This is a genomic window from Kitasatospora sp. NPDC053308, from assembly GCF_055585785.1.
Map to the genome: position 1 here is coordinate 1,000,971 of NZ_JBVJJY010000001.1, position 57,671 is coordinate 1,058,641.

The window sequence follows — 57,671 nt, forward strand, 5'->3', positions numbered from 1 at the left end:
GGGGTCGGGGCCTTCGTCGAGGGCGAGGCGCTGTGGACGGTGGAGGAGCGGCCGGCCGGGCTGACGGCGGCCGAGCTGCTGGCCGAAGGGCCGGTGCCGCCGTACCGGGCCGCCGAGATGGCGGCCGACCTGGCCGGTGCGCTGCGGGCGCTGCACGGGGCCGGGCTCAGCCACGGCAACCTGACCGCCGGGTCGGTGCTGGTCTGCGAGGACGGCGCGGCGATGCTCGGCGGGCTGCTCGCCGGGGTCGCGGAGGAGGCGCTGGCCGAGGAGCTCGGCGGGCCGGGCGGCCGGCGCCGGTACGACGTACGGGCCACCCTGGTCGGCCCGGTGACGGAGCGCTGGCCGCTGGACGGCGGCCCGGCGGGGGACTGCTGGGCGCTCGGGGTGCTGGTGCACCGGCTGGTGACCGGACGGTCGCCGTACCCGGAGGGCGGTGTGCCGGAGCTGGTGACGGCGGTGCGGGACGGGCGGCGCGAGCACTCGGCGGTCTGCGGGCCGCTCGGGCCGCTGGTCGAGCGGCTGCTGCAGCCGGACCCGGCGCTGCGGCCGACCGCCGAGGCGGTGGGCCGGGAGCTGGCGCAGCTGCTGACGGGCGCGCCGGAGCCGGTGGACGAGGAGCGGGTGGCGCGGGCGCTGACGCTGAAGCCGGAGGCGCCGCTGGTGCCGGTGCGGCCGCGTCGGCGCGGGGGAAAGGGCGGGGACACCGGGAACGCCGGGGTGAAACCGCCTCGGATACCCCCCTTCCTCCTGGGCCCGCTGCTGGTGGCGGGGGTCTTCGTCCTGCTCGCGCTGGGAATGGCCGCCGTGGTGCTGTTCGCAGGCTGACGGCCCGGGCGGACCGGTCGGGGGGTGGGCGTGATTACCGGGGGCGTCGAGGTACGCCTAATGTGTGCGTGGGATTTGTTCGAACAGTGGTCTGCACCAGGCCCTCCGTCGCGGTGACGGCAGGCGGGATGTGTGGGGGAGCGGTCGCAGATGGGTGTGCAGGACCGGCCGGAGGCGGCCGACGCGGAGCGGCTGTTGGCCGGGCGGTACGAGCTCGGCGAGCGGCTCGGCCGGGGCGGCATGGGCACCGTCTGGCGGGCCTGGGACCGGATGCTCGACCGTGAGGTCGCGGTCAAGGAGCTGACCGTCAACCACCTGCCCGAGGAGGACCTGCAGATCCTGCACACCCGGATGAAGCGCGAGGCCAGCGCGGCCGCGCGGATCAAGCACCCCGGTGTGATCACCGTGCACGACGTGCTGGAGCAGGACGGCCGGCCGTGGATCGTGATGGAGTTGGTCGACGGCCGCTCGCTGGCCGACGTGATCAGCCAGGACGGCACCCTGCCGCCGCGCGCCGCCGCCGAGGTCGGCAGCCAGGTGCTCGCCGCCTTGCACCGCGGCCACCAGCTGGGCGTGCTGCACCGGGACGTGAAGCCGGCCAACGTGCTGCTGGAGCGCGGTACCGGGCGGGTGGTGCTGCTGGACTTCGGCATCGCGAAGTACGAGGGCTCGACCGAGCTGACCCGGCCGGGCGACCTGGTCGGATCGCCGGACTACCTGGCGCCGGAACGCGCCCAGGGCGAGCGGCCGGGGCCGGCCTCCGACCTGTGGGGCCTGGGGGCGACGCTGTACGCGGCGGTCGAGGGCCAGTCGCCGTTCCGCCGGGACTCGCCGATCACCACGCTCGCCGCGGTGGTCGACGAGCCGCTGCCGGAGTCCCGCCGGGCCGGGCCGCTGGGGCCGGTGCTGGCCGCGCTGATGGCCAAGGACCCGGCCGACCGGCCGACCGCGGACGAGGCGGCGCGGATGCTGGCCGAGGTGCAGGCCGGGCACACCATGGGCTTCAAGCCGGTCGCTCCGGTGCGCTCGCCCACCCAGTCGGTGCCGGTGGTGGACCGCAGAGCCGGCGCCGGGGCGGCCGCGGAGGAGGGCACCGCGGGAGCGGAGGGGTCCGTGGGCTCCGAGGGGCCGACGGAACCGCGCGCGGCGGCCGCCGCCGTGCCCGCCGTTCCCCTCGTCCAGGAGACGGCCGGGGGTGGGACGGTGCCGGCGCCGGCGCACACCACGCCGGTCGCGCCGGTGGCGCACTCCGTCACGCCCGCGCGCGGACCGGCCAAGCGCCGCAGCACCGCGAAGATCGTCGCCATCGCGGTGGCCGTCGGCCTGCTCGCGGCCGCGGGGACCTTCCTCGCCACCCGGCACGTGGTGGACGGCGACTCCGACGACCCGACCCCGACCGCGCCGGTCGACTCGACCGGGCCGGGCCCCAGCAGCGACACCAGCCCCTCGGCGGCGGCGCCCACCGGCTACCACTGGGTCGACGACCCGGCCGGCTTCCGCTTCCCGCTGCCCTCCGGAAACCCGGCCTGGCAGCGCTCGACCACGCCCGACAACCAGATCTACTACAGCCCTGACAACAAGACGCACTACCTGCAGTTCGCGGTCACCGTCGGGCAGTCGGTCAAGCCGCTGGAGCACATGCGGCAGATGGAGGGTTCCGTCTCCAAGTCGCTCAAGGACTACAAGCAGCACAAGATGACGAGCGTCGCGGTGAACGGCCACGAGGCGGCGGTCTGGGAGTTCAGCTACGCCGCCCAGGGCGGCGGGCGGCGGCGGGCGGTCGAGGCCGAGTTCATCGACGACGACGGCACCAGCTACGCGATCTACTCCTCCAGCCCGGAGAAGGGCAACGAGTGGAACGAGGCCGAACAGCGCTTCAACGCGGTGCTCCGCGACTTCACGCCGACCCGCTGAGCGGGGGCGCCCGGTTTCGCCCGACTGCGGCAGATTCTTGTTACCGACGGGTACCGGAGCGGGCGCCGAAGGCCTAGGCTGCGCCGTATGTCGGACCTCACAGCAGATGCAGTGGCCACCGAACACCCCGGCGCCGGCAACCCGGCGGCTCCCGGCGGCGGCCGGACCGTCGCGGCCGCCGTGCCCCAGGCCCTGGTCGCCCGGCTGGCCGCCGGCGTCACCGCGACCGGCGAGCCCGACCTGGTGGAGACCGTCGCCCCGCTGACCGGCGAGCGGCTGGCCGGCCTGCCGCGGTCCACCCCGGCCGACGTCGAGGTCGCCTACCAGCTCGCCCGCCGCGCCCAGTCGGCCTGGGCCGCGCTGCCGGTGCGCCGCCGCGCCGCCGTCCTGCTGCGCTTCCACGACCTGCTGCTCAAGCGGCAGGACGAGGTGCTCGACCTGATCCAGGCGGAGACCGGCAAGGCCCGGCTGCACGCCTTCGAGGAGGTGCTGGCCGTCGCCATGGCCGCCCGGCACTACGGGCGGACCGCGCACAGCCACCTCAAGGACAAGCGGCGCGGCGGGGCGCTGCCGGTGCTCACCCACGCGGTCGAGGCCCGCCGCCCCAAGGGCGTGATCGGCCACATCTCACCCTGGAACTACCCGCTGGAGCTGTCCGTCGGTGACGCCCTGCCCGCCTTCGTGGCCGGCAACGCGGTGGTCAACAAGCCGGACACGCAGACCGCGCTCACCGCGCTGTGGGCCCGTGAGCTGCTGGTCGAGGCCGGGCTGCCGGCCGACCTGTGGCAGGTCGTGATCGGCGACGGACCGGTGATCGGCCCCGCCGTGGTGGAGCACGCCGACTACGTCTCGTTCACCGGCTCCACCCGCACCGGCCGCGACGTCGCCCAGCGCGCCGCCGCCCGGCTGGTCGGCGCCTCGCTCGAACTCGGCGGCAAGAACGCCATGCTGGTGCTCTCCGACGCCGACCTCGACGCCGCCGCCGCGGGCGCCGTCCGGGCCTGCTTCTCCTCCGCCGGGCAGCTGTGCATCTCGATCGAGCGGCTGCTGGTGCACCGCTCGGTGGCCGACGAGTTCCTGGAGCGCTTCGCCGCCCGCACCCGGGCGCTGCGCCTCGGCGGCGGTCTCGCGTACGGCGCGGACATGGGCTCGCTGGTCTCCGCCCGCCAGCTGGAGACCACCACCCGGCACGTGGAGGAGGCGGTCAAGGCGGGCGCCACCGTGCTGGCCGGCGGCCGCGCCCGGCCGGACCTCGGGCCGTTCTTCTTCGAGCCGACCATCCTCGACGGCGTCACCCCCGACATGGCGGTCTGCGCCGAGGAGACCTTCGGCCCGGTCGTCTCCGTCTACCGCTTCGACACCGAGGAGGAGGCGGTGGCCGCCGCCAACTCCACGCCGTACGGCCTGAACTCCAGCGTCTGGACCAAGGACCTGCGGCGCGGCCGGGCGGTCGCGGCCCGGCTGCGCACCGGCACGGTCAACGTCAACGAGGCCTACGCGGCCGCGTACGGCTCGGTCGCCTCCCCGATGGGCGGCATGGGCGACTCCGGGCTGGGCCGCCGGCACGGCGCCGAGGGCCTGCTGCGCTTCACCGAGGCGCAGACCATCGCGACCCAGCGGCTGATGCCGATCGCGCCCTCGTTCGGCCTGGACGACGAGAAGTTCGCCGCCGTGATGACCGGCGGGCTGCGCGCGCTCAAGGCGCTGCGCTTCCGCTAGGCCCGGGGCGCGTCCCCAGGCGCGGCGTCACCCGGGGCCCCGAGCGTCTCGGGCCCCGACTCGCGGTTCCCAGAGGCATGTTCAACCCGGCGAAGGAGCGGTGGCAGATGGTGGAGTCCGACGGTGCGGAGTTCGACTACGACGTGGTCGTGGTCGGGTCCGGCTTCGGCGGTTCGGTCGCGGCGCTGCGGCTGACCGAGAAGGGCTACCGGGTCGCCGTCCTGGAGGCCGGGCGGCGCTTCGAGCGGGACGAACTGCCCAGGAACTCCTGGGACCTGCCGAACTACCTGTGGGCGCCGCAGCTCGGGCTGTACGGCATCCAGCGGATCCACCTGCTGGCCAACGTGCTGATCCTGGCCGGTGCCGGGGTCGGCGGCGGCTCGCTGAACTACGCCAACACCCTCTACGTGCCACCGAAGGCGTTCTTCGAGGACCGCCAGTGGCGCCACATCACCGACTGGCAGGAGGAGTTGGCGCCGTTCTACGACCAGGCGCAGCGAATGCTCGGGGTCCGGCTCAACCCGACCGTCACCCCCTCCGACGTCCACCTCAAGGCCGCCGCCGAGCGGATGGGCGTCGCCGACACCTTCCACATGGCGCCGGTCGGGGTGTTCTTCGGCGACGGCAAGGACGCCGAGGGCACGGCCAAGGCGGCGCCGGGCGACGAGGTCGCCGACCCGTACTTCGGGGGCGCCGGACCGGCCCGCAAGGCCTGCGTGGAGTGCGGCGAGTGCATGACCGGCTGCCGGCACGGCGCCAAGAACATGCTCACCGAGAACTACCTGTACCTGGCCGAGCGGGGCGGCGCGGAGATCCACCCGCTCACCACGGTGGCCCGGATCCGGGAATCGGGCGGCGGCTACGCGGTGGACGTGCGCCGCACCGACTCGCGGTCGAGGACGGACCGGGTGAAGGCGGGCGCGCGGACCATCACCGCCGCCCGGGTGGTGGTCGCGGCCGGCACCTACGGCACCCAGTCGCTGCTGCACCGGATGCGCGCCGACGGGCACCTGCCCCGGATCTCGGCGCGGCTCGGCGAGCTGACCCGCACCAACTCCGAGGCGCTGGTGGGCGCGCAGACCACCGACCGGCGCTACGGCGCCAAGGCGGACTTCACCAAGGGCGTCGCGATCACCTCCTCGATCCACCCGGACGCCAACACCCACATCGAGCCGGTCCGCTACGGCAAGGGCTCCAACGCGATGGGCGCGCTGTCGATCGCCCAGGTCAAGGGCGGTGGAGCCGTCCCGCGCTGGCTGCGCTACCTGGGCAACTCGGTCCGCCACCCGGTGACCTTCGCCCGCTCGATGGACCAGCGCGGGTGGTCCGAGAAGACGATCATCGGCCTGGTGATGCAGTCGCTGGACAACTCGATCACCGTCTCGCTGAAGAAGGGCCCGCTCGGCAAGGCCCGGCTCACCTCCTCGCAGGGCCACGGCGAGCCCAACCCGACCTGGATCCCGGCCGCCGAGCGCGGCGCCCAGGCGCTGGCCGACGAGATCAACGGCTTCGCGGGCAGCACCGTCGGCGAGATCTTCGACATCCCGATGACCGCCCACTTCCTCGGCGGCTGCCCGATCGGCGACGCCCCCGGGACCGGCGTGGTCGACCCGTACCACCGGCTGTACGGGCACCCGGGGATCAGCGTGGTGGACGGCTCGGCGGTCTCCGCCAACCTCGGCGTCAACCCCTCGCTCACCATCACCGCCCAGGCCGAGCGGGCGCTGTCGATGTGGCCCAACAAGGGCGAGGCGGACCCGCGCCCGGCGCAGGGCGAGGCGTACCGGCGGGTCGGCCCGGTGGCACCGGTGCGGCCGGCCGTGCCGGAGGGCGCGTTCGGCGCGCTGCGGCTGCCGGTGCTGCCCGTCCCGGAGGTCCCGAAGAAGCGCGGCTGAGCGCGGTCCGGTCGGTCAACCCGCCTGCTGCGGTTCCCGGTTGACATCCGTTCGAGTCCGGTGGGATAAACGGGCTCCCTGGGGCGACCCAGGGAATCGTCGAGCGGGGGGACACCGGTCCATGGCCAACTGCGCATCGTGCGGCGCGACTTCGGTGGAGGGGGCGAGGGCCTGCGGTTCGTGCGGCCGGCCGCTCGCGCCACCGCCCGTACCCCCGGCGCCGCCCGCCGCGCCGCCCGCGGCCGGCCTGTCGGCGGCTCCGCCGCCCGGACCGCCCGGGTACCCGCCGGGGGCGGTGCCGTCCCCGCCGCCGTTGCCGCCGTTGCCGTCGGGCCAGGGCCCCGGCGGGCCGGCGCCCGCCCCGCCCGCGCTGGGCAGCTGGGGCGCCGGACGGCCGTACACGCAGCCGTCGCCCGTCCACCGGCTGCTGACCGGGGCCGACTGGCGCCCGGCGCTCAGGGCGGCCGTCGCGCCGACCCTGGTGCTGCTGCTGGCGGCGCTGATCGCGGCCGTCCCCGGCGACTACCAGGTCGAGTACCGGTTCCGCTCGCCCGAGTTCGGCGACCGCTTCGGCGCGACCCTGTCGATGGCGCTGAACGCACTCGGCGCGCCGTTCGAGCTCGGCTACCAGAGCCCGCTGAGCCGCGGCCACGCCGAGCGGATGGACCTCGTCATCCGGATCGCGCCGATGACCGTCACCGTGCTGTGGGGCCTGGCGCTCTGGGCCGGTCTGCGGGCCGGACTGCGCCGGCGCAAGGCGGTGGCGGGTCAGCTGACCCGGGGCCAGGCCGCCGGGGAGGCGCTGCGCACCGCCGCGGTCCTCGGGGCCGTCACCACGGTGCTGTGGGCGGTCGGCGGGACGACCTGGCAGCCGCGGGCCGGCTACGACTTCCCGGACTACACGGGCGCTACCGGCCCGGACCTGTCCCGCCCGGTGGCCACCGCGGGCGCCGGATGGCTGGAGGCGGTCGGCTGGACGGTACTGGCGGCCGGTCTCCTGGCCTTCGCCGTGTACGGCACCGACGCACTGCGCTGGGCCGCCTGGCGCAGCCGGTCGGTGCGCGGCTGGGCGGTGGCCGCGCTGACCGCCGGCCGGGCGCTGGCGGTGTCGGTGGCGCTGTCCGCCGTCGTGGCCTTCGTCCTGGTCGCGGCGAACAGCACCAGCGGCGGGCAGATCGGGCTGGCGCTGGCCTTCCTGCCGAACCTCGGCCTCACCCTGCTCGGCTTCGGTTCGGGTGCGACCTTCCAGGCCCACAGCGGCACGTCCGGCGGGACGTCCTGGCGCGACCGCAGCGACGACCTGAACCTCTCCCTCTTCGACCTGCACGACCAGGTGAGCGCCGACTGGCGCTGGGCCGCTCTGCTGGGACTCGCGGCGGCCGGCACGCTCGGCTGGACGGCGTACCGGCGGCAGCTGGACGCGGCCGACCGGCTGCGGCTGGCGGTCGTGCACACCGGGCTGCTCACCCCGCTGATGGCGGTGGCCGGCGCGATGGTGACCCGGACCTCCTCCCTCACGGGCTCCACGACGGGTTGGGGCGGTGGCGGCTCCGGCCTGGTGGCGTCCCAGGAGACCTCGGTCGGGCTGACCTTCCTCACCGCGCTGGCCGCCAACGCGGTCTGGGCGGTGGTCGGCGCGCTGCTGGTGCCGCCGCTGCTGGCGGCGGTCCGCGGCGGGGGCGCGGGCGCCGGGTACGGCGGGACCGGGTACGGGACCGGGTACGCGGGCGCCGGGTACGGCGGCGGGGTCCCGACCGGCGGTGTCCCGTCCGGGCCGACGCCGCCGCAGGGCGTTCCGGCGCAGGGCGGCGCCCCGCACGCCGCAACCCCGGCCGGCGCAGCCCCGCAGGCCGGTGCCGCGCAGGACGGACCGTCCGTCCCCGGGGCCGGGGTGAGCGAGGTGCTGGGCTCGGACGAGGAGCCGGCCGCCCCGGCCGCCCCGGCCGCCGGGACGCCGGGCTCCGCCGAGGTGCCGCCGTCCCGGGCCGAGGAGCCGGTCGACCCGAGCGTCTGGCGCGAGCACCCCTGAGCGAGGGCGGAGGGCGGGGGTTCGGAGGAGGGAGCGCAGGAGCCCGGACAGGGCAAAGGGCCCCGCGGGGGAACGGGGCCCTTTGTCGCTCAGCACTCGGCGTCAGGGCCGCGCCGGTGCTGGGGTGACGGCGCCGGGGGAGGAGCGCCGTCGTGTCGGTTGGTCCGGGTCGTGGTTCCGCAGCTCCGCGGCTCCGGCGGGGGTGGCCGGTGGTGCGGGGCGCGCGCGTCCGTGGCGAGGCGGGCGGCAGCGAGGTTTGCGCCGGTCCCATCGCTCACGGAGCGTGAAGTGAACGCCGCTGTCGCCCGTTGGGCGGCGACTGCGGACATCTCGTCGGCGAACCTCCTCGGTGAGCCGTCAGGCGCCGGAAGAACCGCCTACACCGAGCATCGTGCTGGACGGAGGCCCCGCTCTGCAACCGGTTCGGCACAGTTCGCTCCGGTCCGTGTGTCGTTGGGACGGCCTTCGATGATCACGGTGCGTAGCGGTCTGGCCGGTTGCGGCGCACGGGGACGCGCGTAGCGGCGCGGAAGGGACGGGGGAAGTGCGCCGGGCGTGCCCCGGATCGGGACGGGGGTGCGACGGCCGGTCCCGGGCGTCCCCGGACTCCGGCCGTCCCACCTCTCGGCCCAGTCGCGGCCGGGTTCGCTGTCCCCTGCTGGCCGGCCGCGGCACCCGCGCACGGTCCCACGGAGCCGCGCTCCCGGCGAGCCGGGCGGCGGCGCCACATGCGCCGGTGGACTGGGGTGGAGCTCCACGCGTGGTCCTGCTGCCGTACGGCGTGCCCCCGCGGGGGTCGGTCGGCGCGTCTGGCGGACGCGGCGCGGCCGTGCGGTCGTCTGAAGCAACGAACTTCGGCCCCGCGCGGTCACGGTCCTTTGGACGGGCAGACGAGTGAAACCGGGCAGCCCGGTAGAATCGGTGTCCAGACACCCCACACCCGTCCGCCGCCGCCGCCCCAGCCGGGGAGGCGGTTCAGCGCGACACCTCGATACCGCTGCCGGAAGGCCGTCTGTGTCCTCTGCAATTCCCGTCCAGTCCGTGCCGGACAACGACACCGTCCTGGTGGTCGACTTCGGTGCCCAGTACGCCCAGCTCATCGCCCGTCGGGTGCGTGAGGCGCGGGTCTACAGCGAGATCGTGCCGAGCAGCATGCCGGTCGCGGAGATGCTCGCCAAGAACCCGAAGGCGATCATCCTCTCCGGCGGTCCGTCGTCGGTCTACGAAGAGGGCGCGCCCCAGCTCGACCGCGCGATCTTCGAGGCCGGTGTCCCGGTCTTCGGCATGTGCTACGGCTTCCAGCTGATGGCCAAGACGCTGGGCGGCACCGTCGACAACAACGGCGCCCGCGAGTACGGCCGCACCCCGCTGACCGTCTCCCGCAGCGGCTCCACCCTGTTCGAGGGCGTCCCCGCGAAGCACTCGGTGTGGATGTCGCACGGTGACGCCTGCTCCGCCGCTCCGGAGGGCTTCACCGTCACCGCCTCCACCGACCTGGTCCCGGTCGCGGCCTTCGAGAACGACGAGGCCCGGCTGTACGGCGTCCAGTACCACCCCGAGGTGCTGCACTCCGACCACGGCCAGCAGATCCTGGAGCACTTCCTCTACCGCGGCGCCGGCATCGCCCCGACCTGGACCACCGGCAGCGTGGTCGAGGAGCAGATCGCCCTGATCCGCGAGCAGGTCGGCGACAAGCGCGCGATCTGCGGCCTGTCCGGCGGCGTGGACTCCGCGGTCGCGGCCGCCCTGGTCAACAAGGCCATCGGCGACCGGCTGACCTGCGTGTACGTGGACCACGGCCTGATGCGCAAGGGCGAGACCGAGCAGGTCGAGAAGGACTTCGTGGCCGCCACCGGTGTGCAGCTGAAGGTCGTCGACGCCGCCGAGCGCTTCCTGAACGCGCTGAAGGGGGTCACCGACCCCGAGGAGAAGCGCAAGATCATCGGCCGCGAGTTCATCCGGGTCTTCGAGCAGGCCCAGGCCGAGATCATCGCCGAGGCCGGCGAGCACGGCGAGTCGGTCGACTTCCTGGTCCAGGGCACCCTGTACCCGGACGTGGTGGAGTCCGGCGGCGGCACCGGCACCGCCAACATCAAGTCCCACCACAACGTCGGCGGCCTGCCCGAGGACCTGCAGTTCCAGCTGGTCGAGCCGCTGCGCAAGCTGTTCAAGGACGAGGTCCGGATGGTCGGCCAGGAGCTGGGCCTGCCGGAGGAGATCGTCCAGCGCCAGCCGTTCCCGGGCCCGGGCCTGGGCATCCGGATCGTCGGCGAGGTCACCAAGGAGCGTCTGGACCTGCTCCGCGACGCGGACGCGATCGCCCGCGAGGAGCTGACCGCGGCCGGCCTGGACCGCGAGATCTGGCAGTGCCCGGTCGTGCTGCTCGCCGACGTGCGCAGTGTGGGCGTGCAGGGCGACGGCCGCACCTACGGCCACCCGATCGTGCTGCGTCCGGTCTCCTCCGAGGACGCCATGACCGCCGACTGGTCCCGCCTGCCGTACGACGTGCTGGCCCGGATCTCCACCCGGATCACCAACGAGGTCCGCGACGTGAACCGCGTCGTCGTCGACGTCACCAGCAAGCCGCCGGGCACCATCGAGTGGGAGTAGTCCTCCCGCCGGCCGTCGGTCCGACGGCCGGAGCCTGAACGGTCGCGCCGTCGTTCCCGTACTGGAGGGAGCGGCGGCGCGGCCGTTCGCGGTGCGGGTGCCGCCCTCCAGGTGGGAGGTCCCACCGAAAGCGAGCAGGAGCGGGCAGAATGCGGACCGGATCTGTCAGGGAGTGGCAGGCGAGAGGGAAGGTGTACGCGATGTCGGAGGCCAGCAACCCGGTGCCGGCCGGCGGGGGAGCGGTCGGTCGGGCCGAACGGGCGGCGCAGCGGCGGGCCCTCGCGTCCAGGTACGCCCTGCTGCCGCTGCGGCTCTTCCTCGGAGTCACCTTCGTCTACGCCGCCCTCGACAAGCTCTCGGACGCGCACTTCCTGGCCGGAGCGGGCGACCCGGCCTCGTTCGTCTCGCAGACCCAGGCGGCCAAGGCCGGCGGCAGCCCGATCTCCTTCCTGCTCGGCCCCGCGCTCGACCACCCGACGCTGTTCGCGCTCGCCATCGCCTTTGGCGAGCTGGCGGTCGGCCTCGGCACCCTGCTCGGCCTCTGGGGCCGGGTCGCCGCCCTCGGCGGCGCGCTGCTCAACCTCAGCCTCTGGCTGACCGTCAGCTGGAGCGTCTCGCCGTACTACCTCGGCAACGACCTCGCCTACCTGATGGCCTGGACCCCGCTGGTACTGGCCGGCACCCCGTACCTGTCGGTGGACGGCTGGCTCGCCCGCCGGGCCCGCCGGGACCGCGCGCGCGGGCTGGCCGAGGACCAGGTCAAGCGCCGGGCGCTGGTGGACGGCGGGATCGCGGCCGTCGCGATCGGCGGCGCCGGGCTGCTCTCCGGTTCGCTGACCCGCACCTTCGGCCGGGACGAGCAGGCCGCGCCCAAGCAGTCGGCGGCCCCGGTCTCCGCCGCTCCGGCGTCGGCCCCCACGGTGCCCGCCGCGAGCGTGCCGGTCGGCGGCTCGGCCCAGGTCAAGGACCCGGCCACCGGCGACGCCGTCTACATCGTGCAGCCCAAGGCGGGCCAGTACTGCGGCCTGTCGTCGGTGTGCACCCACTCCGGCTGCGCCGTGGACGCCCCGAAGGACGGCCGACTGCGTTGCCCCTGCCACGGCTCCGTGTTCGACGCGGCCACCGGCGCGGTGGTGACCGGCCCCGCGAACAAGCCGCTCCCGAAGTACGGCGTCACCAAGGACGGGGACAAGCTCGTCCTGGGCCCGCAGCAGAGCTGAGGCCCGGAGGGCCGGAGATCGGGGGCCGCGGGTTCGGGGGCCGCGGGTTCGGCGGCCCGGTGCTCGCGGAGCGGCCCTACTCCTCGCGGTCGGGGCGGCCGCGCCGGGCCACGGCGGCGACCGCGCCGGCCAGGCCTCCCACACCGAGCACGATGAAGGTGACCGGGATGACGATCCGGCCGTTCACCGACCGGTCGTTCACCGCCGCGACCAGGTAGAGCACGGCGAGCACGGTGAACAGCGCGCCCGCGATCAGCGAGAACAGGTCGAGCCGGTGCTTCCTCACTGCTGGACCACCTTGATGTCGCCGAGCCCGATGCCGAGTTCGAGGTTGAGCGTGCCCTTGGAGGCCTGGCCGTCGGCCGGGCCGATCAGATAGCTGTGCCGTCCGGTGCCGTCGCTGCGGTCGCCGGGGACGGCGACGTTGCCGAGTCCGACCCGGGCGGTGACGTTCACGGTTACGTCGTCCGGCACGGTGACGGTCATCTCGCCGGCGCCGAGGTCGACCTTGGTGGAGAGGGCCGCCCCGGCCGGGGCCAGCCCGGAGAGGTCCAGCCGGATCGTGCCGGCACCGAGGTTGTAGCGGTCGTGCAGTTCGGACGACGTGGCGACCGTCCAGTCGCGCTCGCCGACGGCGTCGTGCACCGAGTTCGGCGAGTGGCCGACGAAGGCCAGGGCCAGGGTGAGCAGCAGGCCGGGCACGGCGAGCTTGCGGGCCCGGCCGAACTTCGCGCCGACCAGCAGGGTCAGGCCGACCACCAGCAGCGCGGTGGCCAGCACGGTCGTGCTCCGCACGGTCGGGCTGTGGTGACCCGCGGAGGCGGCCCAGACCGCGGCGCCCGCGCCGATCGCCAGCAGGAGGCCGAAGAAGCCGAGCGCCGAACCCTCCCGGGGCCGGCGCACCACGGCCGGCTCGGGGCGGCGCTTCGGGCTCTCCTTGCGCAGCGGGTCGCCCTCGGGCAGGTCGGTGCGCTGCCACCAGGGCTGGGCCGGGCCGCCGACCGGTGGCACCGGGGTGCCGAACGGCGGGGTCGGGGTCGCGGAGCCGGCGCCGTACGGATTGCGCTCGGGGTGGCGCGGGTCCCACAGGTAGCCGCCGGTGCCCGGCGGCGGGCTGTCCGCGGGAACGGTTCCGGCGGCCCGGTCGGCGGCGTGCCCGGCGCGGGCCGCCTCGTCCTGCTCCGGCCGGGGCCAGACGTAGCCCCCGGCCCCGGCGCCGGACTCCGGGAAGTGGCGGTCGTAGGGGCCGCCGTGCCGGCGCCCGCGCCCGCGTCCCCGGCGGCGGTCCGGGTCGTAGCGCACCGCCAGGAAGACCAGGCCGGCCAGCAGGAGCAGCGGGAACATCTGGTCGCCGTCGCCCATCGAGGAGAAGAACACCCCGGTGCCGATCACGGTCAGCAGCACCGCGCCGACCGACTGGCCGTCCACCCGGCCGGTGAGCACCCGCTGGAGCTCGGTGCGCCCGCCGCGGCCCTTGGACTCGTCGTCGGTCGGGACGATCAGCCAGGCCAGGCCGTACAGGAACAGTCCGAGGCCACCGGAGAGGCAGAGCACCACGATGACCACCCGGAAGACCACCGGGTCGATGTCCAGGTGCCGGCCGAGGCCGCCGCAGACGCCGGCCACCACGCGGTGGTGCTCGGCCCGGGTCAGTGGCGGGCGTTCCGGTTCCGGCGGGGCGGCAGGCCCGGCCTCCTCGATGCGGGGGTCCTCGGTCATGGGCACCATCCTTGCGGCAGGTGCCGGTCCGGCCCAACCGGGAGCAGCCCTGCCCGGACCCTGACTTGTCCCTGATTCGGCCTAGGGACCCACCCTGATGCGCCCGCGGGGGCCCGCGTGGAACCATCGGTGGCGTGGCAGCCCCCGGTACCGATCCCCGACCCCTCGCCCCCGACGCCGCGCCGTCGGCCGGCGCCGACCCCACCGCGGCCGACGGCGCGAAGCCGCCGTACCGCCGGCTCTACCGCAGCCCGCAGGGCCGGATGCTCGGCGGCGTCGCGCACGGCCTGGCGGTGCACCTGGGGCTGCCGGTGCGCTGGGTGCGGCTCGCCTTCGTCCTGCTGTTCTTCGCGCAGGGGATCGGCGCCCTGCTGTACGCCGCGTTCTGGTTCGTGGTGCCGATCGGCATCGGCGAGCCCGCGGCGCGCGGCGGCGCCCAGTGGGTCTACCTCAACGGGGTGTTCGTGCCGGCCGCGCCCGGGCTGCAGGGCGGGCTGCTGAGCAAGGGCAACACCGGCGGCTGGCTGGGCCGGCTGCGCCGGCTCCTGCAGCACACGCTGCAGGGCGAGCCGGTCGCGGCGCCCGCGGAGGGCGGGGCCGCGGCGCCGTCCGCCAAGACCGGGCAGGGCGGCCTCGGCCAGCTCGCCGCCCTGGTCATGGTCGTGATCGGCGTGATCGCCCTGCTCAACGTGCTCGGCTGGCAGACCGCCAAGCCGTACACCTGGCCGCTGCTGGCGATCGGCGTCGGCGTCGCACTGGTCTGGCGGCAGGCCGACGACTCGCGCTGGCAGCGCTGGTTCGGCATCGAGGAGGGCGAGAAGCGGCGCGGTGCCTACACCCGGGTCGGCGCCGGCGTGCTGCTCGCGGTGGCCGGCACCATCGCGCTGCTCGCCATGCAGGGCAGCGGCTCCACGCTCGGCTCGGTCGTCGAGGCCTCGCTCGCGGTGCTCGCCGGCGTGCTGGTGCTGCTCGGCCCGTACGGCCTGCGGCTCTGGCAGGACCTCGGCGCCGAGCGCACCGCCCGCATCCGCGCCCAGGAGCGCGCCGAGATCGCCGCGCACATCCACGACTCCGTGCTGCACACCCTGACCCTGATCCAGCGCCGGGCCGAGGACCCCAAGGAAGTGCTGCGGCTGGCGCGCTCGCAGGAGCGCGAGCTGCGGCTGTGGCTGTACCGCCCGGAGGCCGCCGCCGAGGCCGCGCCGGACACCATGGCGGAGACGCTGCGCGCCGCCGTCGCCGAGGTCGAGGACCGGCACGGCGTCCAGGTGGAGCTGGTGATCGTCGGCGACTGCCCGATGGACGAGAGGATCGCGGCACAGATGCAGGCCGCGAGGGAGGCGACCGTCAACGCGGCCAAGTACGGTGGCGGGGGACCGGTCCAGGTCTACGCCGAGGTCGAGGGGAGGACGGTGTCGGTGTTCGTCCGCGACCACGGGCCCGGCTTCGACCCCGACACGGTGCCGGAGGACCGGATGGGCGTACGGGAGTCGATCATCGGCCGGATGAAGCGCAACGGCGGCACCGCTCGGGTGCGGCCGGCGGCGGGCGGCGGTACCGAGGTCGAGCTGGAGATGGAGAGAACTGATGACTGAGGCAGCGCCGATCGGGGTCCCCCCGGCCGAAGGCGGGGGGCGCACGGCCAGGGTCGTCCTGGTGGACGACCACCGGATGTTCCGGACGGGGGTCAGGGCCGAGATCGGCCGTACCGACGTGACCGGCATCGACGTGGTGGGCGAGGCCGACGACGTGGACTCCGCGGTCCGCGTGGTCGCCGAGACCAGGCCCGACGTGGTGCTGCTCGACGTGCACCTGCCCGGCGGCGGCGGCGTCGAGGTGCTGCGCCGCTCGGTGGGCGTGATGGGCGAGCAGGGAGGGGTGAAGTTCCTGGCGCTGTCCGTCTCCGACGCCGCCGAGGACGTCATCGGCGTGATCCGCGGCGGCGCGCGCGGCTACGTCACCAAGACCATCACCGGCACCGACCTGGTGAACGCGATCTTCCGGATCGCCGACGGCGACGCGGTGTTCTCGCCGCGCCTGGCCGGCTTCGTCCTGGACGCCTTCGCGGCCACCGACACCCCGCCGGTCGACGAGGACCTGGACCGCCTCACCCAGCGCGAGCGCGAGGTGCTGCGGCTGATCGCCCGCGGCTACGCCTACAAGGAGATCGCCAAGCAGCTCTTCATCTCGGTGAAGACCGTCGAGAGCCACGTCTCCGCCGTCCTGCGCAAGCTCCAGCTGAGCAACCGGCACGAGCTGACCCGCTGGGCCACCGCCCGCCGCCTGGTCTGAGCACCTCCTGCGAGGTCGAGCCCGTCCGGTCCGGATTCCTCCGGGCCGGGCGGGCTTGTCGGTGGGTGGCCATAGACTCGGAGTGCCATGAGTAGCCTCTTTGACGACCTTCCGCTCCCCGGTTTCGAGGCACCCGCCGCCGGGTCGAAGCAGCCCGCCGAGCCCTTCGACGAGGAGCCCCCGCCGTACGGGGACGACGTTCCGTACGACGCGTACGAGGAGGCGATCCCGGAGGGGCTGTTCCAGGCGACGGCCTTCGAGCAGCCGGGGGGCGCCGCCGAGGCCGAGCGGGACGCCTGGTACCGCAACGGCGCCGCGCGCCCGGTGATCGATCCGGCACAGCTGCTGGAGGGGATGAACGACCCGCAGCGCGAGGCGGTGCTGCACGCAGGGTCCCCGCTGCTGATCGTGGCGGGCGCCGGCTCCGGCAAGACCCGGGTGCTGACGCACCGGATCGCCCACCTGCTGGGCGCCCGCGGGGTGCAGCCGGGGGAGATCCTGGCGATCACCTTCACCAACAAGGCCGCCGGCGAGATGCGCGAGCGCGTCGAGGCGCTGGTCGGCCCGCGGGCCCGGGCGATGTGGGTGTCCACCTTCCACAGCGCCTGCGTGCGGATCCTGCGCCGCGAGTCCAAGCAGCTGGGCTTCACCTCCAGCTTCTCGATCTACGACTCGGCCGACTCGCAGCGGCTGATGTCGCTGGTCTGCCGCGACCTCGACCTGGACCCGAAGCAGTTCCCGCCGAAGTCCTTCACGGCGAAGATCAGCAACCTCAAGAACGAGCTGATCGACGAGGAGACCTTCGCCGACCAGGCCGCCAACCCGATGGAGAAGAAGCTCGCCGAGGCGTACGCGCTGTACCAGCGGCGGCTGCGCGAGGCCAACGCGCTGGACTTCGACGACATCATCATGACGACGGTGAACCTGCTGCAGGCCTTCCCCGACGTCGCCGAGCACTACCGGCGCCGGTTCCGGCACATCCTGGTCGACGAGTACCAGGACACCAACCACGCCCAGTACATGCTGGTCCGGGAGCTGAGCGGCGGGTCCGTCGCGGCCGCGCCGAAGCGCACCGCGGACGGGGACTTCGTGAACCCGGCCGCCGCGCACCTCGCCGAGGTGCCGCCGGCCGAGCTGTGCGTGGTCGGTGACGCGGACCAGTCGATCTACGCCTTCCGCGGCGCGACCATCCGCAACATCCTCCAGTTCGAGGAGGACTACCCGAACGCGACGACGATCCTGCTGGAGCAGAACTACCGTTCCACGCAGACCATCCTGAGCGCCGCCAACGCCGTCATCGAGCGCAACGCCAACCGCCGCGAGAAGAAGCTCTGGACGGCGGGCGACCACGGCGAGAAGGTCGTCGGCTACGTCGCGGACGACGAGCACGGCGAGGCCCAGTTCGTCGCCGACGAGATCGACCGGCTCACCGACAAGGGCGAGGCCAAGCCCGGCGACGTCGCGATCTTCTACCGGACCAACGCCCAGTCCCGCGTCTTCGAGGAGGTGTTCATCCGGGTCGGCCTGCCGTACAAGGTGGTCGGCGGGGTGCGCTTCTACGAGCGCAAGGAGGTCCGGAACGTCCTGGCGTACCTGCGGGTGCTCTCCAACCCGGAGGACACCGTGCCGCTGCGCCGGATCCTCAACGTGCCCAAGCGCGGCATCGGCGAACGGGCCGAGGCGATGATCGACGCGCTGGCCGCGCGGGAGCGGATCTCCTTCGCGCAGGCGCTGCTGCGGGTGGACGAGGCGTACGGGATGGCCGCGCGCTCGGCCAACGCGGTGAAGAAGTTCAACGCCCTGATGGCCGGGCTGCGCCAGGTCGTCGAGTCGGGCGCGGGCCCGGCGGCGGTCCTGGAGGCAGTCCTGGAGGAGACCGGCTACCTCGCCGAGCTCCAGTCCTCCACCGACCCGCAGGACGAGACCCGGGTGGAGAACCTGCAGGAGCTCGCCTCCGTCGCCCTGGAGTACGAGCAGGACCCGGGCGAGCGGCCGGACGCCGGGGAGGACGGCGCGCCGCCGGTCGGCTCGCTGGCCGACTTCCTGGAGCGGGTCGCGCTGGTCGCCGACTCCGACCAGATCCCGGACGAGGACGAGGAGGGGCGGGGCGTCATCACGATGATGACCCTGCACACCGCCAAGGGTCTGGAGTTCCCGGTCGTCTTCCTGACCGGCATGGAGGACGGGATCTTCCCGCACATGCGGGCGCTCAACCAGGTCAAGGAGCTGGAGGAGGAGCGCCGGCTCGCGTACGTCGGGCTCACCCGGGCGCGCGAGCGGCTGTACCTGACCCGCTCGGTGCTGCGCAGTGCCTGGGGGCAGCCGGCGTACAACCCGGCCTCGCGGTTCCTGGAGGAGATCCCGGACACCCTGGTGGAGTGGAAGCGCACCGGGGCGGCGCAGGCGCCGGCCCAGCGGGGCTTCTCCTCGGGTTCGTCCTGGGGCAAGTCCTCGTCCGGGGGCGGGAGTTCGCGCTCCTCCTCGGGTTCGTCCGGGTCCTCCTTCTCGGCCTCGGCCGCGCCGAAGGCGGGCTGGGGGCAGTCCGCGCGGCGCGGTGGCAAGGTCGTCGAGCGCGACGTCGTCTCACTGGCGGTCGGCGACCGGGTCACCCACGACAGCTTCGGGCTGGGCACGGTGGTGGCCGTGACGGGTGTGGGCGACCGGGCGCAGGCCACCGTCGACTTCGGCACGGACGGGCGCAAGCAGCTGCTGCTGCGCTACGCGCCCGTCGAGAAGCTGTAGCGCTCGGGCGTCGTCCCGGGGCCGTGTCGGACGATTCCCCCGGCGGGAATCGTCCGACACGCCTAGCGCGGGTCCAGGCCGTTGGCCAGGAACCACGGCAGCGGGTCGACCGGCCCGCTGCCGGCGGGCCGGATCTCGAAGTGCAGGTGCGGGCCGGTGCTGTTGCCGCTGCTGCCGACGAAGGCGATGACGTCGCCCTGCTTCACCGGGCCCTTGCGGATCTTGTACGCGCGCAGGTGGCAGTACCAGGCCTCGGTGCCGTCGGACATCTTGAGCATCGACATGTAGCCGTAGAACGGGTTCCACTGGGTGCGGATCGTGCCGTCGGCGACGGCCATGACCTGGGAGCCGCCGTCCACCGGGAAGTCGATGCCGGTGTGCCGGTTGGCCCAGTGGGTGCCGGCCTCGCCGAACAGCTCGCCGAGGCCGTGCCGGGCGACCGGCATGACCACCTTGGGCTTGACCGGTTCGGGCGCCGGCTCGGCGGTGGGCGGCGCGGCCGGGGCCTCGCTCGGCTGGGCTCCGGCCAGCGGCCGGCGGGCGTCGCCGCGCGAGGCCTGGGGCTGGTCGCCGACCGCGACGCCCTGCCGGGCCGCCGACGCGGCGGTCGCGTCGTCCGGGGCGTCCGCCGCCGAGGCCTGCACCGGCACCTGCCCGTCCCGCTCCTGCACCACCGTGACGGCCGCCGCGCCGGCGACCCCGAGCGCGGCCACCGACGGCAGCGCGACCCGCAGCAGCGCCGTCCGGGTGGCCGCCTTGGCGGCGCCGCGGCGCTGGGCGCGGGACTGCTCGCGGGCGGCGAGGCGCAGCTCCGCACGGGTCGGGCGGGCGGCTGCTTCGGGAGCCATCGGGGGCTGCCTCCTCGGTGGGCCTCGGGCGCGTCGTCGGGCGAGGTCGGACAGCCGCGACTGTAGCCCCCAGGCCGATGCCCCGGAAAAACCTCCGGTTGTCAAGAGGTCGCCCGGGGGGTCTGGGGGAGGGTGCCGGACGGAGGGGCATACCCGCTGGTAGCAAGCCCTGGAGCTGTGACTTTGCCCTCCTCTTCGGAGGCGGCGCGGTCAACCGGGCCGGGTGGCGCTAACCTCCCCTCAGGTTGGTTATTGACCGTTAACCGCGCCCGTGGCCCACGAGGTCCCGGTCGGGTGGTGGACGACGAGGTCCAGGAGGCAGTGATGAGTGTGTCGGGGCCGATCCGTGTGGTGGTCGCCAAGCCGGGGCTCGACGGTCACGACCGTGGCGCCAAGGTCATTGCGCGTGCCCTGCGCGACGCCGGTATGGAGGTCATCTACACCGGGCTGCACCAGACGCCCGAGCAGGTCGTCGACACCGCGATCCAGGAGGACGCCGACGGCATCGGGCTGTCGATCCTCTCCGGCGCCCACATGACGCTGTGCGCGCGGGTGCTGGAGCTGCTGAAGGAGCGCGACGCGGCGGACATCAAGGTCTTCTGCGGGGGGATCATCCCGGACGAGGACATCGCCGAGCTCAAGGCGATGGGCGTCGCGGACATCTTCACCCCGGGCACGCCCACCCGGGACGTGGTCGCCTGGGTCGAGGCCAACCTGCGGGCGAGCTGATCCCGCGCCGACCGGCGTGCCGCGCGGTGCCGCGTGCTGCGCTGAGCGGGCCGGCCCCTCGGGGGTCGGCCCGCTCGGTCGTTCTCGGGCCCGCCCGGTCGTCCCCGGGCGGGTCAGTCCGGCACCCTCGGGCCCGCCCGCTCGCCCCCGGGGCGTCTCCCGGCGCCCGCCCGGCGTCAGCCCGCCAGTTCGGCGAGCATCGCGGCCCGGAAGCGCAGGGTGCCGGCCAGCCGGGCGAAGGTCTCGGCCCAGGCGGAGTCCGGGGCGGCCCCGGCGGCCAGCTCCTCCACCGCGGCGGCCGTCTCCGGGGCGAGCGCGCGCTCCGTCATCCCGAGCACCCCGCTGTGGCTCCACGGGTACGCACCGGAGGCGGCGGCCCGGGCCAGGGCGCTCACCACGGCGGTGGACAGCGGCGGCGTCCACGGGGTGGCGCAGGCGCCGAGCAGTTGGAAGGCCTCGCCCAGCCCGTGCACCTCGATGAACGCGGCCGTCCAGGCGGCCCGCTCCTCGGGCGGCAGGACGGCCAGCAGCTTGGCCGGGGCGCCGGTGACGCGCGGGGGGCGGGCCCGGCCGGCGCCGCGGGCGGCCGGCACCGGGGCCGGGCCGAGCAGCGCCCGGGCCCAGCCGGCGTCGTTCTGCCGGACGGCGGCGCGTGCCCAGGCCTCCCGGAGGTCGTCGGCCCAGCTGCTGCTGGTCTCGTCGATGCTGTCGCCGACCCGCAGGGCGAGCAGCTGTTCGGGCGTCAGACCGGTGCTCTCCGGCCAGACCGCGAGCGGGGCCGCGGCCACCACCTCGCCGAACCACCAGGCCCGTTCGCCGCGCCCGGTGGGGGACTTGGGGGCGATGCCGTCGCGCTGCATCCGGGCGTCGCACTCGGCGGGCGGGGTGACCAGCAGGTGGGTGCCCGACTCGGCGAGGCGGACGGCGGCGCGCGCCCGCTCGGCCATCCGGCCCGCCAGCGCGGAGCCGGGCAGGGTGGAGAGCAGTTCGGCGGCGGTGGCCCGGACGTTCTTGCTGCGGTCGCCGAGGGCGGCCTCCAGGAACGGTTCGTCGGCGGGGGAGAGGCCGTCCTGGAGGGCGTCCAGGAACAGCAGGCGGTCCTCCGCGCGCTCGGTGGCCCAGGTGCTCCGCAGCAGCTCCAGTCCGGCGGCCGGGTCGCTGCGGCGCAGCAGCGTGAGGTGGGTGACGCGCTCCGCGAACAGGCCCTCGTGCCACAGGTGGTGGTCGGCGGGGGCGTCGTTCGGCGCCGGCGCCTGGGTCGTGGTGCGCAGCACGAACCGCCAGTCGGGGTTCTGCGCGCCCAGCCAGCGGCCCAGCGGACCGGCCAACGCGACGGCGTCGGAGCGCAGTTCGCTGCGCGCGCGGGCGGCGTCGAGCAGCCCGGGTATCAGCGCGGCGGGCGGCCGCAGGCCCCGGGCGCGGGCGGTGGCGAGCCACTGCGGCAGCAGCTCGGTCAGGTTGGCCAGGGTGCCCGCGCCGCCGCTGCCCGTACGGCCGGCCAGCAGGACGGCCAGTCGGCGGGCGGCCGGCGCGGACAGCTCCGGGCGGGGGTCCTCGGGCGCGGGCGGGCCGGGCGGTCCGGCGGCCGGTACGGGCAGCGCGCCCGCCCGGCGGCGCACGGTGGCGAGGGCGGCCAGCTCCAGCAGCGCGGTGGCCGGGTCCGTGAGGTCCACGGCGTCGGCGAGCGGCAGGGCGGTGGCCGGGACCGGGCGGCGGTCGGTGCCGAGCAGGGCGCTGGTGTGCAAGGTCTCCCACGGGTCCTGGGTGGTCGTCATTCTGGGTGCGCTCCCTAGGGGTTGGTGAGGCCGACCGGTCGGTGCCCCGCAGGCCAGGCCGTGACCGGGGCGAATCCCTGGTGGCCGTACTCGCCGAAGACCGTCAGCGGACGGCCGGTGGAGACCGCGGCCAGCCGCCACAGCGCCGCCTCCGGGACGGCCGAGGCGCGGACGGGCACGGTGTGCCGGCCGTCCGTCAGGGACCAACCGTCCGGGGTGCGGACCGGGACGACGTCGGCGAGGGCGGTGGGCCAGCTCTCCAGCCACGGGTCGTCGGCGACGGCGGTGCCGTACCCGGCCACCGCCTCGGCGACGCCGAGCCCCGCGGGGGGATCGGCCGGGCCGGGCTCGGGGGCGCCGTAGCGGGTGCCGAAGACGGCGCGCAGCGGGCGGGCGCCGGGGTGGTAGGCGAGTTCGACCTCCAGCAGGTGGCCGGTGGGCAGGGCCAGATCGGGTGCCTGGCCGGGACGGCCGAAGGCGAGCAGCAGGGCCGCGCGGCCGGTCTTGGCGCCGCGCAGCCAGACCCGGCGGGTGGTGAGCCGCTCGTCGGCGGTGTCGCGGCTGCCGAGCACCAGCCAGCGGTCGCGGACGGTGGGGCCGGCCAGCACCTCGGCGGCGTCCAGGGTGTAGCCGACCCGGGTGCGGACGGTCGCGGCGAGCTCGGCGGGCAGCTCGTCGACCCGGGTGGCGGCGGTGGCGAGCAGGTGCAGCATCGCGTACTCCTCCAGCACCCGGTCCTGCGGCAGCGCGTCGAGTTCGCGGACCCGGGCGGCCAGGCCGGGGGCCTGCGCGTCGACCATCCGGGCGGCGACCTCCTCCCAGGGCCCGGCGGTGGACTGGTCGGCCAGCCCGTGCCGGACCCGGTCGGCCAGGCGCAGCCGCAGCTCGGCCGCGCCGGCCGCGACCCGGGCGCCGCGCTTCTCGGCGCGGCGGCGGGCCGCCTGCGGGTCGGCCGGGGCCGCCGCGCGCCTCCCGGCGCGCTCCTGACGGGCCTTGAGCCAGTCCTCGGCCCAGTCGGCGGGTTCGGCGGCCGGGACGGCCTCCGGGGAGCCGCTCCACAGCAGGAGGAGTCCGAGCGCGTGCTTGCACGGGAACTTCCGGCTGGGGCAGCTGCACTGGTAGGCGGGCGTGGCGAGTTCGATGACGGTGCGGTACGGCGTGCGGCCGCTGCCCTTGCACTCGCCCCAGACCGCGGTGCCGTCGGTGCCCGTGCCGGACCACGGCGCGGGCGAGGAGAGCTTGCCCGCGGACTTCTGCGACGAGGCGTCAGGTGCCAGCGACAGGACGTGTTCGGTGCTCCAGCGTTCCTCCATGCGACCGACCGTAGGCGGCGGCACTGACAGTGGCTGACTGCCCGTCGCGCCCGGCCGTCCGGCGCCCGGGAGCCGGTGTCAGTGGTGCGGTGCAGGGTGGTTCCCGCAGGCCGGGACGCCGACCTGGCTCCCCCCGATCACCCTGCCGCCGGGGCATCCCTGTGCCCCCCGGCGGCCGACCCGAAGGAGCCCTCCATGACCGAGGTTCTGCGCCAGCACGCCGAGGACGCCTTCGCCGGCGAACTGGCCGCCCTGGCCGCGCAGGACGACCGTCCGCGCCCCGAGCGCTGGAGGTTGTCGCCGTGGGCCGTGGCGACGTACCTGCTCGGCGGTGAGCTGCCCGACGGCACCCCGATCACTCCCAAGTACATCGGTCCGCGCCGGGTCGTCGAGGTCGCCGTGACGACCCTGGCGACGGACCGCGCGCTGCTGCTGCTCGGCGTGCCCGGCACCGCGAAGACCTGGGTGTCCGAGCACTTGGCCGCCGCGATCAGCGGTGACTCCACGATGCTGGTGCAGGGCACGGCCGGCACGCCCGAGGAGGCCGTCCGGTACGGCTGGAACTACGCCCGGTTGCTCACCCACGGCCCCAGCCGGGACGCCCTGGTGCCCTCGCCGCTGATGCGGGCGATGGCCGACGGCAAGATCGCCCGGGTCGAGGAGCTGACCCGCATCCCGGCCGACGTGCAGGACAGCCTGATCACCATCCTGTCCGAGAAGACGCTCCCGGTGCCGGAGTTGGGCAGCGAGACGCAGGCCGTCCGCGGCTTCAACGTGATCGCCACCGCCAACGACCGCGACCGCGGTGTCAACGAGCTCTCCAGCGCGCTGCGCCGCCGCTTCAACACCGTGGTGCTGCCGCTGCCGGGCTCGCTGGAGGAGGAGGTCGACATCGTCACCCGCCGCGTCAACCAGCTCGGCCGCTCCCTGGAGCTGCCCGAACTGCCCGGCGGCGCCGAGGAGATCAGGCGCGTGGTCACCGTCTTCCGCGAGCTGCGCGCCGGGATCACGGTGGACGGCCGGACGAAGGTCAAGACCCCCAGCGGCACCCTCTCCACCGCCGAGGCGATCTCGGTGGTGACCAACGGCCTGGCCCTGGCCACCCACTTCGGCGACGGCGTGCTGCGGGCCGGGGACGTGGCCACGGGCATCCTCGGCGCCGTCGTCCGCGACCGGGTGACGGACCAGGCGGTCTGGCGCGAGTACGTCGAAGGGGTGGTGCGCGAGCGCGACGGCTGGAAGGACTTCTACCGCGCCGCCCGCGAGGTGACGGCATGAGCGACGCCGAGGTCGCCCTGCTCGGCATCCGCCACCACGGCCCCGGCTCGGCCCGGGCGGTGGCCGCGGCGCTGACCGGCTGGCGGCCGGACGCGGTGCTGATCGAGGGCCCGCCGGAGGCCGACGGCATCGTCCACCTCGCCGCCGAGAAGGACCTGGTGCCGCCGGTCGCGCTGCTCGCCCACGCGGTGGACGACCCGGCGAAGGCCGCCTTCTGGCCGTACGCCGAGTTCTCCCCGGAGTGGGTGGCGATCCGCCACGCCGTCGAGCACGACCTGCCGGTGCACTTCATCGACCTGCCCGCCGGGTACGGCTTCGCGCCCGCCGGCCCGGCCGGGGAGGACGCCGCCGGGGAGGACGCCACCGGGGATGACGCCGGAGAGGACCCGCCCGCCGACCCGGTGGCGCTGCTCGCGGCGGCGGCCGGGCACGACGACCCGGAGCGCTGGTGGGAGGACGTGGTCGAGCACCGCGCGCCCGGCACCGACCCGCTGGCGCCGTTCGCCGCCGTCGCCGAGGCGATGGGCGCGCTGCGCGCCGAGGGCCTCGGCGAGTCCCGCCGGGACCTCCGGCGCGAGGCGTACATGCGCCAGCGGATCCGTGCCGCCCGCCGGGCCGGGCACCGGCGGATCGCCGTGGTCTGCGGCGCCTTCCACGTCCCCGCGCTGGAGACGATGCCCACCGTCGCGCACGACCGGGCCCTGCTCGCCGAGCTGCCGAAGAAGGTCCGGACGGACATCACCTGGGTGCCATGGACACACCGCCGGCTCTCCCAGGCCACCGGTTACGGCGCGGGCGTGCAGTCGCCCGGCTGGTACCACCACCTGTTCACCACCGAGGGCGACCCGGTGCCGCGCTGGCTCACCCGGGCCGCCGACCTCCTGCGCGCCGAGGACCACCCGGTCTCCTCCGCCCACGTCATCGAGGCCGTCCGGCTCGCCGAAACCCTGGCCGTGCTGCGCGGCCGCCCGCTGGCCGGGCTGACCGAGACCCTGGACGCCGTCCGCGCGGTGCTCTGCGAGGGCTCGGACGTCGCGCTGGAGCTGGTCCGGGACCGGCTGGTGGTCGGCGACGAGCTCGGGGAGGTCCCGGACACCGCGCCGGCGGTGCCGCTGCAGCGCGACCTCGCCCGGCTGCAGCGCTCGCTGCGGCTCAAGCCCGAGGCCGCGCCGAGGGACGTCGACCTCGACCTGCGCAAGGAGACCGACGCCGCCCGTTCGCGGCTGCTGCACCGGCTGCGGCTGCTGGGCGTGGACTGGGGCGTTCCGGCCCGCTCCGCGATCGGCTCCACCGGGACGTTCCGGGAGAGCTGGCGGCTGTGCTGGCAGCCGGAGTTCGCGGTCCGGATCGCGGAGGCCGCCCAGTGGGGCACCACGGTCGAGGAGGCGGCCACCGCGAAGGCGGTCGGCACCGCCCGGTCCGCCGTCGAACTCGCGGAGCTGACCGGCCTGGTGGAGACCTGCCTGCTGGCCGGGCTGTCCGGCGCGCTGCCCGCCGTGATGCGGGTGCTCGCCGACTGCGCGGCCCTGGACACCGACGTCGCGCACCTGGCGGGTGCGCTGCCCGCGCTGGTCCGCGCGCTGCGCTACGGCGACGTGCGCGGCACCGACCACGGCGCGCTCGCCGAGGCCGCGGTCGGTCTGGCCGAGCGGGTCTGCGTGGGACTGCCGACCGCCTGCGTCGGCCTGGACGCCGAGAGCGCGGCGACGATGCGCGGCCGCCTCGACGAGGTGCACGGCGCGATCGGGCTGCTGACCTCCGGCGACGGCCGCTCCGGGTCCTCCGGGTCCTCCGAGTCCTCTGGCTCCTCCGGCTCCGCAGGCCCCGACGGCCGCTCCGGCCCCGACGGCCTGGCGGACCGCTGGGCCGCCGCCCTGCGCTCGCTGGCCGCCCGCGAACCGTCCGGCGGCCCGGCCACCGGCGCCCCCGGCGTACTCCGCGGCCGGGCCGTGCGACTGCTGCTGGACGACGGGCGGCTCGACTCCGAGGAGGCCGGCCGCCGGCTGCGGCTGGTGCTGTCCGTCGCCAACGCCCCGGCGGACGCGGCCGGCTGGGTCGAGGGCTTCCTCACCGGCGGTGGCGCCCTGCTGCTGCACGACCCCCGGCTGCTCGCCCTGCTGGACGAGTGGCTGACCGGGGTGAGCGGCGAGGTCTTCACCGACGTCCTGCCGCTGCTGCGCCGCACCTTCGCCGGGCTGGAAGCGGGCGTGCGCACCACCGTCGGCGGCCGGGTCGCGGCCGGCCCGCTCGGCGGTCCCCCGGCGCACCCGGCCCCGGCGGGCGAGCTGGACCGGGCCCGCGCCGAGGCGGCCGTCCCCGTGGTGGCCCTGCTGCTCGGCATCCGCCCGAAGATCCCCCGACAGGCCACCGGCCGCAACACCTGACCGGCCCACCGGCCACGTCGACCGGCGAACGCCCCCACCGACCGCATCCCACCGACCGCACCCCACCGACCGCATCCCGCCCATCACACCCCACCGACCACGTCCGACCGACCACGCCCGTCGGTCACCCCGGACCGCTCCGGCGAAGGAGGACCCCATGGCAACCACGACGGACGAACGGCTGCGCCGCTGGCGGCTGGTGCTCGGCGGCGAGGCCGACGGCACCGGCCACACCCTGCGCGGCCGGGACGCCGCGATGGACGGTGCCCTCGCCGCCCTCTACCGCGGCGCGCCCGAGGAGGGCGGGCGGGCCGGCCGCGGCGGCCGCCGCAGTGCCGGGCTCGGCGGCTCGGCCCCGCAGGTGGCCCGCTGGCTGGGCGACATCCGGGAGTACTTCCCGTCCACCGTCGTCCAGCTGATGCAGCAGGACGCGATCACCCGGCTCGGTCTGGACCGGCTGCTGCTGGAGCCGGAGATGCTGGAGGCCGTGGAACCGGACGTCCACCTCGTCGGCACCCTGCTCTCGCTCAGGCACGCGCTGCCCGAGACGACCCGGGAGACCGCCCGGGCCGTCGTCGGCAGGGTGGTCGCCGACCTGGAGCGCCGGCTCGCCGACCGCACCCGGGCCACCCTCGGCGGCGCCCTCGACCGCAGCGCCAAGGTCAACCGTCCCCGGCACCGGGACATCGACTGGGACCGGACGATCCGGGCCAACCTGAAGAACCACCTGCCCGAGCACGGCACCGTCGTCCCGGAGCGGCTGGTCGGCTACGCCCGCGCCCGGCGCGCCGTGAGGAAGGAGGTCATCCTCTGCATCGACCAGTCCGGCTCGATGGCGCCCTCGGTCGTGCACTCGGCGGTCTTCGGCGCGGTCCTCGCCTCGATGCGCACCCTGGACACCCGGCTGGTCGTCTTCGACACCTCGGTGGTCGACCTCACCGAGCAGCTCACCGACCCGGTGGACGTCCTGTTCGCCACGCGGCTCGGCGGCGGCACCGACATCAACCGCGCGCTCGCCTACTGCCAGTCGAGGATCACCCGCCCCGCCGAGACCGTCGTCGTCCTGATCAGCGACCTGTATGAGGGCGGCATCCGGGACGGCATGCTCAAGCGGGTCGCCGCGATGAAGGCGGCCGGCGTCCAGTTCATCGCCCTGCTCGCGCTCTCCGACGAAGGTGCGCCCGCCTACGACCACGCGCACGCGGCCGCCCTGGCCGCCCTCGGCGCGCCGGCCTTCGCCTGCACCCCCGACGCCTTCCCCGGGATCATGGCGGCGGCCCTCGAGAAGCGCCCGATCCCGGTACCTGACCAGGGGGTCTGAGGGATTCACCCGGACGCGCGAATCCACCCGATCGGTGGACCGGGCGTTCACCGCACGCTCTAGGCTGTCTGTGACGGTTCTCACCCATGCCGGGAAGGCCCCGGGCGGAACAGTCCCGTCCCACGGGGATAACCTGCCAGACGGACGTGACGCGCGTGTTGATTGACGTGTGCGCCCGTGGCTGTGTGGGCCGCAAGGCCGTACTTCTGCGTACCCGCACCGCCCCGACGACCCGCAGCGAAGATCCTGCCGTGGCACGCTCGTAGAGACACAATCCGCGACCACGAACAAGGACAAACACGTGGACCTGTTCGAGTACCAGGCGAGGGACCTCTTCGCCAAGCACGGCGTGCCCGTGCTTGACGGCGATGTCATCGAGACCGCCGCAGACGCTGCCGCCATCGCGGAGCGCTTCGGCGGCCGCGCCGTCGTCAAGGCTCAGGTGAAGGTGGGCGGCCGAGGCAAGGCCGGCGGCGTCAAGCTCGCCGCCGACCCGGCGGACGCCGTCGCCAAGGCCGAGCAGATCCTCGGCATGGACATCAAGGGCCACACCGTTCACAAGGTGATGCTGGCCCAGACCGCGGACATCCAGGACGAGTACTACGTCTCGTTCCTGCTGGACCGCACCAACCGCACCTTCCTGGCCATGGCCAGCGTCGAGGGCGGTGTGGAGATCGAGGTCGTCGCCGAGCAGAACCCCGAGGCGCTCGCCAAGATCCCGGTCGACGCCAACGAGGGCTGCACCCCGGAGAAGGCCGCCGAGATCGTCGCCGCGGCGAAGTTCCCGGCCGAGGTCGCCGACCAGGTCGCCGAGGTCCTGCAGAAGCTGTGGACCGTCTTCATCAAGGAGGACGCCCTCCTCGTCGAGGTCAACCCGCTGATCAAGTCCGGCGACGGCAAGATCATCGCGCTCGACGGCAAGGTCTCCCTGGACGAGAACGCCGAGTTCCGCCAGCCCGAGCACGAGGCCCTGGAGGACAAGGCCGCGGCCAACCCGCTGGAGGCCGCCGCCAAGGCCAAGGGCCTGAACTACGTCAAGCTCGACGGCCAGGTCGGCATCATCGGCAACGGCGCGGGCCTCGTCATGAGCACCCTCGACGTGGTCGCCTACGCCGGTGAGAAGCACGGCGGCGTGAAGCCCGCCAACTTCCTCGACATCGGCGGCGGCGCCTCCGCCGAGGTCATGGCGAACGGCCTGGAGATCATCCTGGGCGACCCCGACGTCAAGTCGGTCTTCGTCAACGTCTTCGGCGGCATCACCGCGTGCGACGCGGTCGCCAACGGCATCGTGCAGGCCCTGGAGCTCCTCGCGAGCAAGGGCGAGAACGTCACCAAGCCGCTGGTCGTCCGCCTGGACGGCAACAACGCGGAGCTGGGTCGCAAGATCCTCGACGACGCCAACCACCCGCTGGTCCAGCGCGTGGACACCATGGACGGCGCCGCTGACCGCGCCGCCGAGCTGGCCAACAAGTAAGGAAGGGGACTCTCACACCATGGCTATCTTCCTTACCAAGGACAGCAAGGTCATCGTCCAGGGCATGACCGGCGCCGAGGGCATGAAGCACACCCGCCGCATGCTCGCCTCCGGCACCCAGATCGTCGGCGGTGTCAACCCGCGCAAGGCCGGCACCACGGTCGACGTCGACGGCACCGAGATCCCGGTCTTCGGCTCCGTCGCCGAGGCGATGGAGAAGACCGGCGCGGACGTCTCCGTCCTCTTCGTGCCGCCGGCCTTCACCAAGGCCGCCGTCGTCGAGGCCATCGACGCCGAGATCCCGCTGGCCGTCGTCATCACCGAGGGCGTCCCGGTGCACGACACCGCCGCCTTCTGGGCGTACGCCGGTTCCAAGGGCAACAAGACCCGGATCATCGGCCCGAACTGCCCCGGCCTGATCAGCCCCGGACAGTCGAACGCCGGCATCATCCCGGCCGACATCACCACCTCCGGCAAGATCGGTCTGGTCTCGAAGTCCGGCACCCTGACCTACCAGCTCATGTACGAGCTGCGCGACATCGGCTTCTCCTCGGCCGTGGGCATCGGCGGTGACCCGGTCATCGGCACCACCCACATCGACGCCCTCAAGGCCTTCCAGGAGGACCCGGAGACCGAGATCATCGTCATGATCGGTGAGATCGGTGGCGACGCCGAGGAGCGTGCCGCGGCCTACATCGCCGAGCACGTCACCAAGCCGGTCGTCGGCTACGTCGCGGGCTTCACCGCCCCCGAGGGCAAGACCATGGGCCACGCCGGCGCCATCGTCTCCGGCTCCTCGGGCACCGCCCAGGCGAAGAAGGAGGCCCTGGAGGCCGCCGGTGTCAAGGTCGGCAAGACGCCGTCCGAGACCGCCCGCCTGGCCCGCGAGATCATCGCCGCCAAGGCCTGATCCCGCTCCCCGCGCGCAACGAGCGCCCCCGCCCTTCCCGGGCGGGGGCGCTCGCCGTTTCCGGCCGGCGCCGTCCGCGGTCCGCGGCGGGCCGGCGTCAGCGCGCGTGCGAGCCGGGCGCGCAGGGCCGCGGCGACCACGGCCGGCAGACCGCGGGTGTCCTCGGGGGCGGGGCGTCCGCGCCCCGGGCCGCGGCCGGCTCCCAGCGGGCGACCGCCTGCGGGTGCGGCTCCACCAGCACCGCCTGCAACCCGGGCGCCGGGCTGCACCACAGGCTGCTGATGCCGTTCGGAGCCCCGCCCGGCAGCAGCGGCACGCCCGCCTCCCCCTCGTCGGCGGGCAGGCACAGGGAGGGCGCCGGCGGGTCCGGCGGCCGGAACAGCACCGCCGGCCGTACGCCCGCGAGGGTCGCCACGGTCGCCCCGCCCACGGCCACCGTCAGCAGTGCCGCCGCGCCCGTCCGGCTCGCCGTCCACAGCCGGTGCTTGGCCCGCAGCACGGGCACCGGCGACCGGTGCGGCTGCGGACACCCCCGTACCGCCGCCCGGTGCAGCAGCCGGCTCAGCCCGTCCGCGAAGTCCGGCGCCGTCGGATCCGGCCCCACCAGATCCGGCACCCACTGGGCCAGCGCCGCCCGGGCCGTCCACACCCGGCCCTCGGCGGCCGCCAGCGTCGACTCCACTTCCACGGCGACCGCCGCCGCCGGCAGCCCCAGCCCGTCGTGCAGCACCAGCGCCCGGCGCCGCGGCCGCGACAGGCGCTTGAGCGCCTTCAGCAGCGCCCGGTCGCGGTCGGTCAGCCGGTCGTGGTCCGGCAGCACCGCCTGTGACTCGTCGGCCGGCCTGACCTTGATGCGTCGGTGCGGCAGGCCCCAGGCGTGCGCCCGCCGCGGTCCGCCCCGGTGCCAGGGCGACAGCGCCAGCTCGCACGCCCGCACCCGCACCCATCCCTCCGGATCCCCCGACCCGGCCACCGCGGACCAGCCCCGCCGCGCCTCCCCGAACGCCCGCCGCACGCAGTGCACCGCGCGGTGGCGGCAGGCGGTCAGCAGGAACACCTGCTGCACCAGGCGGGTGTACGCCGTCTCGTACAACTCCTCGAAGCGGGGCTGCCCGGATCGGGGCTCGCCATGGCCGGGGCGGTCACCGGGGCGGTCACCGGGGTCGTCGGGGCCAGGGCGGTCGTGGGCCGGCGCAGGGAGGTCGGCGAGCGCCTCCTCCGCGGCGGGACGCGCTCCCCGGGTGCCCGCCCGGGCGCCCCCGCCCGAGGCTGGTGCGGCCGGAACCGTGTGCGTCATGTCGCCGTGCCCTTCCGTGCCCGCGGGGTACTGCTCTCCGCTCGCAGTGCTGGAACCCGGGGCCGCGGGCACCGTGCCGTCCGGCGCTCCCGTGCCCGTACGGCGCGCCCGCCCGTCACCGGCCGTGGCCGCGGCGGTCCCGTCGCCGCGTCCCTCCGGTCCGGCCGCCGCCTGCGCGAGCCCGCCACCGGAGGCCCGTCGCGGCCCCTTCGCCATGGTGGAGGCTCGGGCGTCCTGAACGGTGTCGCCACGCCTCGCCGGGTCCATCCGGGCCTGCCCGTCGGCGGTGGTCACGCCGGGCTGTCCGGCACCGGTGGGGATGCGGGTCGGCCCGGTGGTGGTCCCGCCGGGCTGTCCGGCCTCGGACGGTGTGGTGTGCGGCGGGAGGTGGTCGGTGGGGCGGGGCTGTGACTCGGTGGCGGGGGCCTGCAGGGCGGCCCCGCGCTTCGCCGCTCCCCGTCTCGCGCCCTGGCCGTCGCCGGGGGCCGGGTCCGCCTGCGGCTCGCTGTACCCCTCGTCCGCGTCCGCCGCGCGGCCACCCGTGGTCGGTCCGGGGCCGGCCGCAGAGGAGGAGGCGGAGCCGCCGGAGGACGGGCGCGCCGGTCCGCTCGCGCCAGGGGCCGTCTCGGTGGCGAGCGAGGTGGCGGGTGCCGCACCGTACGCGCCCGGCCCGCGCCCCGGGCCGGAGCGGGCGGGTTGCGCGGGGTCGCCGTGTGGGGGCGGTGTGCCGGCCGTGGGCGTTGCCGTCGGCGCTGTCCCCGGTCGGGTGGTGCGCGCGCCCTGGTCGGCGGCGTCGGTCGGGGGCGTTCCGTCGCCGGTCGCGCCGGTGCCCGGGCCGGCCAGGGGGGCGGTGGGTGGCCGGGGTGTCCGGTCGGGGCGGGCGGGCGGTCGTTCGCGCGGGGGCGTGTGCGCGGTCGCTCCGGGCTCCTGTCCGGGCCGCCGCGCCGTCCGTTCGCGCCGTCCGCCCGGAGTCGCCGCGGGATCGGCGAGGTGGGCGCCGGGGCCGGGTGGCGCCGGCGCCGCCTGCGGCTCGGACGGAGCCACCCGGGGCTCACCCTCGGGGTCGTCGCCGGGGGCACCTGCCGCACCTGCCGCACCGGCCCCCGGCGCCGCCGCGGCCGTTCGTGTGCGCCCGCCGTCGGTCGCGGCCTGGCCGCCGCGCGGGGCGGGGCCGAGGGAGGACGGGCTGAGGCCGGCGAAGTTCGCCGGGCGCAGGGCCGGGACGTACGGGAGGGCGCCCGCGGTGAGGGTGAGGGCCTCGGTTTCGGTGGCGGCGCCGAGTTTCCGCATGGCCCGCAGGAGGTAGCTGCGGGCGGTGGTGGGGGTGACGCCGAGGGCCGCGGCGGTGTGGGGGAGGTCGTGTCCGGCGGCGAGGTGGGCGAGGGTCTGGGCCTCACGGGGGGTCAGTTTCCGCAGCAGGCGGGCCGCGTTCCGGTCGTCGTCGGCGGGTTTGCGGCGCCGCTCCGGGGTGGGGGAGTCGGCGGTGGACGGCGTGGTCATCAGACGCTCCGGGCCGGGGCGCCGGCGGCTTGAGGGCAGGGTCTGAAAATGCGCATAAGCCAATAATCTGGGACACGGCGGCGGTTTGCCGCTTCACGGAGCATGGCGAGTCGCCTTGGCACCATGAGGCGCATGACGCAGCTGATGGGCCGTCCGATCCTGGAGGCGCGGGGGGAATTGGGCGGACGCCCCGCCCTGGCCGACCTGTTGGCGGGGGTCCGGACGGCGCTGGTCGGCCTGGCGGTGGTCGGGGTGCCGGTGCTCGGACTCTGGGTGGTGACCCCGTACGCGGACGACGGCGCGGCCGCCGCCACCCGGTTGGCGGGGGTGCTCTGGCTGCTCGGGCACGGTGCGCCGGTGCTGCGCGGAGAGGCGGACGCCCCGCTGACCGTCACTCCGCTGCTGGTCGGCGCGCTGGCCGTGGTGCGGCTCCACCGGGCGGCTGCCGGGGTCGCGGCGCGGCGCGGGCTGCGTTCGCGCTGGGGCGGCCCGGTGGCGCTGTGGGCGGGCTACAGCGCGGTGGCGGTCGCGGTGGCGGTGCACTGCGCCGGTTCCGGGCTGTTCCGCAGCCGGGTGCTGCTGGACGTCCTGGTGGTGGCGGTGGTGGCGGGTCTGGCGACGGCCGCGGGAGTCCGCTCGGCCGAGGCCGAGGCCGAGGCCGGGTCCGGGCCCGGGTCCACGTCCGGGACCCTGGACGCCGCCCCGGTCGGTGGTTTCCCGCTGGACCGCCTGGAGTTCCTGCCGCCGCCGTACCGCCCGGCCGGTGCCGCGCCGGTGGTGCGGGCCGCGGCTCTGGCGGCCGGGGCCGGGCTGGTGGCGGCGGGCGGGGTGCTGGTGGCGGTGTCGGCGGCGCTGGACGCGGTGACCGGGGGCGGGCGGGGGATGGCGCTGCTGGGGCGCGGGCCCGCCGCACTGCTCGGGTTGCTGCTGCTCGCGCTGGCGCTGCTGCCGAACGCGGTGCTGTGGGGCGCGGCGTACGCGCTGGGCCCCGGGTTCGCCGTGGGGGCGGGGACGGTGGCGTCGCCGGGCGGGACGGTGCTGGGCCCGGTGCCGGAGTTCCCGCTGTTCGCCCTGCTCCCGGCCGACGGCCCGGGCGGCTGGCGGTGGGCGGTGCTGGTGCTGCCGCTGCTGGCCGGGGTGGTGCCCGCGGTGCTGCTGGGCCGTGCGGCGGCGGGCCTGCGGGGCCCGGCCGCGGGGAGCGTGCGCGGGAGCGGGGAAGCGGCCGACGCGGTCGAGGGCCGGTCCGGGCCCTGGTCGCCCGCCGCGACGGTGACGGCGGCCCTGGCGGCGGCCCTGGTGGTCGGGGCGGGCGCGGCGGTGCTGGGCTGGCTGTCCGGTGGGGCGCTGGCGGGCGGGCGGATGGCCTGGCTGGGGCCGGTGCCGTGGCGGACGGGCCTGGCGGCGGCGGGCTGGTTCGCGGCGGTGGCCGTCCCGGGCGCCCTGCTGGTACGGCTCCGCGTGCTCGCCCCGGTCCGGCCCGGTGCGCCGGGCCCGGCGGAGGGTCAGGGCGGGTACGCCCGGCTCGCGTGGTGGGCGCGCCGGGGCGCGCTGCGGCTGCGCGCCCGTGCGCACGCCCTGGTGCTGTGGGCGGCCCGGCCGTCCGGGCCTCCGGCCCCGGGCCGCGACGGCCGGGACCCGATCGACTGACGGGCTACTCGGTGTTCCCGGTGAAGTCCACGTACCACTGCGGCGCGTACCGGTCGCAGTTCTCCGCGCCGACGGCGGTCAGCGAGTCCTGGACGCAGGTGACGTAGTCCCGGTAGTGGTAGCCGAGGCCGATCACCGAGGTGGCGACCACGACCGTCATCGCACCGGTCAGGATCCCGGCGAGCGCGGCCGGGGTGAGCGGGTTCGGCGCCGCACCGCCGGGACGCGGGCCGACCGGGCCCGCCGCGTCGAGCCGGCCGGCGGCGGCCGGGGTGCCCTTCGGGCTCCGCAGCGCTCCGATGCCCCAGACGATCCCGAGCACCCCGACCAGCAGGGCGATCCAGTGGAAGCCCGCGAACAGGCAGACCAGCGCGAACGGCCCGGCGAGCGCGGCGTTGCGGGCCCGGCGGTGGGCCGGGTTGGTGGGGTCGAGCCGGGGCGGCTGCGGGGCCGGCGGACGCTGTCCGGGGCGGCCCCCGTCGCCCTGCCCCCACGGCGGCGGCAGCTGCGGGCGCTCGCCGCCCTGGCCGCCGGCGCCGTCCTGGCCCTCGCCGCCCCAGGGGTTGCGCGGCTGCCACGGCTGCTCCGGGGCGTCCGCGGGCGGCGGCGCGAAGGGGTTGCGCTCGGTGCTGTCGTCGCCGCTGCTCATGGGTTCAGCCAATCCTTGTCGGTCGGGACTCGGTCGTGACGCGGTGGGGCTCGTCGTGACGCGGTCGGGCTCGTCGGGGCTCGGTCGCGACTCGTCGCGCGGTCGCCCGCGTCCTCCCATGATCCCGCAGCCGTTCCCCGCGCCACCGGCGGCCCGGCCCGGCGTCACCGGCGGCCCCGGATCCGGGCCGACCCGGGCCCGGGCCGGTCCGGTCGCAACTCCGCTGCGGCGGGCCCGAGGAGATCCCCGTCTCAACTACGCGCGTAGCGCCGCCGGGAGGGTGCTGAGGCCGTCCGACCAGCCGTTATCGTGGTGACGGTCAGCAGCTCACATCGGTTCCCGGGGCCCGCGTCACGGCGGGTTGTCCCGGTGTTCCCCCTCGCTCGACCTGCCGTTCGTAGTGGCCCCACCACCGGTGGACGTACCAGCGCACGGCGCCCGACCTACGGAGAATCGCGCAGTGGCCGCCGCCCCCGCCCAGCACTTCCCGCCCCGCACGCCCGGACCGGCCCGCCTGGTGGTGCTGGTCTCCGGCTCCGGCACCAACCTGCAGGCGCTCATCGACGCCGTCGCGGACCGGGCCTACGGCGCCGAGATCCTGGCCGTCGGCGCGGACCGGGACGGGATCGCGGGCCTGGAACGCGCCGCGAAGGCCGGTCTGCCCACGTTCGTCCACCGGGTGAAGGACTTCGCCGACCGGGCCGGCTGGGACCGCGCGCTGACCGCCTCCGTCGCCGCGTACGAACCGGACCTGGTGGTCACGGCCGGTTTCATGAAGATCCTCGGCCCCGAGTTCATCGCCGCCTTCGCCGGGCGGATCGTCAACACCCACCCCGCGCTGCTGCCCGCCTTCCCCGGTGCCCACGGCGTCACCGACGCGCTCGCGTACGGCGTGAAGGTCACCGGCTGCACCGTCCACCTGGTCGACGCCGGGGTGGACACCGGGCCGATCATCGCGCAGGGCGTCGTCGAGGTCGTCGACGCCGACCACGCCGATGGCGGCGAAGCGCTGCACGAGCGCATCAAGACTGTCGAGCGCAAGCTGCTCGTCGACGTCGTGGGCCGGTTGGCCCGCGAAGGTCACCGCATCGAGGACCGAAAGGTATGGATTCCGGCACATGAGTGAGCGCAGCGAACGAGTCATCGAGGAAGGTGCCTGGCGCGCAGCGCCCGCCGAGCGCAGCGAGGTGGGAGCATGAGCGCCGGCTCCACCCCCCCCCCTGTCTCCGAGGACGTCCGTCCGATCCGTCGCGCGCTGATCAGCGTGTACGACAAGACCGGTCTGGAGGAGCTGGCCCAGGGCCTGCACGCCGCCGGGGTCGCCATCGTCTCCACCGGTTCCACCGCCGGCCGGATCGCCGCCGCCGGTGTCCCGGTGACCGAGGTCTCCGAGCTGACCGGGTTCCCGGAGTGCCTGGACGGGCGCGTGAAGACCCTGCACCCCCGCGTGCACGCCGGCGTGCTGGCCGACCTGCGGCTGGAGTCGCACCGCGCGCAGCTGGCCGAGCTGGGCGTCGAGCCCTTCGACCTGGTCGTGGTGAACCTCTACCCGTTCAAGGCCACCGTCGCCTCCGGCGCCACCCCGGACGAGTGCGTCGAGCAGATCGACATCGGCGGGCCGAGCATGGTCCGCGCCGCCGCCAAGAACCACCCCTCGGTAGCCGTCGTGGTCGACCCGGCCCGCTACGGCGACGTGCTGACGGCCGTCCGCGGGGGCGGCTTCGACCTGGCCACCCGCAAGCGCCTGGCCGGTGCCGCGTTCGCCCACACCGCCGCCTACGACGTGGCCGTCGCCTCCTGGTTCGAGGCCGGCTACGCGCCGAGCGACGAGCGCTTCCCGGAGTTCCTGGGCTCGACCTGGGAGCGGCAGAGCGTGCTGCGCTACGGCGAGAACCCGCACCAGGGCGCCGCGCTGTACAGCGACGGCACCGGCGGCCTGGCCGGCGCGCAGCAGCTGCACGGCAAGGAGATGTCGTACAACAACTACGTCGACACCGACGCCGCCCGCCGTGCCGCGTACGACCACGCCGAGCCGGCCGTCGCGATCATCAAGCACGCCAACCCGTGCGGCATCGGGACCGGCGCCGACGTCGCCGAGGCGCACCGCAAGGCGCACGAGTGCGACCCGGTCTCCGCGTACGGCGGTGTGATCGCGGTCAACCGCCCGGTCACCGTCGAGCTGGCCGAGCAGATCGCCCCGATCTTCACCGAGGTCGTCGTGGCCCCGGGCTACGAGGACGGCGCCCTCGAGGTGCTGACCAAGAAGAAGAACCTGCGCCTGCTGCTCGCCCCCGACGCCCCGGCCAACCGCCAGGAGGCCCGCCCGATCTCCGGCGGCGTGCTGCTGCAGGACGCCGACCGGGTGCACGCCGAGGGCGACGACCCGGCGAACTGGACGCTCGCCACCGGCGAGGCGCTCTCCGAGGCCGAGCTGGCCGAGCTGGCCTTCGCCTGGCGGGCCTGCCGGGCCGTCAAGTCCAACGCGATCCTGCTGGCCAAGGACGGCGCCTCGGTCGGCGTCGGCATGGGCCAGGTCAACCGGGTCGACTCCTGCAAGCTCGCGGTCGAGCGGGCCGGCGAGCGGGCCAAGGGCGCGTACGCGGCCTCGGACGCCTTCTTCCCGTTCGCGGACGGCCCGGCGATCCTGATCGCGGCCGGGGTCAAGGCGATCGTGCAGCCCGGTGGTTCGATCCGTGACGAGGAGGTCGTCGCGGCGGCCGCCGAGGCCGGTGTGACGATGTACTTCACCGGCGCGCGGCACTTCTTCCACTGAGCCGGCCGACGGCGTGACGGCATGACAGGGCGGCCCGGCCCCTCCGGAGAGGGGCCGGGCCGCCGCGTCGCGTCGTACGGGCCGGTCAGTACCGCGGCCGGTTGAACCAGTTGACGCCGTCCCGCACGCACATGGCGGTGATCCAGATGATGCTGATCGCCAGCCACAGGAACGCCATCACCAGGCCCACGGCGGTGCCGGCCGAGATGGCGCCCAGCAGGATCAGCAGGCCGACCAGGGCGCCGAGCGAGCCGTACACGATGGTGGTGACCCGGACGCTGTTGCCGCCCTTGCCGAACTTGGCGCCGAGCGTGATGGAGAGCGCCGCGAAGAGCCCGAACAGGACGGCGATGATGATGATGACGCTGGCCGCGGCGTCGCCCATCGCGGTGAACGGGTTGTCGCTGGCCGTGTGCTTGATCGTGTTGGTGGCGTCCTTGGCGGCCGCTCCGATGATCAGGTAGATGATCGCGAGGATCGTCTGCACACCGCCCACGATGAACAGCAGCACCCGGGCGGTCGTCACCAGGCCCGGCATGGACTGCGGCACGGCCGGCGCGTAGCCGTAGGCCGGGGCGGCCTGCGGGTAGCCGTAGCCCGGAGCGGGCGGCGGGGCCTGCTGCGGGTAGCCGTAGCCCGGGGCGGCCGGCGGCTGGCCGTACGGGTTGTTCGGGTCGGGCGGGTAACTCATGGATGCCTCCGGGCAGTTACGGGGACGCGGGGACGGGACGGCGGACGGCCCGGGGCCGGTCGGTGAGTCGGGTCGCCGACCGGACGGGACAGTAGCGCAGCGGGGTGACAGCCCGGCGGCGATGGCGGGCGCCGGCGGCTCAGCGGTCTGATGGGCGCAGGAGGGGAGCCGTCGACGGGCCCGGCGCGGGCGGGACGGCGCCACGACGGTCGGGCTGCTCGGTCTGCTGTGGTCGACTCACTGGCTCTTTCCCCCGGTTACGCTCCGCCGCGGGATCCGTCGGCCCGTCACCGGGCCGGGTCGCGGCGGGAATGCGCTTATCGTCATCCGGACGGCAGCGCCGTGTCCAGCCGGTTCCCAGGAACGGGCCGAGACTGTGGCGCAACCGCAACGTGCGGCGGACCTTCGTACCCGTCCGGCCGCCCGACCGGGGCGGGCCGCACCGGCGGCCGCCGGTCCGGGCGCGGGAGCCCGCCGGCCGTGGTACGGCGACCTGTCGCGATCCGGGAGAATGGGGTCATGACTGCCCAGATTCTCGATGGCAAGGCCACCGCCGCCGCGATCAAGTCCGAACTCGCCGCCCGCGTGGCGGCCCTCAAGGCGAAGGGCGTCACGCCCGGCCTCGGCACCGTCCTGGTCGGTGACGACCCGGGCAGCCGCTGGTACGTGAACGGCAAGCACAAGGACTGCGCCGAGGTCGGCATCGCCTCGATCCAGCGCGAGCTGCCCGCCACGGCCTCCCAGGAGGACGTCGAGAACGTCGTCCGGGAGCTCAACGCCGACCCGTCCTGCACCGGCTACATCGTCCAGCTGCCGCTGCCCAAGGGCCTGGACCAGAACCCGGTCCTGGAGCTGATGGACCCGGACAAGGACGCCGACGGCCTGCACCCGACCTCGCTCGGCCGGCTCGCCCTCGGCATCGCCGGCCCGCTGCCCTGCACCCCGCTGGGCATCGTCGAGCTGCTGCGCCGCCACGACGTCGAGATCGACGGCGCCGAGGTGGTCGTGGTCGGCCGCGGCATCACCGTCGGCCGCTCGATCGGCCTGCTGCTGACCCGCCGCAGCGAGAACGCCACCGTCACCCTCTGCCACACCGGCACCCGGGACCTCAGCGCCCACCTGCGCAAGGCCGACATCATCGTGGCCGCCGCCGGTGTGCCGCACCTGGTCAAGCCGGAGGACGTCAAGCCGGGCGCCGCGGTGCTGGACGTGGGCGTCAGCCGCAGCGAGGGCAAGATCGTCGGCGACGTCCACCCGGGCGTGGCCGAGGTGGCCGGCTGGATCTCCCCGAACCCCGGCGGCGTGGGCCCGATGACCCGCGCGATGCTGCTCAACAACATCGTCGAGGCGGCCGAGCGCCGCGCCGGCATCTGACACCCCAGGGACGGCGAGCATGACTGAACCGCGACCGGCGCGGTCCCGGCGCAGGCCGGTCAAGACCACCGGCACCCTGCCGCCCGAGGGCTCGGCCGCCGCCCTCGGGCGCGAGCACGCCCTGCCGGTCCGGCAGTGGCCGATAACCCTGGTGCTGCTGGTGGTCGGCGCCGGCCTCGCGGTGACCTGGTTCGCCGACTTCAAGGACGGCTTCAAGTACGGGCTGCTGATCCTCGGCGCCGGCGTGCTGCTCGGCGCGGTGCTGCGCCTGGTGCTGCCCGAGGTCGGGATGCTGGCGGTGCGCAGCCGGTTCACCGACGTGATCGTGCTGAGCTTCCTGGGCGCCTCGATCGTGCTGCTGACCCTGGTCGCGCAGCCGAACCCGTGGCTGCAGATCCCGTTGCTCGACAACATCGGCCAGCTGATGGGCCGGCCCAAGCACTGACCGGCCCCACGAGCGCCCGTCCGGCGCCCCGCGCGGCCCCCGTCCACCCCCCCCGGCGTCCCGGGCGGCGCGGGGGCCGCGGTGCGTCTGTGACGCATCAGCCACGCCCGCACCCGAGGCGTACGCTTCCCTTTGCGATAACCTGACGCCGGTCTCTCGATGTCGAGAGACCGTCCTCGGCTCCAGTGTGCCGGTGTGCCCTGGGGCACCTGGCGATTTGCTGGAGAAGGTAGAAATGACCCGCACCCCCGTCAACGTCACCATCACCGGAGCGGCCGGCCAGATCGGCTACGCGCTGCTCTTCCGCATCGCCTCGGGCCACCTGCTCGGTGCCGACGTGCCGGTGAACCTGCGTCTCCTGGAGATCCCGCAGGGCCTCAAGGCCGCCGAGGGCACCGCCATGGAGCTCGTCGACTGCGCCTTCCCGCTGCTGCGCGACATCAAGATCACCGACAACCCGAACGAGGCCTTCGACGGCGCCAACGTCGCGCTGCTGGTCGGCGCCCGTCCGCGCACCGCGGGCATGGAGCGCGGCGACCTGCTGTCGGCCAACGGCGGCATCTTCGGCCCGCAGGGCAAGGCCATCAACGACAACGCCGCGGACGACATCAAGGTCCTGGTCGTCGGCAACCCGGCCAACACCAACGCCCTGATCGCCCAGCGCAACGCCCCGGACGTCCCGGCCGAGCGCTTCACCGCGATGACCCGCCTGGACCACAACCGCGCCCTCGGCCAGCTGTCGGCCAAGACCGGCGCCCTGGTCTCCGACATCAAGCGCGTCACCATCTGGGGCAACCACTCCGCGACCCAGTACCCGGACATCTTCCACGCCGAGGTCGCCGGCAAGCCGGCCTTCGAGGCCGTCGGCAGCGACCAGGCCTGGCTGGAGAACGACTTCATCCCGACCGTGGCCAAGCGCGGCGCCGCCATCATCGACGCCCGCGGCGCCTCCTCGGCCGCCTCGGCCGCCAACGCCGCCATCGACCACGTGTACACCTGGGTCAACGGCACCGCCGAGGGCGACTGGACCTCCATGGGCGTCGTCTCCGACGGCTCCTACGGCGTCCCGGAGGGCCTGATCTCCTCCTTCCCGGTCACCACCAAGGACGGCAAGTTCGAGATCGTCCAGGGCCTGGAGATCTCCGACTTCTCGCGCGCCCGCATCGACGCCTCGGTCAAGGAGCTCGCCGAGGAGCGCGACGCGGTGCAGGAGCTGGGCCTCATCTGAGCCCACCCGAGCGCCCTCCGAGCCCGTGGAGGCCCATGGAGCGCTCCGGCGGCCCGTCACCCCTTCCGGGGCGGCGGGCCGCCGCCGTGTCCGGCCCCGGCGGCGGCCCGCCGTCCTACACTGACCCGCTGTGAACGAAACCCTCGGGGACGCCGCGCTCGTCCTGGTCTTCATCCTGCTGGGCGGGCTGTTCAACGTCGCCGAGATCTCGCTGATCTCGCTGCGCGAGGGCCAGATCCGGACGCTGGAGTCCCACGGCACCCGGCGCTCGGCCCGCGCCGCGCACCTGGCCGCCGACCCCAACCGCTTCCTGGCCGCCGTCCAGGTCGGGGTGACCTGCATGGGCTTCCTGTCCGCCGCCTTCGGCGCGGACACCCTGGCCGGCAAGGTCGCCCCGCTGTTCGTCCGGGCCGGGCTCACCGAGGGCGTGGCCGACGCGATCGCCCTGGTCGGCCTCACCCTGGTGATCAGCTACGTCTCGCTGGTGCTCGGCGAGCTGACCCCGAAGCGGATCGGCCTGCAGCGCGCCGAGTCGATCGCGGTGACCGCCGCCCCGGTGGTGGACGTGATGTCGGTCGTGCTGCGCCCGGTGATCTGGCTGCTCGGCCACTCCACCAACCTGATGGTCCGCCTGCTCGGCGGGGACCCGGCGGCCGGCCGCGGCTCGATGAGCTCCGAGGAGCTGCGCGGCCTGGTCGCCGCCAACACCGAACTCGGCAGTGACGAACGGGCGTTGATCGCCGACGTGTTCGCCGCCGGGGAGCGCCAGCTGCGCGAGGTGATGGTCCCGCGCACCGAGGTGACCTTCCTGGACGCCGAGCGCCCGCTGGCCGCCGTACGGCACCAGGCCGACACCTCGCCGCACTCGCGCTACCCGGTGGTCGAGGGCAGCGCCGACGCGGTGGTCGGCTTCGTCCACGTCCGCGACCTGTACGGCGCGCGCGGCGAGCAGGCCGCCAAGGTCCGCGACCTGGCCCGCCCGGTCAAACTGCTGCCCGGCACCAAGCGGGTGCTGGAGGCGATGGGTGAGATGCGCCGCGAGGGCCACCACCTGGCCATCGTGGTGGACGAGTACGGCGGCACCGCCGGGATCGTCACCCTGGAGGACCTGGTCGAGGAGGTGATCGGCGAGATCCGGGACGAGTACGACCGGCCCGAGGCCGCCCCCACCCGCCGACTGGCGGGCGGCGGCATGGAACTGGACGGCCTGCTCAACCTCGGCGACTTCGCCGAGGAGACCGGCGTCACCCTGCCCGAGGGCCCGTACGAGACGGTGGCGGGCTGCCTGGTCGCCTCGCTCGGCCGGCTGCCGCGGGACGGCGACCAGGTGCGCGTCCCGCTGGACGGCGGCGGCGGGGTGCTGCTGACGGTGGCCAAGGTCGAGGGTCGGCGGATCGCCCGGGTGAGGGTGAGTGCCGTCACACTGGCGGAACCTCCAGGGGCGGACGTTTCCTGAGCGACCGGTGGAACTGGAACAATGGCCCGCATGGTCAACGCAGCGGTCACCGGTCCGGTCAAGGACCGTCCCCGGGTGCTCTCCGGCATCCAGCCCACCTCCGGCTCGTTCCACCTCGGCAACTACCTGGGCGCGGTGCGCCAGTGGGTCGACCTGCAGAAGGACAACGACGCCTTCTACATGGTCGTCGACCTGCACGCGATCACCGTGCCGCAGGACCCGGCGACGCTGCGCGAGAACACCCGGATCTCCGCGGCCCAGCTGCTCGGCGCGGGCCTGGACCCGGACCACTGCACCCTGTTCGTCCAGTCGCACGTGCCCGAGCACGCGCAGCTCGCCTGGGTGATGAACTGCCTCACCGGCTTCGGCGAGGCCTCCCGGATGACGCAGTTCAAGGACAAGTCCTCCCGGTACGGCTCCGACAGCACCACCGTCGGCCTGTTCACGTACCCGATCCTGCAGATCGCGGACATCCTGCTCTACCAGGCGGACGCCGTCCCGGTCGGCGAGGACCAGCGCCAGCACGTGGAGATCACCCGCGATCTCGCCGAGCGCTTCAACACCCGCTACAGCCCCACCTTCACCGTGCCGAAGCCGTACATCCTCAAGGAGACGGCGAAGATCCAGGACCTCCAGGACCCGGCCGTCAAGATGAGCAAGTCGGCGTCCTCGCCCAAGGGCCTGGTGAGCCTGCTGGACGAGCCGAAGGTCAGCGCCAAGAAGTTCAAGAGCGCCGTCACCGACACCGGCACCGTCGTCTCCTACGACGAGGAGGAGAAGCCGGGCGTCTCCAACCTGCTGCGCATCCACTCCGCGCTCAGCGGCCGGTCGGTCGAGGAGCTGGTCGCGCACTTCGAGGGCAAGATGTACGGCGCCCTGAAGACCGAGCTGGCCGAGCTGTTCACCGAGTGGGTGACGCCCTTCCAGGAGCGCACCCGTACCTTCCTGGACGACCCGGCCGAGCTGGACCGGGTGCTGGCGATCGGCGCCGAGAAGGCCCGCGAGGTGGCGTCGGCGACGCTGGAGACGGTGTACGACCGGATCGGCTTCCTCCCGGCCGCCAAGCGGTGACTCCCCTCACACGCCTGCCCGGTGGTGGCGACCTCCCGGAGGTCGTCACCATCGGCGTGTCCGTGAGCGTCCCCGACCCGTACGGCTCGGCGATCCAGGACGCCCGGGCGGGCCACGGCGATCCGCAGGCCCGGTCGATACCGACGCACGTCACCCTGCTGCCGCCGACCGAGGTGCCGGCCGAGCTGCTGCCGAAGATCGAGGAGCACCTGGCGGCGGTGGCGGCCGCGCACCGGCCGTTCCGGATGCTGCTGCGCGGCGCCGGGACCTTCCGCCCGGTCTCCCCGGTGGTGTACGTCCGGGTCGAGGAGGGCGCGCAGGAGTGCCGGCTGCTGGAGGCGGACGTCCGCTCCGGGCCGCTGGCCCGTGAGCTGGCCTTCCCGTACCACCCGCACGTGACGGTCGCCCACGGCCTGCCGGACGACGTGCTGGACCAGGCGTACGAGCAGGCGCGCGGCTTCCGGGCGTCCTTCCCGGTGCCCGGCTTCGGCATCTCCCGGTTCGACGCGGACGAGGTCTGGCGGCCCTGGCGGAGCTACTCCTTCGGCTGAGGCCGGCGCGTCAGGGCGGTCCCGGCCGCGCCCGGCCTGCCCCGCCTGATCCCGCCCCGCCTGATCCCGCCCCGCCTGATCCCGTCCTGCCCGGTCCCGCCCCGTCCCGCCCCAGGGCGAGCATCCGGTCCACCACCCGGCGGGCCGCGCCGCCGTCGTCCAGGGCGCAGTGCTCGGCCCGGAAGCGCCGGTAGCGTTCGGCGTAGCCCGGCGGTAACCCGGCGCCGCTGTCGGCGAGTTGGCGCAGCGCGCCGAGCAGTTCGGCGGAGGTCGGCACCAGCGGCCCGGGGGCGTGCGCCTCGAAGTCGAAGTAGAAGCCGCGCAGGGTGTCGCGGTAGTGCTCCAGGTCGTAGGTGAAGAAGTACACCGGGCGGCCGGTGATCGCGAAGTCGAACACGATCGACGAGTAGTCGGTCACCAGGACGTCGGCGACCAGCAGCAGCTCCTGCGGGTCCGGGTAGTCCCCGCAGTCGTACCGGAAGCCGTCGCCGGCGCCCGGCAGGGGCTCGCGCACGTGCGCGTGCGGGCGGACCAGCAGCACGTGGTCCGCGCCGAGCAGGCGGCGGGCGTGGTCGAGGTCCAGCCGCAGGTCGAGCCGGAAGCCGTTGCCGTCGCCGCGCTGCCGGTCCTCGCGCCAGGTCGGCGCGTACAGCACGATCCGCTTGCCGTCGGGGATGCCGAGGCGGCGGCGGACGGCCGCGGCGGTCCGCCGGTCCGGCCGGGCGAGCAGGTCGTTGCGCGGATAGCCGGACTCCAGCACCTCGCCCCGGTAGCGGAAGGCACGCCGCAGGATCGGGGTGGCGAACCGGCTGGGGGAGAGCAGCAGGCTCCACTGCGGGGTCTCCCGGTCGAGCGCCGCCAGGTAGCCGTGGTCGGCCAGCCAGGGGTTCTCGACGTCGTGGGCGATCCGCTTCAGCAGGGACCCGTGCCAGGTCTGCACGACGACCTGGCCGGGGCGGCGCTCCAGGAAGTCCGGGAAGTGGGTGTTGCCGACCAGGTAGCGGCAGGTGGCCAGCGCCCGGTACCACTCCGGGCTCCAGGTCCGGACCGGGGTGATCCCGGCCGGCAGCTGGGCCTGGGCGTCGTCGACCACCCACAGGTGGTCCAACGGCTCGGCGCGGCGCACGAGTTCGGCGTGCACGGCGCGCGGGGAGTCGGCGTAGCCGCGGCCGCCGAACACGTCGTACAGCACCGCTTCGCGCAGCGGCCGGCGCCGGGCGGCGGGGTAGCGCTCGGTGCGCTGGCGGTGCTGCGTCCAGGCGCTGCGCTCGGCGGGGCCGAGCACCGGGGTGGAGTCCACCAGCAGGGTGTCGTGCCAGCGGCGCTGCAGCAGGATCCGCTTGCCGCCGGCCGCGGTGGCGGCGGGGAGGGCGGGCAGCGCGGCGGGGGCGGCGAGCAGCGGGCGGCGCGGGCCGGGGCGGCCGGCCGGCTCCAGCGCGGCCTCCCAGATGCCCTTGCGCAGCGGCAGCGCGGTGCCGTCCGAGCCGGTGCGGGTGGCGGGCACCCGGGCCAGGAAGCGGCCGTCCCGTCCGGTCTCCACCGGGGTGCGGACCTCGCTCGCGCTGCCGGAGTGCCGCAGCACCAGCTCCAGCCGGTCGGCGGCCGGGCCGGGGCAGTGGCCGGACAGGTCGAAGCCCCCGGCGCGGACCGCGATCCGTTCGACCAGCCCGGCCGGGAGCTGGACGCAGACCTGGAGTCGGCCGTCGGCGAGGTGCTTGAGGTAGAGCACGCGGTCGGGGGCGCCGGGCAGCGGGTGCTGGCCGGCCACCGGGCCGGCGCGCTCGTCCAGGCAGAGCTGCTCGGTGCCGCCGCCCGGGCGCAGCAGTTCGGCGTCCCAGTGCTCCAGTTCGCCGCCGCCGCGCCCCTCGGCGGTGAACGGCCGGTACGGCAGGCGGACGGTGAAGGTGTTGCCGCCGCGGGTGAGCGGCCGCTCGATCACGGCGTCGCTCTCCCGGTGGCGCAGCCGCAGCACGGTGCCGGACGGGCAGGAGTCGGCGAAGCCGCCCAGCTCGATGCCGTCGGCGGCGCGGACGGCCCGGGTGATCCGTACCGCGGGGCGCTCCAGCCGCAGCCGCAGCCGGTCGTCCGCGAAGTACGGCTGGAGGCGGACGTCGCCGTCCACCCAGTGGGCCGGCGGGTACTCGCCGGAGCCGCACCAGTGCGGGGCGAGTTCGCCGTACTGGCGGCGCACCCGGGCGGCGCGCGGGCGGGTGAAGAGGGTGGTCTCGATCCGCCAGTCGCCGAGCAGCCAGCGGCCTTCGCGGCGCAGCCGTCGGGGGTCCAGCAGCGCGGTGAAACCGGACCAGTCGTGGTTGTGCTCGGGCTGGGCGCTGTCGTCGGTGACCTCCGGCATCCGGCGGGGCCGGGAGCGCACGTGCAGCGGCGGGCCGCCGTCGTCCTCGGGGCGCAGGGTGAGCCAGGTCCACGCGGATCCGGGGCGGCCGGTGTCCAGGCCCCGCGGCAGGGCGAAGCCGGTGAGCTCCAGGCCGCGACGGCGCCAGTGCGCGCGCAGCAGTCCGAACCGGACGTCCCCGTCGTCCGCGGGGCGGCCGGTGCTCGTCCGGGGGGCGGCGTGCGGCAGGACGAGCCGGGTGAGTACGGGCATGGCGATCAGCGCCCTTCGGAATGGAAATTCACATCCCATCCGGAAATGTCGCCATTGGTCAAATGAACGCTTTTTCGAATTCCCTCAGGAATTCATTTCCGGGAACGCTTTTCCGTGAATCGGACGAGCGTTCCAGTAGCCCGCGCCCGAATGCCTCCCGGGAACGCGAAGGCGCCCGACACCGGCCGGTGTCGGGCGCCTCGTGGAGGGTGCGCGGGGACTACTCCGTGCGGAGCATCGCGTCAACCACCCGGGCGGCGGCCTTGCCGTCGTCCAGGTCGCAGTACGCCTCGCGGAAGGCGGCGGCCTTGTCCGCGTACTCGGCCGCGACCTCGTCCACCCGGCCGAGCGCGGAGACCAGCTCCTCGGAGGTGGCCAGCAGCGGGCCGGGCGCCTCCGCCTCGAAGTCCAGGCTGAAGCCGCGCAGGTTGTCCCGGTAGTGCTCCAGGTCGTAGGTGAAGAAGAACATCGGCTTCCCGGTCGACGCGAAGTCGAACACGCTCGCCGAGTAGTCCGTCACCAGGACGTCGGCGATCAGCAGCAGCTCCGCCATGTCGGGGTAGCTGCCGACGTCCCAGATGTAGCCGTTGCCGGCGCCCGGGATCTGGCCGCACATCACGTTGTGCCGGCGCACCAGCAGCACCTGGTCGTCGCCGAGGGCGGCCTTGGCCGCCGCCAGGTCGATCCGCAGGTCGATCTGGTAGCCGCCCTGCGGGCGACGCCGGTCCTCGCGCCAGGTCGGCGCGTAGAGCACGACCTTCTTGCCCTCGGGCAGGCCCAGCCGCTCCCGGACCCGCTCGGCGGTCTTCTCCCGGTCGGCCGCGAACAGCAGGTCGTTGCGCGGCGAACCGCTCTCCAGGATCTCGCCCTTGAAGTCGAAGGCGCGCCGCAGCACCGGGGCCGACCAGCGGTTGCCGGCCACCAGCAGACTCCAGTTCGGCACCTCCCGGGCCAGGCCCTTGAGGTAGTTGGAGTCGGTGAACCAGACCTTCTCGAAGTCGAGGCCGACCTGCTTCAGCGGCGTGCCCTGCCAGGTCTGCAGCACCACCTGGCCGGGCCGGCGGACGAAGAAGTCGGGCAGGTGGGTGCTGGTGACGATGTACTTGGCGGTGGCCAGCGCCTCGAACCACTCCGGGCTCCAGAGCCGGACCGCCGTCGCGCTCTGCGGCAGCTCGACCTGCATGTCGTCGCTGCCCCACAGGTGCTCCAGCGACAGGCCGCGGCGGACCAGCTCCTCGTGCACGGCCCGCGGCGAGTCGGCGTACATGCTGCCGTTGCCGGCGTTGTACAGCACGGTGTCGCGCACCGGCAGCCGCCGGGCGGCCGGGTAGTCGACGGTGCGCAGCTGGCGCTGGCGGTAGCCGGACCGCTCCTCGGGCAGCAGCGCCGCGTGCGACTCCAGCGACAGGCCGTCGTGGTAGCGGCGCTCCAGCACGATCCGCTTGCCGCGGGACTCCACCTCCAGCGGGAGCGAGGCGAAGCAGACCGGGGTGACCTGCGCGGCCGAGTCCTTCAGCTTCGGGCCCGTCGCGCCGACCTGACGGAAGAAGACGTCCCAGGTGCCCTTGGCGAACGGCACCCGGCCGGCGAACGTGGCCGTCGGCACCGCGGGCAGCGCGGTGCGGAACCGGCCGTCCGAGATCTCCACCGGGTAGACGTGCTCCTCCTCGCGCCAGTGGTGACGGACCACCAGCTCCCAGCGGTGCGTGCCGGGCAGCGGGAACGAGCCGGCGAGCAGGAAGCCGTCGGCGCCGCGCGAGGACACCTCGTCCACCAGCGGCTGCAGCACCTGGTCGGAGAACTGCAGGTGGCCGCCGGGGGAGGGCTTGGAGTAGAGCGCCCGCTGCTGCTCCGCCGGGGCCTGCGGGTTCAGCGGCAGGTGCAGCTGCTCGGGCGCGTTGCGCTCGTCCCAGGCCACCGGGACGACACTGCCGTCGGCCAGCAGCAGCACGGCGTCCCAGCGGTCGCGGGCACGGTCGGCGGCCACCGGGTCCAGCTCGGCCCAGGCCTCGCGGACGGCGGTCAGCTCGTCGACCGGGACGGACGCGGTGAAGGGCTGCAGCGAGCCGACCGGCGCGCCCAGCTCCAGCGGGAAGGTCAGCTCGCGGTCCGACTCCAGGTGGGTCAGCCGCAGCCGGGCCCCGGCGAAGCTCGGGCCGGAGCGGGCCGCGCCCGAGACCTCCACCCGCCCGGCGTGCGCGGCCAGGCCGGTCACCCGGGCCTTGACCGTCTCCACCCGCAGGTAGACGAAGCTGTCCCGGACCCACGGCACGATCCGCACGTCCGGCTCGACCCAGTGCGCGGGGATGTACTGCGCGGTGTCGTGCCAGCCCGCCGAGATCCGGCCCTTGTAGACGCCGCCCTTGCCCGCGCCGGCCACCAGGACGCGCCAGTGCCCGTCCTTCCACTGTCCGCGGTGCTTGAGCTTCGCCGGGTCCAGCGAGACGGTGAAGCCGGACCAGTCGCAGCTGTACAGGTCGTGGTTGCAGCTCGCGGTGGCCTCGGGGCTGTACGTGGTCCGCATCGGGACCGCGATGACCCGGCGGCCCTTGGTCTCGCGCAGCACCAGGGTGCGGACCATGTCGTGCCTGCCGGCCGCGCCCAGCTGCTCCGGGTACGCGTGCCCGGTCAGCCGCAGCTTCCCGCCGACCCAGGCGCTCTCGTACAGCCGGCTGCGCATGACCAGCGAGTTGTCCAGCTTGAGCACGCCGGCCGGCACGCTCTTGCGCCCACCGCGCAGGAACGGGTAGTCGGCGTACGGGCGCAGCAGGCCGCGGGCCTGCACACCGCCGCCGCTCTCGCCCTCGTACTTGATCTGCTCGACCAGCTCGTCGATCCGGCCCGCCAGGGTCAGGTGGTACTTCAGCCGCAGCGGCGCGCGCAGCTTGCGGACCTGCTCGGGGCCGATCGCCCGGAGCAGCCGGCTGACGCACTGGACGTAGGCGTCCCGGTACTCCTTGTCGCCGTCCACGACGGACCAGAAGAACATCGGGATCTCCTCGACGAGGGTGTTCTCGTCGTAGGAGCGCAGGTACTCGGCGAAGCGCGGCTCGGTCTGCTTCTTCAGCCAGCCGCGGACCAGCTCGACCGAGGTGACCCGGTCGATCAGGCCCTTGGGGTTGGTGCGCATCTGCGTGATCGACATCTCGCCGACCTCGCGCTCGCGCCAGTGGTAGATCGGCTCGGAGAGCACGTCCACGCTCTTGGCGAGGTAGTGGTGCGGCACGCTGACCGGCGCGTCCTCGTACAGGATGCCCTCGGGGTAGAGGATGCCCGCGGCGTCGAAGAAGGAGCGCCGGTACACCTTGTTCCACGCGGTGCGGTCGGTGACCAGCGCCGGGATCTCGGTGATGTGGGTCTTGAGCCTGGTCTCCTTGAACGGCTTCACGTGGCCGCCGGACTGGTAGTAGCCCACGGCGCGGAAGCGCAGCACGTTGCCGGTGCAGAAGTCGGAGCCGGTCTCGTCCAGCGTGTTGATCATGAGCTCGTACGCACTCGGCGGCATCGAGTCGTCGCTGTCCACGAAGCACAGGAACTCGGCGTCCGGGTCGATGTGCCGGATGCCGGTGTTGCGGGCCGCGCCGAGGCCCTTGTTCACCTGGCGGACCAGCCGGAAGCGCGAGTCCTTGGCCGCGTACGCCTCGGCGAGCGCCGCGCTGTCGTCCTTCGAACCGTCGTCGACCATGACGCACTCGAAGTCCGTGAAGGTCTGGGCCGCGATCGAGTCGAGGCACTCGACGAGATAACGCTCGACGTTGTAGATCGGAACGACGATGGAGAGGCGGGGAGCCATCGGCTACGCAGGCCTTTCTGGGGAAGGTGAGCGTGGCAGCCCGTTGGGGGCCTGACCGCACTTCGATCGGTGCGTACGTGCGAGCCGATCCTACCTCCGGGCCAGGAGCCGCCCCCGGGGCCACTACGCTGGGCCCGTGCCCCGCTTCAGCGTCATCGTCCCCGTGTACCAGGTCCAGGACTACCTCGCCGAGTGCCTCGACTCGGTCCTCGGACAGGACGGCCCGGACCTCGAACTGATCGCGGTGGACGACCGCTCCCCGGACGGCTGCGGCGCGATGCTCGACGAGGCGGCCGCCGCCGACCCCCGCGTCCGGGTGCTGCACCTGCCGGAGAACGTCGGCCTCGGCCGGGCCCGCAACGCCGGCCTGGAGGTCGCCACCGGGGACTACGTGCTCTTCCTCGACAGCGACGACACCCTCACCCCCGGCCTGCTCAAGGCCGTCGACGAGCGGCTCGCCGCCACCGGGGACCCGGACGTCCTGGTCTACGACTACGCCCGCACCTACGCCGACGGCCGGATCACCCGGGCCGCCTCCGCGCACGTCTTCGGCGCCGCCTCCCCCGACGTCTTCGACCTCGCCGCCCGCCCCGACCTGCTCGACCTGCTCCAGGTCGTCTGGAACAAGGCCTACCGCCGCGACTTCGTCACCGAGCAGCAGCTGGTCTTCCCGGCCGGCTACTACGAGGACACCCCCTGGACGTACCCGGCGCTGCTCGCCGCCGCCCGGATCACGCTGCTCGACTGGGTCGGCGTGCACTACCGCCAGCGCCAGGAGGGCGGCAACATCCTGGCCACCGCCAGCCGCAAGCACTTCGACGTGTTCGCCCAGTACGACCTGGTCTTCGCCTTCCTCGACCGCCGCCCCGAGCTGGACCGCTGGCGCCCGGTCGTCTACGGCCGGATGCTGCACCACCTCAACACGGTGGTCTCCAAGCCCGGCCGGGTCCCCGCCGGCGACCGCCGCGAGTACTTCCGCCGCGCCGCCGCCCACTGCGCCCGGCTGCGCCCCGCCGGCTACCGCCCGCCGTCCGGCGTCGACGGCGTGCGCACCGAACTGCTCAGCCACGGCCGCTACGGCGCCTACCAGGCCGTCCGCGCCCTGGCCAAGGCCCGCCGCCTCGTCAGGAGGTAGGGCCCGCGCCCTGCCACCCGGCCCCGACTTCCCTGCTCGGCCCCGCGCCTGACGGCCGTTCGGGGGAAGGCCCGGTATAACCGGTCGGGTGGACTTCCTGACCCGCCTTCCGGTCATCGGCCCGCTCGTCGCGCGGGTGCTGCGCAGCCGCCCGTACCGGGTGTACGAGTACTTCTCCGCCGCCCGCGGCAACCGGCTGGCCGGCGCCGTCACCTTCTTCGGCTTCCTGGCCCTCTTCCCGCTGCTCACCGTGGGCCTGGCGATCGCCGTCGCGACGCTCAGCGACCACCAGGTGGACGACCTCCAGAAGCGCATCTCCGACCAGTTGCCCGGCCTCTCCGACGCGCTCGACCTGCCCTCGCTGGTGGCCAACGCGGGCGCCGTCGGGCTGGTCAGCGGGGCACTGCTGCTGGTCTCCGGCCTCGGCTGGGTGGACACCATGCGCACCTCGGTCCGGGACCTCTGGCAGCTGCCCGACGAGGAGGGCAACCCGGTGCTGCGCAAGCTCCGGGACGTCGTGGTGCTCGGCGGCCTCGGCCTGGTGTCGCTGTTCTCGCTGGGCGCCTCCGCCGCCGGGACGACCCTGGCCGGCCGGATCGCCGACGGCCTCGGCCTCGGCAGCGGCTACCTGCTCACCGGGGTCGGCGTGCTGATCGCCATAGGGTGCGACACCCTGCTGTTCGCCTACCTGCTGGCGCCCTTCCCCGGCATCACCGAGCAGCGCCGCCGGGACGTCCTCCAGGGCGCGCTGATCGGCGCGGTCGGCTTCGAACTGCTGAAACTGCTGCTCTCCTCCTACCTCGGCTCGGTCGCCGGGCGGAGCCTGTACGGTGCGTTCGCCACCCCGGTGGCGCTGCTGCTGTGGATCAACTTCGTCTGCCGGCTGCTGATGTACTGCGTCGCCTGGACGGCGACGGCGGACCCGGCGGCCGCCCGGGAGCGGACCAGGGCGCACGGACGCGCCCTGCTGGAGGCGGCGGACCAGGCCGAGGCGGAGGCAGCGGCAGGGACTGCGGAGCGGGCCGGCGGCCGGACCGCGGCGGGCGGCGGGGGAAAGGCCGCCGAGCACGCGGCGAAGAAGGCCGGCGAGAGGCCCGGCAGTGCCGGGGCCCGGCCCCAGGACTGAGACCGGGCCGCTCCGTTCGGGGGGCGGTCAGCCGGCCGAGCGGTGGCGCCGCTGCCGCACCACCAGCGCGCCGGCGCCGATCCCGGCCCCGCCCAGCACGACGGCCGACCAGCCGACGAGGCCGAGCCCGTCCTCCCCGCCGTCGGCGGCGGGGGCCGCGGCCGGCCGGGTGGTGACGGGGGAGGGGTGCGGCGGCGGCGCGGGCGTGTCGGCCGTGCCACCGGCCGGGGCCTGGCCGGCCGCGCCGGCCGGGGCCTCGTCGACCAGCTTGCCGACCGGCTGCACCTTGTCGGCCGCGGCGAAGCCCCAGTCCAGCAGGGCGGCCGTCTCGTCGTACACCTTCTGGTAGCTCGACGGGTGCATCACCGTGACGAGCAGGGTGCGGCCGCCGCGCTCGGCGGCGCCGACGAAGGTCGAGCCGGCGTTGGTGGTGGTGCCGTTCTTCACCCCGATCAGGCCCGGGTACTTGCCCAGCAGCCGGTCGGTGTTGGCGATCCCGAAGCTGCCGCGCTGGCCGGTGTTCTTGTCGACGGCGCCGGGGAACATCGCGTCCCGGGTCGCGCAGTACATCCGGAAGTCGGCGTTGCGCAGGCCCGCGCGGGCGAACAGCGACAGGTCGTAGGCCGAGGAGAGCTGGCCGTCCATGTCGTAGCCGTCCGGGGAGACCACCTTGGTGTCCTTCGCCTGCAGCGCCTCGGCGCGCGCCTGCATCTCGGCGACGGTCTGCTGGACGCCGCCGTTCATGTGCGACAGGACGTGCACGGCGTCGTTGCCCGAGCTCAGGAACACCCCGCGCCACAGGTCCTCGACCCGGTACTCCAGGTTCTCCTTGATGCCGACCAGGCTGCTGCCCGGGCCGATCCCCTGGATCTCCTCGTCGGCGACCCGGTGCACCGCGTTGCGGTCGAACTTGGGCAGCACGGTGTCCGCGAAGAGGATCTTCAGGGTGCTGGCCGGAGGCAGCCTGAGGTGCGGGTTGTAGGCCGCCAGCACGTCTCCTGAGGTCGCGTCGGAGACTATCCAGGACTGGCCGGTGAGATCGGCCGGCAGAGCCGGGGCGCCCGCCAGCGGGGCGACCTGGACTCCCGGGCTCCCGAGCCGGTCGCCGCCGATCGCGGCCGACGGCGGCGGCTGCTGCGGGGCCGCGACCGCCGCCGGGGCGACGAGCAGGACCGGGAGGGCCGCGGTGGCGGCGGCGCACAGGCGGGCGAACGTGTGACGGGGAGTGGGCACCAGCAGACCGTACCCACTCCGCACCCCGGGCGTCCGCCACCCCGGGCCCGTAATCCGCAGGAGGGGCCCGACGTACGCCGATCGGCGGCCCCCGCATACTGGGGACGCACACCGTCTTCACACCCCCGCCGAGGACCCCCATGAAGCTCAGCCGTCGCACCTCCTGGTTCCTGACCGCCTTCGGGGTCTGGTCGATCATCATCTGGACCACCTTCGTCAAGAACCTCTGGAAGGACTCCGGCGGCCAGGCCTTCACCAACGGCGACCACTCCCAGCCCACCGCGTTCTTCTGGGTCCACCTCCTGCTCGCCATCACCTCCTTCGCCCTCGGCATCGCCGTCGGCACCATCGGCCTCCGCGGCCTCCGCGCCACCCGCCGCACCCCGGCCACCGACTGAATCCCATTGCCGCTGTCAGTGCTCACTGGCAGGATCTTCACCGCTCGTGCACGGAACAGATCCGTTGGACACAAGGGGTGGGGAATCTCCATGACACTTCGACATGCCCGCAGGCTCGGCGGGGTCACCGCGGTGGTGCTCGCGGCCGGTCTGCTCGCGGCGCCGGTCGCAGCCGCCGTCCCGGGTGACGCCGTCACCGACCCGAAGGCGGTGCCCGCACCGGGCTTCGCCGCCACCGGCGTCCACACCGACGCCTGCGACGACGGCACCGCCCCCGGATGGCTCGGGGTCGCGAACCCGGTCCTGAGCGTCTCGGCCACCTCGCCGCAGGTGCGCTTCAAGGTCTGGGACGACTCGGCTCCGGAGCACGACAAGATCGTCGATACCACCGTCGTCGTCAGCGGCGCCGCCGCCAAGCTGGCCACCAGCGGACTGGCCGACGGCCACTCCTACTCCTGGCAGGCCTGGCCCGAGTACTCCCCGGGCAGCGGCAACCCCACCTCGACCTGCCATTTCCGGGTCGACCTCACCCGTCCGGGCCTGTCCGTCTCCTCCACGGACTTCCCGGCGGACGGAACGGGTGCCAAACCCGTCAAGTACGCGGGTGAGAAGGGCGTCTTCACTCTCAAGGGGACCGACGCGGCCCCGGCCGGGGGCCAGGCGTCCGGGGTGGCCTGCTACCGCTACAGCCTGAACGGGTCCTTCGGCGTCGGTTGGGGCTGCTCCTCCGGGAACACCGTCAAGGCGAACGCCGACGGCAGTGCCGAACTCACTCTCAAGGTTAACGACTGGGGCACCAACACCCTCAAGGTCCAGGCCATGGACAGCGCGGGCAACGAGGGCCAGGTACTCAGCTACACCTTCTACGCGCCCTGGGACTCTCGTCCCAAGCCGGCGGTCCCGGGGGACGTGGACGGCGATGCCGTCCCCGACATCCTGCTGCCGGACGCCCAGGGGAATCTGCAGATCATCAGCGCCGCCGCCACCGGTACCACCCCGACCTCGACCATCCCCGCGGCGCTCGCACCGCTGCACGCCGGTTGGCAAGGCGACCTGGTGCTGCACCGCGGCTGGGCCAACATCCACGGCCCCGGCGATGACCTGGTGGTGCGCCCCAAGGACAACGCCCAGGTCCTGTACGTCTACGCCAACTGGAACCAGGGCGACTTCAGCGACCGCAACCCCAGCCTCGCGTGGAAGCCGTCCAGCTGCATCGATCCCGCGGGTACGTCGGTCACCTGCCCCGAGGACTACGCCGCGGACTGGTCGGGGGCCGACCAGCTCGTCGCGGTCGGCGGGCGCTCCGGTACCACACCCTCCCTGCCGACGCTCCTCTCGGTCGAGCACGGCAAGCTGTACGGCTACGTCGACATGGGCCGTGACTACGGTTACGCCCAGCTCGTCGCCACCTTGGGCGACTGGAGCGGCTACGACTTGGTGGCGCCCGGTGCGGACGCGGCCGGCAACCTGGCGCTGTGGGCCCGTGACCGGGCCACCGGGGAGCTGCACGCCTACCCGGTGACCAGGCAGGCCAACGGGCTGCTCGACTTCTCCGCCCTCGCCGACCCCTCTGCGAACGTGGTCGCCACCGGCTTCACCACGGCCGCCTACCCGACGCTGGGCAGCTCGGGCGACGGGGACGGGGACGGCAAGCCGGACCTGTGGGCCGTCACGGCCGACCGGCACCTGGTGACGTTCA

Annotated in this window: 40 protein-coding genes (2 of these 40 cut by a window edge); 29 read left to right on the forward strand and 11 right to left on the reverse strand. The window is 74.6% G+C overall.

Going from position 1 to position 57,671, the window contains the following annotated elements; all coding sequences use genetic code 11:
- The 7 genes from ACZ6Y7_RS04700 to ACZ6Y7_RS04730 all read left to right on the forward strand — a co-directional run.
- Positions 1 to 828, forward strand: partial view of a serine/threonine-protein kinase gene (locus tag ACZ6Y7_RS04700; protein WP_465756351.1) — the 3' portion only. It extends 249 nt beyond the left edge of the window; the window shows 828 of its 1,077 coding nt (coding positions 250-1,077); its start codon lies beyond the left edge, outside the window; it ends in the stop codon at positions 826 to 828.
- 150 nt (positions 829 to 978) lie between these two features.
- Positions 979 to 2,742, forward strand: a complete 1,764-nt coding sequence (locus ACZ6Y7_RS04705; protein ID WP_465756352.1) for a serine/threonine-protein kinase — start codon at positions 979 to 981, stop codon at positions 2,740 to 2,742.
- An 87-nt stretch (positions 2,743 to 2,829) separates the two neighbouring features.
- Positions 2,830 to 4,461 (forward strand): succinic semialdehyde dehydrogenase, encoded by a 1,632-nt coding sequence (locus ACZ6Y7_RS04710; RefSeq protein ID WP_465756353.1) that lies wholly within the window; start codon positions 2,830 to 2,832, stop codon positions 4,459 to 4,461.
- A 107-nt stretch (positions 4,462 to 4,568) separates the two neighbouring features.
- Entirely contained in the window at positions 4,569 to 6,356 is a 1,788-nt protein-coding gene (locus ACZ6Y7_RS04715; protein WP_465756354.1) for a GMC oxidoreductase, read from the forward strand.
- Between the two features lie 322 nt (positions 6,357 to 6,678).
- Positions 6,679 to 8,385: a hypothetical protein gene (locus ACZ6Y7_RS04720; RefSeq protein WP_465756355.1), complete on the forward strand. Its 1,707-nt coding sequence runs from the start codon at positions 6,679 to 6,681 to the stop codon at positions 8,383 to 8,385.
- Between the two features lie 1,041 nt (positions 8,386 to 9,426).
- Positions 9,427 to 10,995 (forward strand): glutamine-hydrolyzing GMP synthase, encoded by a 1,569-nt coding sequence (gene guaA, locus ACZ6Y7_RS04725; RefSeq protein ID WP_465756356.1) that lies wholly within the window; start codon positions 9,427 to 9,429, stop codon positions 10,993 to 10,995.
- Between the two features lie 200 nt (positions 10,996 to 11,195).
- Positions 11,196 to 12,215, forward strand: a complete 1,020-nt coding sequence (locus ACZ6Y7_RS04730) for a Rieske 2Fe-2S domain-containing protein (protein WP_465756357.1) — start codon at positions 11,196 to 11,198, stop codon at positions 12,213 to 12,215.
- 76 nt (positions 12,216 to 12,291) lie between these two features.
- Here ACZ6Y7_RS04730 and ACZ6Y7_RS04735 read toward each other — a convergent pair whose 3' ends face one another.
- Together ACZ6Y7_RS04735 and ACZ6Y7_RS04740 are read right to left on the reverse strand one after the other, a co-directional pair.
- Positions 12,292 to 12,501, reverse strand: coding sequence for a hypothetical protein (locus ACZ6Y7_RS04735; protein WP_465756358.1), 210 nt, complete (start codon positions 12,499 to 12,501; stop codon positions 12,292 to 12,294).
- A complete protein-coding gene (locus ACZ6Y7_RS04740) occupies positions 12,498 to 13,934 on the reverse strand; it encodes a PspC domain-containing protein (protein WP_465756359.1) in 1,437 nt (478 codons plus the stop codon). The genes ACZ6Y7_RS04735 and ACZ6Y7_RS04740 overlap by 4 nt, the downstream gene beginning before the upstream one ends.
- A gap of 134 nt (positions 13,935 to 14,068) precedes the next feature.
- On the opposite strand from ACZ6Y7_RS04740, the gene ACZ6Y7_RS04745 reads away from it, so the two are divergent.
- The 3 genes from ACZ6Y7_RS04745 to pcrA all read left to right on the forward strand — a co-directional run bounded on the left by ACZ6Y7_RS04745 (position 14,069) and on the right by pcrA (position 18,968).
- Positions 14,069 to 15,529, forward strand: coding sequence for a PspC domain-containing protein (locus ACZ6Y7_RS04745; protein WP_465756360.1), 1,461 nt, complete (start codon positions 14,069 to 14,071; stop codon positions 15,527 to 15,529).
- Positions 15,522 to 16,226: a LuxR C-terminal-related transcriptional regulator gene (locus tag ACZ6Y7_RS04750; RefSeq protein WP_465756361.1), complete on the forward strand. Its 705-nt coding sequence runs from the start codon at positions 15,522 to 15,524 to the stop codon at positions 16,224 to 16,226. Before ACZ6Y7_RS04745 ends, ACZ6Y7_RS04750 begins: the two co-directional genes overlap by 8 nt.
- 87 nt (positions 16,227 to 16,313) lie before the next feature.
- Complete coding sequence (gene pcrA, locus ACZ6Y7_RS04755; RefSeq protein WP_465756362.1) at positions 16,314 to 18,968, forward strand: DNA helicase PcrA; 2,655 nt, start codon at positions 16,314 to 16,316, stop codon at positions 18,966 to 18,968.
- A 62-nt stretch (positions 18,969 to 19,030) separates the two neighbouring features.
- On the opposite strand, the gene ACZ6Y7_RS04760 is transcribed toward pcrA, so the two are convergent.
- Positions 19,031 to 19,816, reverse strand: a complete 786-nt coding sequence (locus ACZ6Y7_RS04760) for a M23 family metallopeptidase (protein ID WP_465756363.1) — start codon at positions 19,814 to 19,816, stop codon at positions 19,031 to 19,033.
- A 324-nt stretch (positions 19,817 to 20,140) separates the two neighbouring features.
- On the opposite strand from ACZ6Y7_RS04760, the gene ACZ6Y7_RS04765 reads away from it, so the two are divergent.
- Entirely contained in the window at positions 20,141 to 20,545 is a 405-nt protein-coding gene (locus tag ACZ6Y7_RS04765; RefSeq protein ID WP_189916109.1) for a cobalamin B12-binding domain-containing protein, read from the forward strand.
- 176 nt (positions 20,546 to 20,721) lie between these two features.
- Here ACZ6Y7_RS04765 and ACZ6Y7_RS04770 read toward each other — a convergent pair whose 3' ends face one another.
- Together ACZ6Y7_RS04770 and ACZ6Y7_RS04775 are read right to left on the reverse strand one after the other, a co-directional pair.
- Complete coding sequence (locus ACZ6Y7_RS04770; protein WP_465756364.1) at positions 20,722 to 22,320, reverse strand: DUF5691 domain-containing protein; 1,599 nt, start codon at positions 22,318 to 22,320, stop codon at positions 20,722 to 20,724.
- Positions 22,321 to 22,334: 14 nt separating this feature from the next.
- Positions 22,335 to 23,633 carry an SWIM zinc finger family protein gene (locus ACZ6Y7_RS04775; RefSeq protein WP_465756365.1) on the reverse strand — a complete coding sequence of 433 codons (1,299 nt, stop codon included), beginning with the start codon at positions 23,631 to 23,633 and terminating at the stop codon, positions 22,335 to 22,337.
- 195 nt (positions 23,634 to 23,828) lie between these two features.
- Here ACZ6Y7_RS04775 and ACZ6Y7_RS04780 point away from each other — a divergent pair, with 195 nt between their 5' ends.
- The 5 genes from ACZ6Y7_RS04780 (at position 23,829) to sucD (ending at position 31,000) form a co-directional block, all read left to right on the forward strand.
- The gene (locus ACZ6Y7_RS04780; RefSeq protein ID WP_465756366.1) at positions 23,829 to 24,911 is read left to right on the forward strand and encodes an ATP-binding protein; all 1,083 of its coding nucleotides are present in this window, start codon (positions 23,829 to 23,831) and stop codon (positions 24,909 to 24,911) included.
- Positions 24,908 to 27,295, forward strand: a complete 2,388-nt coding sequence (locus tag ACZ6Y7_RS04785) for a DUF5682 family protein (RefSeq protein ID WP_465756367.1) — start codon at positions 24,908 to 24,910, stop codon at positions 27,293 to 27,295. The genes ACZ6Y7_RS04780 and ACZ6Y7_RS04785 overlap by 4 nt, the downstream gene beginning before the upstream one ends.
- 157 nt (positions 27,296 to 27,452) lie before the next feature.
- Positions 27,453 to 28,616, forward strand: coding sequence for a VWA domain-containing protein (locus ACZ6Y7_RS04790; RefSeq protein ID WP_465756368.1), 1,164 nt, complete (start codon positions 27,453 to 27,455; stop codon positions 28,614 to 28,616).
- Positions 28,617 to 28,917: 301 nt separating this feature from the next.
- A complete protein-coding gene (sucC, locus tag ACZ6Y7_RS04795) occupies positions 28,918 to 30,090 on the forward strand; it encodes an ADP-forming succinate--CoA ligase subunit beta (protein WP_465756369.1) in 1,173 nt (390 codons plus the stop codon).
- A gap of 19 nt (positions 30,091 to 30,109) precedes the next feature.
- Positions 30,110 to 31,000, forward strand: coding sequence for a succinate--CoA ligase subunit alpha (gene sucD, locus ACZ6Y7_RS04800; RefSeq protein ID WP_465756370.1), 891 nt, complete (start codon positions 30,110 to 30,112; stop codon positions 30,998 to 31,000).
- 97 nt (positions 31,001 to 31,097) lie between these two features.
- Here the strand turns inward: sucD and ACZ6Y7_RS04805 are convergent, their stop codons facing one another.
- Positions 31,098 to 33,797, reverse strand: a complete 2,700-nt coding sequence (locus tag ACZ6Y7_RS04805) for a LuxR C-terminal-related transcriptional regulator (protein WP_465756371.1) — start codon at positions 33,795 to 33,797, stop codon at positions 31,098 to 31,100.
- Positions 33,798 to 33,929: 132 nt separating this feature from the next.
- Between ACZ6Y7_RS04805 and ACZ6Y7_RS04810 the strand changes: the two genes are divergently transcribed.
- Entirely contained in the window at positions 33,930 to 35,444 is a 1,515-nt protein-coding gene (locus tag ACZ6Y7_RS04810; RefSeq protein WP_465756372.1) for a cell division protein PerM, read from the forward strand.
- Positions 35,445 to 35,448: 4 nt separating this feature from the next.
- Here ACZ6Y7_RS04810 and ACZ6Y7_RS04815 read toward each other — a convergent pair whose 3' ends face one another.
- Entirely contained in the window at positions 35,449 to 36,093 is a 645-nt protein-coding gene (locus ACZ6Y7_RS04815; protein ID WP_465756373.1) for a hypothetical protein, read from the reverse strand.
- A gap of 460 nt (positions 36,094 to 36,553) precedes the next feature.
- Here ACZ6Y7_RS04815 and purN point away from each other — a divergent pair, with 460 nt between their 5' ends.
- Both purN and purH read left to right on the forward strand, forming a co-directional pair.
- Positions 36,554 to 37,219 carry a phosphoribosylglycinamide formyltransferase gene (gene purN, locus ACZ6Y7_RS04820; RefSeq protein WP_465756374.1) on the forward strand — a complete coding sequence of 222 codons (666 nt, stop codon included), beginning with the start codon at positions 36,554 to 36,556 and terminating at the stop codon, positions 37,217 to 37,219.
- A gap of 69 nt (positions 37,220 to 37,288) precedes the next feature.
- Entirely contained in the window at positions 37,289 to 38,866 is a 1,578-nt protein-coding gene (purH, locus tag ACZ6Y7_RS04825) for a bifunctional phosphoribosylaminoimidazolecarboxamide formyltransferase/IMP cyclohydrolase (protein ID WP_465756375.1), read from the forward strand.
- A gap of 85 nt (positions 38,867 to 38,951) precedes the next feature.
- Here the strand turns inward: purH and ACZ6Y7_RS04830 are convergent, their stop codons facing one another.
- Positions 38,952 to 39,557 carry a hypothetical protein gene (locus ACZ6Y7_RS04830; RefSeq protein ID WP_465756376.1) on the reverse strand — a complete coding sequence of 202 codons (606 nt, stop codon included), beginning with the start codon at positions 39,555 to 39,557 and terminating at the stop codon, positions 38,952 to 38,954.
- A gap of 519 nt (positions 39,558 to 40,076) precedes the next feature.
- Here ACZ6Y7_RS04830 and ACZ6Y7_RS04835 point away from each other — a divergent pair.
- From ACZ6Y7_RS04835 to ACZ6Y7_RS04860, 6 genes are all read left to right on the forward strand, one after another.
- On the forward strand, positions 40,077 to 40,931 hold the full coding sequence (locus ACZ6Y7_RS04835) for a bifunctional methylenetetrahydrofolate dehydrogenase/methenyltetrahydrofolate cyclohydrolase (protein ID WP_465756377.1): 855 nt from the start codon (positions 40,077 to 40,079) through the stop codon (positions 40,929 to 40,931).
- 19 nt (positions 40,932 to 40,950) lie between these two features.
- A complete protein-coding gene (locus ACZ6Y7_RS04840) occupies positions 40,951 to 41,376 on the forward strand; it encodes a DUF3017 domain-containing protein (protein WP_465756378.1) in 426 nt (141 codons plus the stop codon).
- Positions 41,377 to 41,611: 235 nt separating this feature from the next.
- Positions 41,612 to 42,604, forward strand: coding sequence for a malate dehydrogenase (locus ACZ6Y7_RS04845; RefSeq protein WP_465756379.1), 993 nt, complete (start codon positions 41,612 to 41,614; stop codon positions 42,602 to 42,604).
- Positions 42,605 to 42,734: 130 nt separating this feature from the next.
- The gene (locus ACZ6Y7_RS04850) at positions 42,735 to 44,060 is read left to right on the forward strand and encodes a hemolysin family protein (RefSeq protein ID WP_465756380.1); all 1,326 of its coding nucleotides are present in this window, start codon (positions 42,735 to 42,737) and stop codon (positions 44,058 to 44,060) included.
- A 75-nt stretch (positions 44,061 to 44,135) separates the two neighbouring features.
- The gene (trpS, locus tag ACZ6Y7_RS04855) at positions 44,136 to 45,131 is read left to right on the forward strand and encodes a tryptophan--tRNA ligase (RefSeq protein WP_465756476.1); all 996 of its coding nucleotides are present in this window, start codon (positions 44,136 to 44,138) and stop codon (positions 45,129 to 45,131) included.
- Positions 45,132 to 45,193: 62 nt separating this feature from the next.
- Positions 45,194 to 45,682 carry a 2'-5' RNA ligase family protein gene (locus ACZ6Y7_RS04860; RefSeq protein WP_465756381.1) on the forward strand — a complete coding sequence of 163 codons (489 nt, stop codon included), beginning with the start codon at positions 45,194 to 45,196 and terminating at the stop codon, positions 45,680 to 45,682.
- Between the two features lie 10 nt (positions 45,683 to 45,692).
- Here ACZ6Y7_RS04860 and ACZ6Y7_RS04865 read toward each other — a convergent pair whose 3' ends face one another.
- Complete coding sequence (locus ACZ6Y7_RS04865) at positions 45,693 to 48,287, reverse strand: CDP-glycerol glycerophosphotransferase family protein (RefSeq protein WP_465756382.1); 2,595 nt, start codon at positions 48,285 to 48,287, stop codon at positions 45,693 to 45,695.
- Positions 48,288 to 48,507: 220 nt separating this feature from the next.
- Positions 48,508 to 52,080 (reverse strand): bifunctional glycosyltransferase/CDP-glycerol:glycerophosphate glycerophosphotransferase, encoded by a 3,573-nt coding sequence (locus ACZ6Y7_RS04870; RefSeq protein WP_465756383.1) that lies wholly within the window; start codon positions 52,078 to 52,080, stop codon positions 48,508 to 48,510.
- A gap of 136 nt (positions 52,081 to 52,216) precedes the next feature.
- Here ACZ6Y7_RS04870 and ACZ6Y7_RS04875 point away from each other — a divergent pair, with 136 nt between their 5' ends.
- Entirely contained in the window at positions 52,217 to 53,215 is a 999-nt protein-coding gene (locus ACZ6Y7_RS04875) for a glycosyltransferase family 2 protein (protein ID WP_465756384.1), read from the forward strand.
- An 88-nt stretch (positions 53,216 to 53,303) separates the two neighbouring features.
- On the forward strand, positions 53,304 to 54,341 hold the full coding sequence (locus tag ACZ6Y7_RS04880) for a YihY/virulence factor BrkB family protein (RefSeq protein ID WP_465756385.1): 1,038 nt from the start codon (positions 53,304 to 53,306) through the stop codon (positions 54,339 to 54,341).
- Between the two features lie 27 nt (positions 54,342 to 54,368).
- Here the strand turns inward: ACZ6Y7_RS04880 and ACZ6Y7_RS04885 are convergent, their stop codons facing one another.
- On the reverse strand, positions 54,369 to 55,574 hold the full coding sequence (locus tag ACZ6Y7_RS04885) for a D-alanyl-D-alanine carboxypeptidase family protein (protein ID WP_465756386.1): 1,206 nt from the start codon (positions 55,572 to 55,574) through the stop codon (positions 54,369 to 54,371).
- Between the two features lie 140 nt (positions 55,575 to 55,714).
- Here ACZ6Y7_RS04885 and ACZ6Y7_RS04890 point away from each other — a divergent pair, with 140 nt between their 5' ends.
- Both ACZ6Y7_RS04890 and ACZ6Y7_RS04895 read left to right on the forward strand, forming a co-directional pair.
- A complete protein-coding gene (locus ACZ6Y7_RS04890; RefSeq protein ID WP_465756387.1) occupies positions 55,715 to 55,972 on the forward strand; it encodes an SCO4848 family membrane protein in 258 nt (85 codons plus the stop codon).
- Between the two features lie 90 nt (positions 55,973 to 56,062).
- Positions 56,063 to 57,671, forward strand: the 5' portion of a protein-coding gene (locus tag ACZ6Y7_RS04895) for a hypothetical protein (protein ID WP_465756388.1). The gene runs 41 nt beyond the window's last position; 1,609 of the gene's 1,650 nt are visible here — the first part of the coding sequence; its start codon is at positions 56,063 to 56,065; its stop codon lies beyond the right edge, outside the window.

Coding starts and splice junctions, on each gene's coding strand:
- ACZ6Y7_RS04780 (WP_465756366.1), top strand. CDS start 23,829: ATGACCGAGGTTCTGCGCCAGCACGCCGAGGACGCCTTCGCCGGCGAA.
- ACZ6Y7_RS04805 (WP_465756371.1), bottom strand. CDS start 33,797: ATGACCACGCCGTCCACCGCCGACTCCCCCACCCCGGAGCGGCGCCGC.
- ACZ6Y7_RS04815 (WP_465756373.1), bottom strand. CDS start 36,093: ATGAGCAGCGGCGACGACAGCACCGAGCGCAACCCCTTCGCGCCGCCG.
- ACZ6Y7_RS04730 (WP_465756357.1), top strand. CDS start 11,196: ATGTCGGAGGCCAGCAACCCGGTGCCGGCCGGCGGGGGAGCGGTCGGT.
- ACZ6Y7_RS04715 (WP_465756354.1), top strand. CDS start 4,569: ATGGTGGAGTCCGACGGTGCGGAGTTCGACTACGACGTGGTCGTGGTC.
- ACZ6Y7_RS04770 (WP_465756364.1), bottom strand. CDS start 22,320: ATGACGACCACCCAGGACCCGTGGGAGACCTTGCACACCAGCGCCCTG.
- ACZ6Y7_RS04765 (WP_189916109.1), top strand. CDS start 20,141: ATGAGTGTGTCGGGGCCGATCCGTGTGGTGGTCGCCAAGCCGGGGCTC.
- ACZ6Y7_RS04750 (WP_465756361.1), top strand. CDS start 15,522: ATGACTGAGGCAGCGCCGATCGGGGTCCCCCCGGCCGAAGGCGGGGGG.
- ACZ6Y7_RS04845 (WP_465756379.1), top strand. CDS start 41,612: ATGACCCGCACCCCCGTCAACGTCACCATCACCGGAGCGGCCGGCCAG.
- ACZ6Y7_RS04710 (WP_465756353.1), top strand. CDS start 2,830: ATGTCGGACCTCACAGCAGATGCAGTGGCCACCGAACACCCCGGCGCC.
- purH (WP_465756375.1), top strand. CDS start 37,289: ATGAGCGCCGGCTCCACCCCCCCCCCTGTCTCCGAGGACGTCCGTCCG.
- sucD (WP_465756370.1), top strand. CDS start 30,110: ATGGCTATCTTCCTTACCAAGGACAGCAAGGTCATCGTCCAGGGCATG.
- pcrA (WP_465756362.1), top strand. CDS start 16,314: ATGAGTAGCCTCTTTGACGACCTTCCGCTCCCCGGTTTCGAGGCACCC.
- ACZ6Y7_RS04865 (WP_465756382.1), bottom strand. CDS start 48,287: ATGCCCGTACTCACCCGGCTCGTCCTGCCGCACGCCGCCCCCCGGACG.
- ACZ6Y7_RS04830 (WP_465756376.1), bottom strand. CDS start 39,557: ATGAGTTACCCGCCCGACCCGAACAACCCGTACGGCCAGCCGCCGGCC.
- ACZ6Y7_RS04785 (WP_465756367.1), top strand. CDS start 24,908: ATGAGCGACGCCGAGGTCGCCCTGCTCGGCATCCGCCACCACGGCCCC.
- ACZ6Y7_RS04775 (WP_465756365.1), bottom strand. CDS start 23,633: ATGGAGGAACGCTGGAGCACCGAACACGTCCTGTCGCTGGCACCTGAC.
- ACZ6Y7_RS04870 (WP_465756383.1), bottom strand. CDS start 52,080: ATGGCTCCCCGCCTCTCCATCGTCGTTCCGATCTACAACGTCGAGCGT.
- ACZ6Y7_RS04890 (WP_465756387.1), top strand. CDS start 55,715: ATGAAGCTCAGCCGTCGCACCTCCTGGTTCCTGACCGCCTTCGGGGTC.
- ACZ6Y7_RS04810 (WP_465756372.1), top strand. CDS start 33,930: ATGACGCAGCTGATGGGCCGTCCGATCCTGGAGGCGCGGGGGGAATTG.
- ACZ6Y7_RS04740 (WP_465756359.1), bottom strand. CDS start 13,934: ATGACCGAGGACCCCCGCATCGAGGAGGCCGGGCCTGCCGCCCCGCCG.
- ACZ6Y7_RS04790 (WP_465756368.1), top strand. CDS start 27,453: ATGGCAACCACGACGGACGAACGGCTGCGCCGCTGGCGGCTGGTGCTC.
- ACZ6Y7_RS04760 (WP_465756363.1), bottom strand. CDS start 19,816: ATGGCTCCCGAAGCAGCCGCCCGCCCGACCCGTGCGGAGCTGCGCCTC.
- ACZ6Y7_RS04840 (WP_465756378.1), top strand. CDS start 40,951: ATGACTGAACCGCGACCGGCGCGGTCCCGGCGCAGGCCGGTCAAGACC.
- ACZ6Y7_RS04835 (WP_465756377.1), top strand. CDS start 40,077: ATGACTGCCCAGATTCTCGATGGCAAGGCCACCGCCGCCGCGATCAAG.
- ACZ6Y7_RS04705 (WP_465756352.1), top strand. CDS start 979: ATGGGTGTGCAGGACCGGCCGGAGGCGGCCGACGCGGAGCGGCTGTTG.